The 57,671-nt window shown below is 34.4% G+C and carries 50 protein-coding genes (1 of these 50 running past the window's edge); 25 read left to right on the top strand and 25 right to left on the bottom strand.

The features are described 5' to 3' along the window. Nucleotides 1-112, top strand: the final stretch of a protein-coding gene (locus tag BUB80_RS15015) for a hypothetical protein (protein WP_139262711.1). It extends 812 nt beyond the left edge of the window; 112 of the gene's 924 nt are visible here — the last part of the coding sequence; its start codon lies beyond the left edge, outside the window; it ends in the stop codon at nucleotides 110-112. Further along, nucleotides 113-490, top strand: coding sequence for an SMU1112c/YaeR family gloxylase I-like metalloprotein (gene gloA2, locus BUB80_RS15010; RefSeq protein ID WP_073294253.1), 378 nt, complete (start codon nucleotides 113-115; stop codon nucleotides 488-490). A gap of 68 nt (nucleotides 491-558) precedes the next feature. On the opposite strand, the gene BUB80_RS15005 is transcribed toward gloA2, so the two are convergent. After that, nucleotides 559-942, bottom strand: coding sequence for a DUF1634 domain-containing protein (locus tag BUB80_RS15005; protein WP_073294251.1), 384 nt, complete (start codon nucleotides 940-942; stop codon nucleotides 559-561). Then, on the bottom strand, nucleotides 942-1,772 hold the full coding sequence (locus tag BUB80_RS15000; protein WP_073294249.1) for a sulfite exporter TauE/SafE family protein: 831 nt from the start codon (nucleotides 1,770-1,772) through the stop codon (nucleotides 942-944). Before BUB80_RS15000 ends, BUB80_RS15005 begins: the two co-directional genes overlap by 1 nt. Nucleotides 1,773-1,858: 86 nt before the next feature. Between BUB80_RS15000 and BUB80_RS14995 the strand changes: the two genes are divergently transcribed. Beyond that, the gene (locus BUB80_RS14995) at nucleotides 1,859-2,407 is read left to right on the top strand and encodes a DUF1543 domain-containing protein (RefSeq protein ID WP_073294247.1); all 549 of its coding nucleotides are present in this window, start codon (nucleotides 1,859-1,861) and stop codon (nucleotides 2,405-2,407) included. Between the two features lie 43 nt (nucleotides 2,408-2,450). Further along, complete coding sequence (locus tag BUB80_RS14990; protein ID WP_073294245.1) at nucleotides 2,451-3,560, top strand: 5-(carboxyamino)imidazole ribonucleotide synthase; 1,110 nt, start codon at nucleotides 2,451-2,453, stop codon at nucleotides 3,558-3,560. Between the two features lie 67 nt (nucleotides 3,561-3,627). Here the strand turns inward: BUB80_RS14990 and BUB80_RS14985 are convergent, their stop codons facing one another. From BUB80_RS14985 to BUB80_RS14960, 6 genes are all read right to left on the bottom strand, one after another. Beyond that, a complete protein-coding gene (locus tag BUB80_RS14985; protein ID WP_073294243.1) occupies nucleotides 3,628-3,963 on the bottom strand; it encodes a hypothetical protein in 336 nt (111 codons plus the stop codon). A gap of 2 nt (nucleotides 3,964-3,965) precedes the next feature. Further along, on the bottom strand, nucleotides 3,966-4,535 hold the full coding sequence (locus tag BUB80_RS14980) for a hypothetical protein (RefSeq protein ID WP_073294241.1): 570 nt from the start codon (nucleotides 4,533-4,535) through the stop codon (nucleotides 3,966-3,968). A 16-nt stretch (nucleotides 4,536-4,551) separates the two neighbouring features. Further along, entirely contained in the window at nucleotides 4,552-6,675 is a 2,124-nt protein-coding gene (locus BUB80_RS14975) for a cation:proton antiporter (RefSeq protein WP_073294239.1), read from the bottom strand. Between the two features lie 6 nt (nucleotides 6,676-6,681). Beyond that, nucleotides 6,682-7,245, bottom strand: a complete 564-nt coding sequence (locus BUB80_RS14970) for a hypothetical protein (protein WP_073294237.1) — start codon at nucleotides 7,243-7,245, stop codon at nucleotides 6,682-6,684. 91 nt (nucleotides 7,246-7,336) lie between these two features. Further along, nucleotides 7,337-8,242, bottom strand: coding sequence for a DMT family transporter (locus BUB80_RS14965; RefSeq protein WP_073294235.1), 906 nt, complete (start codon nucleotides 8,240-8,242; stop codon nucleotides 7,337-7,339). A 279-nt stretch (nucleotides 8,243-8,521) separates the two neighbouring features. After that, nucleotides 8,522-9,532 carry a zinc-dependent alcohol dehydrogenase family protein gene (locus tag BUB80_RS14960; protein ID WP_073294233.1) on the bottom strand — a complete coding sequence of 337 codons (1,011 nt, stop codon included), beginning with the start codon at nucleotides 9,530-9,532 and terminating at the stop codon, nucleotides 8,522-8,524. Between the two features lie 32 nt (nucleotides 9,533-9,564). Here BUB80_RS14960 and BUB80_RS14955 point away from each other — a divergent pair, with 32 nt between their 5' ends. Beyond that, nucleotides 9,565-10,449, top strand: a complete 885-nt coding sequence (locus BUB80_RS14955; protein ID WP_083547177.1) for an AraC family transcriptional regulator — start codon at nucleotides 9,565-9,567, stop codon at nucleotides 10,447-10,449. Nucleotides 10,450-10,521: 72 nt separating this feature from the next. Then, nucleotides 10,522-11,025 carry a 5-(carboxyamino)imidazole ribonucleotide mutase gene (gene purE, locus BUB80_RS14950; RefSeq protein WP_073294231.1) on the top strand — a complete coding sequence of 168 codons (504 nt, stop codon included), beginning with the start codon at nucleotides 10,522-10,524 and terminating at the stop codon, nucleotides 11,023-11,025. A 48-nt stretch (nucleotides 11,026-11,073) separates the two neighbouring features. Here purE and BUB80_RS14945 read toward each other — a convergent pair whose 3' ends face one another. From BUB80_RS14945 to ahcY, 5 genes are all read right to left on the bottom strand, one after another. Beyond that, nucleotides 11,074-12,600 carry a BspA family leucine-rich repeat surface protein gene (locus BUB80_RS14945; protein ID WP_073294229.1) on the bottom strand — a complete coding sequence of 509 codons (1,527 nt, stop codon included), beginning with the start codon at nucleotides 12,598-12,600 and terminating at the stop codon, nucleotides 11,074-11,076. Nucleotides 12,601-12,625: 25 nt separating this feature from the next. Beyond that, nucleotides 12,626-13,954: a BspA family leucine-rich repeat surface protein gene (locus tag BUB80_RS14940; protein WP_073294226.1), complete on the bottom strand. Its 1,329-nt coding sequence runs from the start codon at nucleotides 13,952-13,954 to the stop codon at nucleotides 12,626-12,628. A 136-nt stretch (nucleotides 13,955-14,090) separates the two neighbouring features. Further along, complete coding sequence (yiaA, locus tag BUB80_RS14935) at nucleotides 14,091-14,483, bottom strand: inner membrane protein YiaA (RefSeq protein ID WP_073294223.1); 393 nt, start codon at nucleotides 14,481-14,483, stop codon at nucleotides 14,091-14,093. A 167-nt stretch (nucleotides 14,484-14,650) separates the two neighbouring features. Continuing rightward, complete coding sequence (locus BUB80_RS14930) at nucleotides 14,651-16,270, bottom strand: BspA family leucine-rich repeat surface protein (protein ID WP_073294219.1); 1,620 nt, start codon at nucleotides 16,268-16,270, stop codon at nucleotides 14,651-14,653. 308 nt (nucleotides 16,271-16,578) lie between these two features. Further along, a complete protein-coding gene (gene ahcY, locus BUB80_RS14925) occupies nucleotides 16,579-17,892 on the bottom strand; it encodes an adenosylhomocysteinase (protein ID WP_073294217.1) in 1,314 nt (437 codons plus the stop codon). 162 nt (nucleotides 17,893-18,054) lie between these two features. Between ahcY and BUB80_RS14920 the strand changes: the two genes are divergently transcribed. Next, nucleotides 18,055-18,585 (top strand): HugZ family pyridoxamine 5'-phosphate oxidase, encoded by a 531-nt coding sequence (locus BUB80_RS14920; RefSeq protein WP_073294215.1) that lies wholly within the window; start codon nucleotides 18,055-18,057, stop codon nucleotides 18,583-18,585. Between the two features lie 341 nt (nucleotides 18,586-18,926). Further along, nucleotides 18,927-19,544, top strand: a complete 618-nt coding sequence (locus BUB80_RS14915) for a 4'-phosphopantetheinyl transferase family protein (protein WP_073294213.1) — start codon at nucleotides 18,927-18,929, stop codon at nucleotides 19,542-19,544. On the opposite strand, the gene BUB80_RS14910 is transcribed toward BUB80_RS14915, so the two are convergent. The 3 genes from BUB80_RS14910 to porU all read right to left on the bottom strand — a co-directional run bounded on the left by BUB80_RS14910 (nucleotide 19,528) and on the right by porU (nucleotide 27,015). Beyond that, entirely contained in the window at nucleotides 19,528-21,807 is a 2,280-nt protein-coding gene (locus BUB80_RS14910) for an FUSC family protein (RefSeq protein WP_073294211.1), read from the bottom strand. The two genes, BUB80_RS14915 and BUB80_RS14910, sit on opposite strands and share 17 nt — an antisense overlap. A 76-nt stretch (nucleotides 21,808-21,883) precedes the next feature. Continuing rightward, nucleotides 21,884-23,047: a type IX secretion system outer membrane channel protein PorV gene (porV, locus tag BUB80_RS14905; protein WP_073294209.1), complete on the bottom strand. Its 1,164-nt coding sequence runs from the start codon at nucleotides 23,045-23,047 to the stop codon at nucleotides 21,884-21,886. A gap of 59 nt (nucleotides 23,048-23,106) precedes the next feature. Beyond that, nucleotides 23,107-27,015, bottom strand: coding sequence for a type IX secretion system sortase PorU (gene porU / locus BUB80_RS14900; protein ID WP_073294207.1), 3,909 nt, complete (start codon nucleotides 27,013-27,015; stop codon nucleotides 23,107-23,109). Between the two features lie 165 nt (nucleotides 27,016-27,180). On the opposite strand from porU, the gene gldJ reads away from it, so the two are divergent. Together gldJ and BUB80_RS14890 are read left to right on the top strand one after the other, a co-directional pair. Beyond that, entirely contained in the window at nucleotides 27,181-28,782 is a 1,602-nt protein-coding gene (gene gldJ / locus BUB80_RS14895) for a gliding motility lipoprotein GldJ (protein WP_073294205.1), read from the top strand. A 63-nt stretch (nucleotides 28,783-28,845) separates the two neighbouring features. Next, a complete protein-coding gene (locus BUB80_RS14890; protein WP_073294203.1) occupies nucleotides 28,846-30,117 on the top strand; it encodes a UDP-N-acetylmuramoyl-tripeptide--D-alanyl-D-alanine ligase in 1,272 nt (423 codons plus the stop codon). On the opposite strand, the gene BUB80_RS14885 is transcribed toward BUB80_RS14890, so the two are convergent. Beyond that, nucleotides 30,110-30,721 (bottom strand): NUDIX hydrolase, encoded by a 612-nt coding sequence (locus tag BUB80_RS14885; RefSeq protein WP_073294201.1) that lies wholly within the window; start codon nucleotides 30,719-30,721, stop codon nucleotides 30,110-30,112. The genes BUB80_RS14890 and BUB80_RS14885 overlap by 8 nt on opposite strands. Before the next feature lie 36 nt (nucleotides 30,722-30,757). Here BUB80_RS14885 and BUB80_RS14880 point away from each other — a divergent pair, with 36 nt between their 5' ends. Beyond that, nucleotides 30,758-31,147, top strand: a complete 390-nt coding sequence (locus tag BUB80_RS14880; RefSeq protein WP_054509952.1) for a hypothetical protein — start codon at nucleotides 30,758-30,760, stop codon at nucleotides 31,145-31,147. Between the two features lie 123 nt (nucleotides 31,148-31,270). Here the strand turns inward: BUB80_RS14880 and BUB80_RS14875 are convergent, their stop codons facing one another. The 5 genes from BUB80_RS14875 to mdlD form a co-directional block, all read right to left on the bottom strand. Continuing rightward, entirely contained in the window at nucleotides 31,271-32,317 is a 1,047-nt protein-coding gene (locus BUB80_RS14875) for a squalene/phytoene synthase family protein (RefSeq protein WP_083547174.1), read from the bottom strand. 75 nt (nucleotides 32,318-32,392) lie between these two features. After that, nucleotides 32,393-33,439: an anhydro-N-acetylmuramic acid kinase gene (locus tag BUB80_RS14870; protein ID WP_073294199.1), complete on the bottom strand. Its 1,047-nt coding sequence runs from the start codon at nucleotides 33,437-33,439 to the stop codon at nucleotides 32,393-32,395. Between the two features lie 9 nt (nucleotides 33,440-33,448). Then, the gene (lptC, locus tag BUB80_RS14865; RefSeq protein WP_073294197.1) at nucleotides 33,449-34,039 is read right to left on the bottom strand and encodes an LPS export ABC transporter periplasmic protein LptC; all 591 of its coding nucleotides are present in this window, start codon (nucleotides 34,037-34,039) and stop codon (nucleotides 33,449-33,451) included. A gap of 1 nt (nucleotide 34,040) precedes the next feature. Beyond that, nucleotides 34,041-35,318 (bottom strand): hypothetical protein, encoded by a 1,278-nt coding sequence (locus BUB80_RS14860; RefSeq protein ID WP_073294195.1) that lies wholly within the window; start codon nucleotides 35,316-35,318, stop codon nucleotides 34,041-34,043. Between the two features lie 198 nt (nucleotides 35,319-35,516). Further along, nucleotides 35,517-36,836 carry an NAD(P)-dependent benzaldehyde dehydrogenase MdlD gene (gene mdlD / locus BUB80_RS14855; protein ID WP_073294193.1) on the bottom strand — a complete coding sequence of 440 codons (1,320 nt, stop codon included), beginning with the start codon at nucleotides 36,834-36,836 and terminating at the stop codon, nucleotides 35,517-35,519. A 253-nt stretch (nucleotides 36,837-37,089) separates the two neighbouring features. Here mdlD and BUB80_RS14850 point away from each other — a divergent pair, with 253 nt between their 5' ends. The 5 genes from BUB80_RS14850 to BUB80_RS14830 all read left to right on the top strand — a co-directional run bounded on the left by BUB80_RS14850 (nucleotide 37,090) and on the right by BUB80_RS14830 (nucleotide 43,729). After that, nucleotides 37,090-38,208, top strand: coding sequence for a DNA polymerase III subunit (locus BUB80_RS14850; protein WP_073294191.1), 1,119 nt, complete (start codon nucleotides 37,090-37,092; stop codon nucleotides 38,206-38,208). 300 nt (nucleotides 38,209-38,508) lie between these two features. Continuing rightward, the gene (locus tag BUB80_RS14845) at nucleotides 38,509-39,135 is read left to right on the top strand and encodes a TetR/AcrR family transcriptional regulator (protein ID WP_073294189.1); all 627 of its coding nucleotides are present in this window, start codon (nucleotides 38,509-38,511) and stop codon (nucleotides 39,133-39,135) included. Continuing rightward, a complete protein-coding gene (locus BUB80_RS14840; RefSeq protein ID WP_073294187.1) occupies nucleotides 39,119-40,432 on the top strand; it encodes a TolC family protein in 1,314 nt (437 codons plus the stop codon). The genes BUB80_RS14845 and BUB80_RS14840 overlap by 17 nt, the downstream gene beginning before the upstream one ends. A gap of 14 nt (nucleotides 40,433-40,446) precedes the next feature. Further along, nucleotides 40,447-41,550 (top strand): HlyD family secretion protein, encoded by a 1,104-nt coding sequence (locus tag BUB80_RS14835; RefSeq protein ID WP_073294185.1) that lies wholly within the window; start codon nucleotides 40,447-40,449, stop codon nucleotides 41,548-41,550. A gap of 604 nt (nucleotides 41,551-42,154) precedes the next feature. Beyond that, on the top strand, nucleotides 42,155-43,729 hold the full coding sequence (locus tag BUB80_RS14830; protein ID WP_073294183.1) for a DHA2 family efflux MFS transporter permease subunit: 1,575 nt from the start codon (nucleotides 42,155-42,157) through the stop codon (nucleotides 43,727-43,729). Between the two features lie 194 nt (nucleotides 43,730-43,923). Here the strand turns inward: BUB80_RS14830 and BUB80_RS14825 are convergent, their stop codons facing one another. From BUB80_RS14825 to BUB80_RS14815, 3 genes are read right to left on the bottom strand one after another with little or no spacing between them, the layout of a single operon-like run. After that, nucleotides 43,924-44,937, bottom strand: a complete 1,014-nt coding sequence (locus BUB80_RS14825; protein ID WP_073294181.1) for a TQO small subunit DoxD — start codon at nucleotides 44,935-44,937, stop codon at nucleotides 43,924-43,926. 55 nt (nucleotides 44,938-44,992) lie between these two features. Beyond that, nucleotides 44,993-45,370 carry a hypothetical protein gene (locus tag BUB80_RS14820; RefSeq protein ID WP_073294179.1) on the bottom strand — a complete coding sequence of 126 codons (378 nt, stop codon included), beginning with the start codon at nucleotides 45,368-45,370 and terminating at the stop codon, nucleotides 44,993-44,995. Between the two features lie 46 nt (nucleotides 45,371-45,416). Continuing rightward, nucleotides 45,417-46,229, bottom strand: a complete 813-nt coding sequence (locus BUB80_RS14815) for a vWA domain-containing protein (RefSeq protein ID WP_073294177.1) — start codon at nucleotides 46,227-46,229, stop codon at nucleotides 45,417-45,419. Nucleotides 46,230-46,377: 148 nt separating this feature from the next. Between BUB80_RS14815 and BUB80_RS14810 the strand changes: the two genes are divergently transcribed. The 9 genes from BUB80_RS14810 to BUB80_RS14770 all read left to right on the top strand — a co-directional run bounded on the left by BUB80_RS14810 (nucleotide 46,378) and on the right by BUB80_RS14770 (nucleotide 57,400). Continuing rightward, nucleotides 46,378-47,184, top strand: coding sequence for an SDR family oxidoreductase (locus BUB80_RS14810; protein WP_073294175.1), 807 nt, complete (start codon nucleotides 46,378-46,380; stop codon nucleotides 47,182-47,184). Nucleotides 47,185-47,337: 153 nt separating this feature from the next. Continuing rightward, a complete protein-coding gene (locus tag BUB80_RS14805; protein ID WP_073294173.1) occupies nucleotides 47,338-48,270 on the top strand; it encodes a helix-turn-helix domain-containing protein in 933 nt (310 codons plus the stop codon). A 243-nt stretch (nucleotides 48,271-48,513) separates the two neighbouring features. Then, on the top strand, nucleotides 48,514-49,548 hold the full coding sequence (locus tag BUB80_RS14800) for a sensor histidine kinase (protein WP_228433832.1): 1,035 nt from the start codon (nucleotides 48,514-48,516) through the stop codon (nucleotides 49,546-49,548). After that, complete coding sequence (locus BUB80_RS14795) at nucleotides 49,545-50,309, top strand: LytR/AlgR family response regulator transcription factor (protein ID WP_073294169.1); 765 nt, start codon at nucleotides 49,545-49,547, stop codon at nucleotides 50,307-50,309. Before BUB80_RS14800 ends, BUB80_RS14795 begins: the two co-directional genes overlap by 4 nt. 346 nt (nucleotides 50,310-50,655) lie before the next feature. Beyond that, nucleotides 50,656-51,771 carry an efflux RND transporter periplasmic adaptor subunit gene (locus BUB80_RS14790; RefSeq protein ID WP_073294167.1) on the top strand — a complete coding sequence of 372 codons (1,116 nt, stop codon included), beginning with the start codon at nucleotides 50,656-50,658 and terminating at the stop codon, nucleotides 51,769-51,771. Between the two features lie 37 nt (nucleotides 51,772-51,808). Next, nucleotides 51,809-54,967: an efflux RND transporter permease subunit gene (locus BUB80_RS14785; protein ID WP_073294165.1), complete on the top strand. Its 3,159-nt coding sequence runs from the start codon at nucleotides 51,809-51,811 to the stop codon at nucleotides 54,965-54,967. Then, nucleotides 54,954-56,369: an efflux transporter outer membrane subunit gene (locus BUB80_RS14780; RefSeq protein ID WP_073294163.1), complete on the top strand. Its 1,416-nt coding sequence runs from the start codon at nucleotides 54,954-54,956 to the stop codon at nucleotides 56,367-56,369. The genes BUB80_RS14785 and BUB80_RS14780 overlap by 14 nt, the downstream gene beginning before the upstream one ends. A gap of 162 nt (nucleotides 56,370-56,531) precedes the next feature. Further along, a complete protein-coding gene (locus tag BUB80_RS14775) occupies nucleotides 56,532-56,852 on the top strand; it encodes a MazG-like protein (RefSeq protein WP_073294161.1) in 321 nt (106 codons plus the stop codon). Beyond that, entirely contained in the window at nucleotides 56,849-57,400 is a 552-nt protein-coding gene (locus tag BUB80_RS14770; RefSeq protein WP_073294159.1) for a DNA-3-methyladenine glycosylase I, read from the top strand. The genes BUB80_RS14775 and BUB80_RS14770 overlap by 4 nt, the downstream gene beginning before the upstream one ends. Nucleotides 57,401-57,671 lie beyond the last annotated feature (271 nt).

Below are 57,671 nucleotides of genomic sequence, written 5' to 3'. Positions count from 1 at the left end.
GATTACTTTAAAATCGATGAATATAGAAAGATATTTAAGAGAAGATAAAGTGGAACGAAAACTTAGAAAGATTTACGAAAAATTATTAGAAGAACAATTCAAAAGTTATTAAATGAAAATACATCATATTGCAATTATTTGCTCAGACTACGAAATTTCCAAAAAGTTCTATATAGAAGTTATGGGATTGAATATTATTCGAGAGGTATACCGTGAAGAAAGACAATCGTATAAACTAGATTTGGCTATTGGTGATCATTATGTTATCGAATTATTTTCATTTCCCAATCCGCCGGAAAGACACTCTCGTCCTGAATCATGCGGATTAAGACATTTGGCTTTTTCTGTTGAAAGTGTGAGTGAAAAACGACAAGAGCTTATGGATAAAGGATTGAGCTGTGAAGAAATAAGAATCGATGAATTCACCGGAAAAGAATTTTTCTTTACCCAAGATCCGGATCAGCTTCCTTTGGAGTTTTATGAGATGTAAAATAGAATGCTAGATTTCAGATGTTAGACTGAAATTTGATGTTTAATATCTGAAATCTAAATAGTTAATTAGTGAGCGTATCCCGTAAAGAAGCTGATGGCCATAATTGCTAAAACAATCGAAGAAATGACTACATAAACGTAGTCTTTTTCTTTAAGATAGCCTACCAATGCAAACACAATTCTCATTAAAGGAGTAATGATCAGGATAAGAATTCCCAATTGAATAATGGCCATTCCTTCCCCTGCACCCAATGAATGCCAAAAGTGGCTCCAAACCTTTTCGGATGAAGATCCTACATCCAGGCTGGTATATTTTTTAGGCATTTCAAAACCTTCGAAGAAAAGTTTAACAAAACCAATGATAGAGGTTGCTACCGATAAAAGAACACCCAGTCTCAAAAGATTTCCAACGGAACGGTTTAGATCTACATCTGTGAAATTCTTTTTCATTATCTGAAGCTTTGTTTGATACCGTTATACATCATGTAAATAGACAAAATTGTGATCACAATAGCGAAGAATGCTTTCAGTTTTTTTGTCTTAGAAACCATTAACGTTTTTGAACCAATGAAACTTCCAACAACTACACCTACCAAAACAGGAGCTGCAATTACAGGAATAATTTCACCTCTCTGGAAATAGATCATGGCACTCGCAACTGCCGTTACCCCGATCATAAAATTACTGGTTGTGGTAGAAACTTTAAATGGCAGTCTCATCATGTTATCCATTGCCAAAACTTTCAAGGCACCAGAACCAATTCCTAACAATCCGGACATTGCTCCTGCAAACATCATCATGAAAAATCCTGGAATTGTATTTCTTGCAGAATAGCTTTTTAACACGCCTTTATCAGGAAATGTTCCGTATAATTTTAGTTTTTCTTCCAAGCTGCCTTTTATCAGAGGTTCCTGATGATCAGGTTTTCCTTTAAGATTTAAAACAACTGTTAAAAGAAGAATACTTGCAAATATAATTCCCAGTGTATTAGGATTCAGCATCCCGGAAACCAAAGCTCCAATGATAGCTCCGGCGGTGGTTCCGATCTCTAAAAACATTCCGATCCTCATATTGGTAAAGCCTTCTTTAACGAAAGCAACCGCTGCACCGGAAGAGGTACCGATCACAGAAATTAATGAAGCGCCAATTGCATAATGCATAGGAACGCCGAAACCCAGCGTTAATAAAGGGATGATGATGACTCCTCCTCCTAGCCCTGTAAGCGAACCCAAAAGGCCTGCTGAGATGGCTCCAAGAAAGAGAATGATGATTTCTGACATGGTACAAATATAAAACTATTGGCGTTGTCTGACAAACTTTTAAAAAAGATTATTTTAATGTAATTTTGCAAAAACAAGAAAGAAAAATGAATTTATTTTATGTTATTCTGGGAGCAACGCCTAAAGGCAGAAATATTGAACAGCATGATGTGTTTTTCGGGATTGCTGAAAGCCTGAAAGATCTTGTGCCGGATATGAAAGATTTTTGGAAAGAAGCAGACGGTAAAATTCACCTAGATTGTCATCAAAAAGTACAGTTTGCAGACGGATATGAAGTGAATATTGTTGAAAAAACAGAGGCAACTTCTGAAGATCAATTGTATTTCCTGAATTTAGGAGGATATAAGAGAGGACACTTTGAAGAGTTTCACGAACAACACCTTATGGTTGGGAAATCAATGGGAGAGATCATCAAAAGAGCAAAAGATACAGAGTTTTATAAAACAATGGGTTTTGAGGGCGCAGTAAGTCATGTAGATGATAAACATGGAGTAGACATTGATGACATTTTTAATGTAAATGATATTCTTCCTGAAAAAATGAAAGAAAAATACTCGATTGTTTTAACTAAATCTAATGCTGAAAATCAGGAAAATGAAATAGGATTAGGATACCTGAAAATCGATAAAGTTTAATAATAGCTTTACAATAAATCTAATAGAAAAATAAAAAGAAAGAATGAAAATAGGAATTTTAGGAGGAGGACAGCTTGGAAGAATGTTGATACAAAGCGCATTGAAATATGATGATCAGTTTTATACATTAGATCCTGCTTCTGATGCTCCTTGTCACAATATCTCATACTTTACGCAAGGGAATTTCAATGACTATGAAACAGTTTTGAATTTTGGTAAAGATAAAGATGTTGTAACGATTGAAATTGAGCATGTAAATGCTGATGCTTTGGCTGAACTTGAAAATCAGGGCGTAAAAGTAGTTCCGAATTCTAAAATTATTAAAACCATTCAACAAAAAATCCTTCAAAAGGAGTTTTATAAAACACATAATATTCCAAGTCCTGAATTTCAGGTGGTTTGGAATAGAGATGAAGAAATTACAATGCCCTTACCTTTTGTTCAAAAAATGAATACGGGTGGATACGACGGAAAAGGAGTTCAGCTCATTAAAAATGAAATTGATCTTCAAAATCTTTGGCAGGAAGCTTCTGTGATTGAAAGTTTGGTTGATATTGATAAAGAACTTTCTGTAATTGTTGCAAGAAATGAAAACGGAGAAACTAAGACTTTTCCTGTAACAGAAATGGTAGCTGATCCAAAACTAAATTTATTAGATTTCAACATTTGTCCGGTTTTTTTAAGTGAAGATATTCAGAAGCAAATAGATTCTATTACCGAGAAATTTTTAGAGGTAGTCAATTCTCCGGGACTTTTTGCGATCGAATTATTTTTAGATCAGGAAGGAAAAATTTGGGTCAACGAAACAGCTCCAAGATTACATAACTCAGGACACCAAAGTCAGGAAGGAAATGCCAATTCACAGTTTGAACAAATGTATCGTGTGGTGAAGAATTTACCTCTGGCTGATACAGATTTTCTAACTTTCAGTGGAATGTTAAATTTAGTTGGTGCAGAAGGATTCGAAGGAAATGTGATTTATGAAGGAATGGATGATGTGCTGAAAATGCCCAAAACCTACGTTCACCTTTACGGAAAAACTGAAACCAAACCCGGAAGAAAAATGGGTCACATCAATGTATTGGCAGATTCAAAAGAAGAGTTGATGGAGAAATTGGTGAAGGTGAAAGAAATGGTGAGAGTGATTGCTTAACTCACTTAATGATAAATGAAAAAGACTGCTTCGGCAGTCTTTTTTTATTCATGAATTTTCGGATAATCTATCGTCCATTTTTTTCTTGGGAATTCCACAGTAAATATGGACCTTCAAATTCATCCTTGTATATTAATTCATAAGAGTCTTGATGATTTGTTGAATAATAAGGCTTTGTTTCTAGTCCTTCTTTTTGGAAACCTAGTTTTTCAAGTGTTTTCCAATCTTGATTTTCAGGAAATTTTTTGTTGATGGTTTGGTAGGTTTCAATATTTTTTATCAGTTGATTTCCAAACTGTATATCAGATTTTCGTGTGATCTCAATCGGTAAATTCCAATACATTGTAAAGGCAATTACGATAACAAGAAGTATGGAAGTTATGATTAATATGGTCTTTTTCATTGCTATATTGAGTTTAAAATATATTTAAGTTTTTCATAATCATTATTTGTCCCAAAGTTTTCTGTATCTGCATCAGTTCCAATAATTCTGTATTGATGGCAGCCAAAACATATTTTTGCAATTCCAATGACTTTTCCTAGCTTCTTAAATATCAAAATATCTCTGAAAACAGGTACACAAGCTGCAGCGTAGCCATCACTTGCTGTTTTCTCAATAAATATTTTGTTTATTTCAGGAAATTTAGATGAGTCTATTTTCTTTTTTACAAAACCTATTTTTTCCATATACTTTAAGAAAGCAAGGTCTGTAATCGTTTCAGGAGTTTCATCAATCGTAACAGTGTATTTGTATTTATCTACTTTTGATTTATTCTGATTTTTATCTAACTCTTCAATTTTACCTTCCTCTAAATTAGTGGAGTAATAATCTATTTGGTCATAATCAAAGAAGACTTTACCATATTTTATTTCTAGTGGAATGGCTTCTTTCGAAGGTGATTCAGAAATATTTTCTTTTTTACAACTACAGAATAGGAAAAATAATACAAACAGGGTTATAAATTTAAGATACATATAATAGTATAATTTCTTACTTAAAAATCTTCTGAATAATATTTCCAATTTCTATAAAATCTCCATGATTTCCAACAGATCTTATTTCGGGATTATTTTTATCAAATTCTGAAAACGGAAAAATAAGAAGATAATTGTTATTGTGCAGATATTTATTCAGAAGTTCAGGAATCATCCTCATTCGTGGAAGGTAAGATTGCATTCCTCTTTTGGCCATAAAAACAATCAGGGCTTCATCTTCTTTTAACTGAGCGGCGGTTTTTTCTCCATCTCTCCAGCTGTTCATAATGATGAATTCGGCTTCTATATTGGCTTTTTTAATTATTTTCTGTAGGATGCCTAAAATCTCCTCTGAAGCATAGAAAACTACAGTTGCACCAGAATTTCTGGCAATATTCCAAACTCTTAGAAGAGCATGGAAAAATCCAGCTTCCTTATGCGCTTTTTCAGGAATCATTACCGCATATTTTTTAATGGTTGAAAGAGGTTGTGCAGCATGATATACCAACACATTCACATCATCATTTTGTAGATAGCCGTTGTAAAGATTATAGACAAAAGAAGGAGAGAAGCCTTTTTCATCTTCCAACCCAATGATAAGATCTGTGATGTTCTGCTCTTTCATTACGTGATGTACACCGTTGATAACGTCATTGTCATATCTTTTCAACGGCTGTAATTTTACATCTGCGGAAGCAGCAATATCAGTGGCTTGGTGTAATAATTTTTCGGCATTTTTTACAGAAGATTCATTTTTATCTTCATTAATAACATTTAGAGCATATAGATCTTCCGTATTGGAATGTGCTTTTATCAGAATCCCAAGATTAACCATTCTTTCTACTGTATTTTCATGATTAATGGCCAACAGAATATTTTCTTCCTCATGATTGGTTCCTGAAACGGTATCTTCATTATCGCTTTCGGCAATTTTTTGAGCACTCGCCATAGAAATAAATGAGGAAATAGTACATGAAATCAAGATCAGTAAAATACTTCCATTCAATACATGTTCGTTTAGTAATCTTATAGGTTCTCCGGTTTCAGTTTCAGAAATAATGATGTTATATCCCACCATTACGGAAGCTAACGTTGCCGCTGCAGAAGCGGAACTCAATCCGAAAATAAGTTTTCCTTCGTCTTTGGAAAGGCGAAATGTTTTTTTAGTGGCAATAGCCGCAAGGTACTTACCTCCAATAGATGCAATAAGCATAATGGCAGCTACCTGAAGGGTCTCTGAACTTTTAAAGAAAACTTTAAAATCAATCAACATTCCTACACTAATCAAAAAGAAAGGAATAAAGATTGCATTCCCGACAAATTCAACTCTGTTCATTAAGGATGAAGTGTGCGGAATAAGTCTGTTCAATGCCAATCCTGCAAAGAATGCTCCGATAATAGCTTCTACACCTGCTAATTCTGCCAACATTGCTGCAAGATAAATCATGACCAATACAAAGATATATTGTGAGATTTTATCATCTACTTTTTTGAAAAACCAACGTCCGATAATCGGAAATATCAACAAAACAATAAGAGCAAAAACAATAAATGAAACCGATAGTTTCACCCAAAATGCGGTACCCACATCTCCTTGAGACATTCCTACGACAACAGCAAGAACCAAAAGGGCCAGTACATCGGTAATCATTGTTCCACCAACGGTAATGTTGACGGCCAGATTTTTTGCAATTCCCAATTTGCTGACCAAAGGATAGGCAATCAGGGTATGGGAAGAAAACAAACTGGCAAATAATACAGAGGTAAGAATATTAAAGTGTAAAATATAATATCCCCCCAAAAAACCTAAAATAAAAGGAACTACAAACGTATAGATTCCGAAGGTGAGGCTTTTCCACTTGTTTTTCTTAAAATCTCCCATGTCAATTTCAAGTCCGGCAAGAAACATAATGTATAGTAAACCAGTAGTTCCGGTTACCACAATACTGCTGTCTCTTGATAAAACATTGAAACCGTTTGGCCCAATCACTGCACCCGCTATAATAAGCCCTAATAAGTGAGGAACTTTTATTTTATTCAGCAAAAGAGGAGCTGCAAGAATAATGATAAGGACGAGCAGGAACTTTAATACTGGATCTTCTATGGGAAGGCTCAGGTTATGTATATTCAGTAAAATCATAGGTGTTTATTTTGTGGAACGTAGTAACTCGACAGAAAACTTAGCCATACAGTTATCTACCATAACGGTTCTTGTACCTCTGATTTTATTATCAGAAATATCATTAAGTAAAACATTCATTTCTACTTTCTTTTTGGAGGTAGAATCTGTTTTGAAATTAAGCTTGATTTCGTTATGATCAAATTTACCTGCGTACAATCTTACGAGATTATTATTGTTGATGATCTTTGTGACCAATTGTGTAGAATCATTATCAAACTCCCAAGTATCTATTCGCTGATCTCCCACCACATAATCGCTGCAGTTGGATTCTGTGCAAATTACTTTTCCGGTCCAGTCACCGGAAATTTCTGCTGGCCACCTTACAATTTTCACAGAATCTTTTTTTGAAAAAAGACTGTCTCTCATTTTTAATAATGCCTGATATTCTGATTCTTTTTGAGCAAAGAGTTTTTCTTTTTGAAGCAATTGTTCTTCTCTTGAAATGAGATTTTTTTCTTTTTCTTTATCATTACAACTTACCAAAAAGAAAGAAATGGCAAGAAGTATAAATAATGTGTTTTTTAACATGTGGGATATATTGGTGTAAACAATATAGGAAAAAAAAGAGGAATGGAAAAATTAGAAAAATGATTAGAGAGAAGGGGATAATAGGTAAAAGTTATTCAACTCTCTGCTTTTTAAACATCTCTGGTTTATAATTAATAATAAATACTCCGAGAATAATTAAAACAGCTGCCAGGATAAATTTTACAGTAATATTTTCATTCATGATCAACCAACCTAAAAATATGGCAATAATGGTATTAATGTAAGCCAATATGGAAACTTGTACGGGTGATATTTTAGTTAATGCATAATGAAAAGCAAAAAATGCTGCCACAGAGCCAAAAACAGATAGGTATAACATTGCCGAAATACTTTTTAAAGTCCAGTTTTCGAAATTATAATGTTCTGAAAAAATAAAGGCAAAGATGATCTGAACAATTCCTGCAAACAGAAACTGGTAGAATAAGTTTAAGGAAATATTACCGCTTTGAATATTTAATTTTTTAGTGAAGATTGTGCCTGAAGCCCATCCGGAAATAGCACAGAAAAGGAAAAGAATACCCATTCTATATTCAGGATTGGCAAGGTCTTGAATTCCGTCCCAGAAGATGAAAAGAATTCCGCTGAAGCACATCAAAACGCCCAGAAAAGCTCTGAAGCTGAATTTTTGTAATCCAATTGCTACGCTTCCTAAAAAAACAAGAATAGGAGAGGATGCGCTGATGAGTGAAGCTAAACTGCTTGATACTGTTTCTTCAGCAACGGTTGTCATTCCGTTAGCCACGATCAACATTAGTGTAGAGAAGACAAGTTGATATCCCAGGTTTTTCCAGCCAATCCATTTAAATTCTTTTCTTGAAAGCAACACTATTAACATAATCATTGATGCTAAAAACTGACGAATTCCTGCTACAAACCATGCCGGAATAGTTTCTACTGCAACACGAATTGCCAAAAAGGTCGTGCCCCACACGAGAGCTACGGTAATGACAGCAAAAATGAGTTTGTAATCTTTCAAAATAGAATAAAAGTGGTAAGCAAATATATCTTTTTTGAAATGAAGAAAATGGGTACAGTTTGACCAATTTTAAAGGGAACAGAATGTTAAGATTGATTTTTACATAATGGATTTGTTTTAAGCTTTTAAAATTGGATGTTGACTCTTTGAATCTTGTTTTTTACCTCTCGCAGATTTTGCGGATTGCGCAGATTTTTTAGGTATCATTATTAGCAAGATTTGCGAAATCTGTGAGAATAAAAGTTTAAATCGTTTGTGATTCATTTAACACAGAATTAATTAATCTATATCAATCACCATTTTTCCTGTTGATTTTTTATTTTCCAAAACTTCATAAGCTTCGTTTGCCTGCATTAGGTTGTAATGTTCATCATGAAGTTCTATTTTAAGTTTTCCTTCCTCAAAAAGTTGTGCGGCTTGAGACAATATTTCTCCGAAATGTTTTCTGCTTTTACCTGACAATAATGGATATAAAGCAAAGACTCCCGAATACGTAGCATTCCGAAAAGACAATGGAGCGAGGCTATGCATACCCCAACCTAAAATGCTGGCAACATGCCCTGAATATCTTTTTACAGCTTTAAAAGAATTTTCTAAAACAGTTCCGCCCACGGTATCAAGAACTGCATCAAATCCTTCTCCGTCTGTATATTTTGTTACATATTCTTCTACAGATGACTTGTTATAATCAATTGCTATAACATTGTGTTTTTTAATAAATTCTGATGGAGGTGACGAAATCGTTGTATATACTTTTGCTTCTTTTGCGTTGGCAATTTGGATGGCTACATGTCCCACACCACCATTACCACCGTGAATTAAAATAGTTTGGTCCTTTTTTATGTTGATTTGATCTACAACAGCTTCCCATGCAGTAATAAATACCAGAGGTGCTGCAGCAGCTTCTCTAAATGAGATGTTTTTTGGTTTTAAGGCTAGCAAATCGGCATCTACCGCAATGTATTCTGCTAATGTTCCTTGAATATCCGCAACACCTCCTACCAAACCAAATACTTCATCACCTACTTTGAAGTTATGAACTTCTTTTCCTATTTTTTCAATGATTCCTGACATATCTAAGCCTAATATCATCGGAAGAATAGCTTCAGCATGTGCTGCTTGTCCATTTTTTATTTTTATATCTAATGGATTGAGTCCGCTTGCTTTTATTTTAACCAAAACTTCATGATCCTTAGGTTCTGGTTTGTCGATTTCTTTTATCGTTAAGGGGCTTCCAAATTGTTCTAATACTTGTGCTTTCATTTTTTGTGTATTGATTACTGAATTCATTATGATCTTTTTTTGTTCTACAAAGTTGGGGAATGCATGATATTGAAATGTTGTATTTTTACATCATAAAAGGGTATAATATTGTCATGAAACAAGATTATTTACAACAGCCATTTGAACTGGATTTAAAAGAGGCTATGAATGTTTGTCCACGGGGTGAGCATAGCGTCAGTTTTTTCGAACTGGTTTATATAGTATCAGGAAAAGGGACGCAAGATATCAACGGAAACCAATTTTCTTACCGACAAGGAAATCTTTTCTTACTTGCTCCTGAAGATTCTCATTCTTTTACGTTTGAAACGGAGACGCAATTGTTTTTCATTAGATTTAATAAAGTGTTTTTTCATTCTCATCAGATAACAACTACTTTTTTGCAACGTCTTGAACAGACTTTTTCAACCCATACATTTCAAGGAACCATTATAAAAGATGAGCGAGAAGAAAGGATAATTAAAAATCTTATGGAAAGTCTTTTAATGGAGATGAATCATAAAAATTTTTATGCTAATGAAGTGATTCAACTATTGGTGCAGTCTATTCTTACGATTGTAGCCCGAAATCTGATGCAGGAAACTATTATTTCGATTGATGAAAAGACGGATAATAAAGCGGCGGATATCATTCAATATGTTCATGGAAATATTTATGATCCTGAAAAATTAACGGCCGAAAATATCAGTATAATATTTGGAATTTCTAAAACATATGTAGGAAGATATTTTAAAAATCAGACGGATAAAACGTTACATGAATATATTACTCAATATAAAATTGGTCTCATTGAAAATCGTCTGAAATATAGTGATATGCGGATCAATGAAATAGCAAATGAATTCGGATTTACCGATAAAAGTCACCTGAATAGGTTTTTTAAGAAATTAAAAGGAGTTTCACCGTCTGCATTTAGAAATGAATAGCTGAGGTTTTTATATATAGCATTTTAAAAAAGACTTTAATTCTTTATCTTTGAGCTCTAATAAAAATTGAAGATGGTAGGAATTATTATGGGAAGTCAGAGCGACTTACCGATCATGGAACAAGCTGCAAATTTTTTAAAAACGTTAGATATTCCGTATGAGCTTACAGTAGTTTCGGCTCACAGAACACCGGAGAGAATGTTTGATTATGCCAAAACAGCAAAGGAAAGAGGTTTGAAAGTAATTGTTGCCGGAGCAGGAGGCGCTGCCCATCTTCCGGGAATGGTAGCGAGCTGTACAATTTTACCGGTAATTGGCGTTCCGATTTTGTCGAGTAATTCTATTGACGGTTGGGATTCTGTATTGTCAATCCTTCAAATGCCTGGTGGAATTCCTGTAGCAACAGTAGCGTTGAATGGTGCTTTAAATGCTGGAATTTTAGCCGCTAAAATTCTCGGAACGAGTGATGTTCACGTGGCTGAAAAACTTCAGAAATACCAAGATGCTTTAAAAGATAAAGTATTGGGAACTGTGGATGATATCAAAGCACAGCATCCTAATCAATATGATAAATAAGGTGAATTGACCATTCACTAAAAAGCCTCACATTTTGTGAGGCTTTTTCTATTTTTTGATGAATTTAAAAGTGTGAATTTTATCTTTAGCAATAATTTGGAGAATATAATTTCCAGATGTTAAAGCTTGTATATTGATATCATCTTTGGATAAAGAATCTTTCATAATAATTCTTCCGCTTAGATCTGAAATGATATAACTTTTTACATCTTTACTATTTTTCACATAAATAAAATCTGTTGCCGGATTGGGATAAATAAAAGGTTGATTTTTTAGCTTTGTTTCTAGTGAACCCAAAACCCTACATTCTCCCATCAAATCACCACCGATGGTCCATCCTTTTGAGAGAAGAATGTTCCTTTCATTAGCAACGTCGATTGAATAGGTAAAAGGAGCAAGAGGGCCTAGATTAATATTGTCTGCAGTGTTGGTATTATTTGCCCATCCTTTAAGAGTTTGGCTGTAATTGGTACAGTCTATTCCTGATTCTGTTAACATTAACATTGCAGTAGTTAAAGAAGGGAGATTCCATGTTTCTAATGATTGGTTAAAGCTTGTTGCAAGATTGAGCATGATATTCGCATCTGTAAGGTTGCTTGTGTCCCAATGATCAAGAGGTTGATTAAATGCTGTACACCCATGTAACATATGAGACATAGAAGTTACTTTGGAAGTATCCCAATTGTTAATCGGCTGGTTAAAATTTGTAATAAAATGAAACATAGCTGCCATATTGGTCACTTTTGAGGTGTTCCAATTATTTAAAGGTTGGTTGAATACCAGTGCAAAGGCAAACATATCAGACATATTGGTTACATTTGAAGTGTTCCAGCTGTTAATAGAATGATTAAAAACCGAAGCTTGGGAAAACATGGCAGACATATCTGTAACATTACCCGTATCCCATTTATCAAGAGGCTGATTAAAAGCCTGTGCTCCTGAAAAAAGTCCTCTCATATTATTTACTCCTGAAGTGTTCCAGTCTCCTATTGATGCATTTCCGGTAAGATTCCGGGCAAGGCGGAACATATATGACATATCTTGAACATTAGAAAGGTCTGGTAAATCTGTGGCTGTAAGCTGTAGTTTAGAACAACTTGAAAATGCACTGTACATAGATGTCCACTGGATATTACCCCATTGCTCAATGACTTCTAATTTATCAACGCTTCCATGGGTAAACCATGTTACAATAATATTTCCAGCTATTTGATTGGGTGAGTTAAACTTCATTTGTTTGAATTGTCCATTTCCATTGCTTACCTTTACTCGATAAGTCGCTTCAGCCGGATTTGGATTTAAAGGCGTTCCAAAATCAATCAAAACCTGATTTACAGCAGTCACGTTATTCATTGTTTCGGTATGTTGCGGATATCCTACTTCTTCCCAAACAATCTTATAATTATTGCCAATTCCCGGAAACCATATTTGATTATTATTTGTTTGGTATGGGGCGTTTACAGTTACCGGAATAATTGTTATTGTTGGTTTCCAGATGGTGATGAACTCATTTTGAGCTTTAGTAGCTTGGCATATTATTACAAGTAATAGAAAGGTTAATAGTTTTTTTATCATGGTTGAAGTTTTATAATATGTATGGCTATTTCTTAATGAATTTTAAAGTTTGTGTTTTATCTTTAGAAATAATCTGTAAAATATAATTTCCACTCATTAGGTTACTTACATTTATTTTTTCATCATTCAAAATATCTTGTTGTATGATTCTTCCGCTGAGATCAAAAATTTTATATGTGCTGTTTCCTTTTAAGTTCTTAACATAAATAAAATCGTTTGCAGGGTTGGGATAGATAGTGATGTCATTTTTAATTGACGTTTCAGAAGTTGCAAGTACCGAGTTACATCCCTCGTTGTGAATATCGCCTGTAATTGTCCATCCTTTATTACTAATTAAATGATTTCTTGCATTCACAACCAAAGGATGTGAATATTTTAGTGGCGATGCATTACCAAGATTCACATTACTGGATGTTGCTGCATTCATAGACCATGCATAAAGGGTATTATCATAGTTTTGACAGCTCATTCCGGAATCCAAAAACATATCTTTCGCTTCGGTTAAAGAACTTAAATTCCAATATCCCAGGTTTTGGTTAAAAGCAGTGGCACTGTGAAACATTTCTTCCATATTGGTGACATTAGAAGTATTCCAGTTTCTTAGATCCTGATTAAATGAGAAAGCACCATGAAATGTATGTTCCATGGAAGTTACACTAGAGGTATTCCAATTATTGAGGGGTTGATTAAAGCTTGTTGCATAATCAAATAACCCATACATATTCGTAACATTTGAAACATCCCAGTTTCCTACGGGTTGGTTAAAGCTATCTGCATTAGCAAACATATTGGTCATAATGGTTATATGGGAAGTATTCCAAGTATTAAAACTGGGGTTTCCAACCAATGAACTACAAATATAAAACATCTCATTAGTGTTGGTTACCAAGCTAAGGTCAGGAGCATCCAAAGCTGTAATGTCTAGGTTGTTGCATAATACGAATGCTTGTTCAAAGCCTTTCCATTTTATGTTTCCCCATTGTGTAATTTCTAAAAATTTTTGACGATCTGACCAATTATAAAATGGGACAAGAGTAGGATCGAAAGATCGTATTTGATCAAATACTCCTTCTCCATCACTAATTTTTACACGATAAGTTGCATTGGAGGGATTAGGGTTCAATGAAGTCCCGAAATTAATAGTAAACTCTCTGGTTGAGCTTACATTATTCATTGTCGCATTATGTTGAGTATATCCGATTTCCTCCCAATATACTTTGAAGTTGGTTCCTCTTCCCGGAACAGTGGTTTGTTGTGTTACGCCTGGCTTCCAGATCGTAATGAATTCGTCCTGAGCTTTTGTTGAATTAAAAATAAATAGAAATAAAATGAATGGTAAAAGTTTTTTAAACATATCTATAATTTGTGAATTAATTATCGTAAAAATAATAAATTCTCCAAAATATTGAAGAATTTATTATTATAAATGTGTTTTAATTTAAATTTTATCAAAAATTTAATAAGGAATTCTCTAAAACAAGAGCGCTGTATTATTCCTGCAGCATGTTGTCTCTTGTGTTTTTCTGAACGGCAATAGCTCCGAAAAGGGCTAATAAAAAGGCAAAACCATAAAATCCTTTTTCGCTGGGAAGAATGGTCGCATTCCATAATCCGATAGCTAATAAAATAATAGAGGACAACGTTGCAAACCAACAGATGCCGTAATAAATATCTGTAACCTTGATATTTTCTAATCTGTCACGAACTGCTTTCTGCAAAGAAACAACTGCAAACAGACCATAGAGTAGGATCGTGAAATAATATCCTTTTTCGTTGAGTTGCATTTCGGCTCTCACAAGACCTACGATAAATCCTATCATTCCTGCTCCCAATGCCACCCACGATGCTGCGATGAACGCATTTGATACGTTTTGCTTTTTCATATTACTGTTTTTGTTAAAGGTTTAAATGTATTGCTTTTTTTGTTATTGAAATAGGGGGAAAATACGGGAATTTTGTAAACATTAGTATTTGTGAATAAGAATTGATTCATGATAACTAACCTGTTGTATTACAAAAAACTCTCCTGAGTAAGGAGAGTGTAAGTATTTTATTTTTTTATAAATTTAAAAGTATGAATTTTATCTTTAGCAATAATCTGAAGAATATAGCTTCCTTTGATGAGGTTGCTTATATTTATATGATCATTTTGAAAAGTATCTTTAGTAATTATTCTACCACTTAGATCTGTAATGATAAAATTTTTGGCATCAGATAGGTTTTTAACATAAACTATATCCTGCGCTGGATTGGGGTAAATGGATATTTGAGATAATGAATTTTCTGATGTTGATAGATTTTCTCGTATTATTTGGCATGTCCCTAAAGTATCTCCCATAATTAACCAACCTTTACTGATAAGAATATTTCTTTGCGGAATAACATCCGGAGAGTACTTTACAAATGGTAGAGCCATAAACGGGACATTGTTAGGAGTGTTTGGGTTGTTAGCCCAGCCTTCAATAGTATTACTATAATTAATACAGTCAATTCCGGATGCTCCAATAGAGTGTGTTGCATTGGTAAGTGAATTTAAATTCCAAGAGGCCAGATTTTGATTGAAGGAATCTGCTCCTGCAAAAGCATAGCTTGCATTTATAATATTCGCAGTATTCCATGATGCTAGACTTTGATTAAAGAAGTCTGCATCGTGAAACATACTTTGAATCGTGGTAACGTTAGAGATATTCCAGCTGTTGATTGGCTGATTGAATTTACTAACAGAAAACATACTTGACATATCAGTTACACTTGATGTATTCCAATTATTTAATGGTTGATTATAAGCACTATAATAAAACATATGGTTCATATTGGTAACGTTGCTAACATTCCAATTATTTAATGATTGATTAAATGCTGTTGTTCCGTTAAACATATGCTTTAAATTGATAGCACTCATCATATTCCAGTTGCTGATATTCTGATTGAATGCCTGTCTTCCATAGAACATATAGCTGAAGTTTTCTCCAGCTGATGTATCCCAGTAAAGTGGGGCGTCGAAAGTATCATTAATAACTTGTTGATAAGAGTAACCAAACATAGCCTGAAAATTTTTGATCGTAGATGTATTCCAGGTATAAAATGAAGGTGAAACAATAAGATTAGGTGCGTTATAAAACATATAAGACAAATCTGTTGTACCTGAGAAATTAGGAATATCTGTTGCCGTAATTTTTAAAGAATTACATCCTACAAAGGCACAGAACATACTCGTCCATTGAATAGTTCCCCAATGTTCAACTTCCAGAAGTTTATCTGCACTTCCCAAATTATAAAATAGTGGAGTATCTTGGGTAATAGGAGAAACTATGCTTTGCCCGAAACGGATTTGCTGGAAAATACCATTTCCATTACTTACTTTAACACGGTATTTTATTTCACTAGGCACAGGATTTAAAGCAGTTCCGAAATCAATGAGCACTTGCTTGGTGGAAGTAACGTTGGTTAATATAGCATTATGTTGAGGATACCCCACCTCTTCCCATGCAATGGTAAAGTTCTGTCCGATTCCTGGAAACCATATTTGATTGTTTGCTGCCTGAGAAGGTGCCTGTACTGCAGGGTCTCCTAGAGGACCAACTTTCCAGATGGTTGTAAATTCATTTTGAGCTTTAACAAAGTGGAAGCTCACCACTAAGAATAGAAATGGTAAAAGTTTTTTATACATGCTAATATTTTGGGAAATAAATATATAAAAAATAATATTAATGAAAAATGTTTAATGTTTTTACTGAAATGATTGAATTGTATTAAGTTGTTGAAAGATTTAGAAAAGATTGATGAATGATCGTTTTAAAGCGTAGGTGTAGTAGAAATGATTATTTGATAATTTTTTAGTTGAAAGGTTTTTGAAGGGCACAGAATTTTTTACCCTAATTGATTAGCTTATTAATATTGTCATAAAACAAAAACTCTCCAAAAATTGGAGAGTTTCTATTATTTTGAGATCCTTCGACAAGCTCAGGATGATATTTTCTAGTATCTGTAGTACTCAGGCTTGAATGGTCCTTTTACGTCAACACCGATATATTCAGCTTGTTCAGTAGAAAGAACTTCTAATTCAACGCTTAATTTCTTAAGGTGAAGAGCAGCTACTTTTTCATCTAAATGCTTAGGAAGCATGTAAACTTCGTTTCCGTAAGCAGCAGAGTTAGTCCATAATTCGATTTGAGCCAAAGTTTGGTTAGAGAACGAGTTAGACATTACAAAACTTGGGTGTCCTGTTGCACAACCAAGGTTTACCAATCTACCTTCAGCAAGAATAATTATTTCTTTACCTTCAATAGTATAGATATCTACTTGTGGTTTCACTTCAGATTTTGTAGAACCATAGTTTTCGTTTAACCAAGCCATATCGATTTCGTTATCGAAGTGACCGATGTTACAAACAACAGCTTTATCTTTCATTTTAAGGAAATGCTCTCCTCTTACGATGTTAAAGTTACCTGTAGTTGTGATTACGATATCTGCGTTATCAACAACAGTATCTAATCTTTTTACTTCGTAACCGTCCATTGCAGCTTGAAGCGCACAAATTGGATCAATTTCAGTAACAGTTACAATAGAACCAGCTCCTCTGAAAGAAGCAGCAGTACCTTTACCAACATCACCATATCCACAAACTACCACTCTTTTTCCAGCCAACATAAGGTCTGTAGCTCTTCTTACAGCATCTACTGCAGATTCTTTACATCCGTATTTGTTGTCGAATTTAGATTTAGTAACTGAATCATTTACGTTGATTGCAGGCATTACCAAAGTTCCGTTTTTCATTCTTTCGTACAATCTGTGAACTCCAGTTGTAGTTTCTTCAGAAAGTCCTTTGATATCTTTAGTAAATTCTGGGTATTTATCAAAAACCATGTTTGTTAAATCTCCACCGTCATCAAGAATCATGTTCAATGGTTTTCTGTCTTCACCAAAGAATAAAGTTTGCTCGATACACCAGTCAAAATCTACTTCGTTTAGACCTTTCCAAGCATAAACAGGAATTCCTGCAGCAGCAATAGCAGCAGCAGCATGATCTTGAGTTGAGAAAATATTACAAGAAGACCAAGTAACTTCAGCACCTAAAGCTACTAATGTCTCGATAAGCACTGCTGTTTGGATTGTCATGTGAAGACATCCAGCGATTCTTGCTCCTTTTAAAGGTTGAGATGGACCGTATTCTTCACGGATAGACATCAAACCTGGCATTTCTGCTTCTGCAAGGGTAATTTCTTTTCTTCCCCATTCTGCTAGGGAAATGTCCTTAACTTTATAAGGAACGTATTGTGTTGTTGTACTCATATGTTAATGAATAAGTTTAAGTTCAATTGATAATGAATTACAAAATTACAATTAATAATTAAGATACAAAAACAACGGGTTAATTTCAAAAGAATGAAATTGTATATAAATTAAGTTTATTTAGTCTAAATAACTTATTTTTGTAGGAATAAATTTTATACTATGAATCATACTAATACTCAAGACGAAGCTCAGAAGCAAGCAAAACCTTTGACACCAAAAGTAAAAGAACTGATTGCTAACACGAAAAGTGTAATTTTGGCTACTGTTGATGCAGAAGGAACACCTAATTCAAGTTACGCACCTTTTGTAGAGGAAAACAATACATTCTATATTTTGGTTTCTTTCATGGCAAAGCATACGAAGAATCTTTCAGAAGGAAGAAAAACCTCAGTGATGTTTATTGAGGATGAATCTGCTACGAAACAAATCTATGCTCGTGAACGTTTAACCATTGAAGCTACAACTTCACAGGTAGAAAGAGATTCTGAAACTTGGAATTCTGTTGTTGGAAAACTAAAAGAAGCCCACGGAAAAGTAGTAGATGTTATTGCTGAAATGAAGGATTTTATTCTTATCGGTTTACATCCTGTGAAAGGTTCTTATGTAAACGGATTTGGAAGTGCTTATTTCGTAGATGAGAATTTAGAAATTATGGAACACAGAAATGATGTGAATCATCAGTCTAAATAAATTTAGAAAGGCTTAGTCGAAAAGATTAAGCCCTTTTTATGCTTGAAAATTATTGAGAGTTGTAATTATTTAAACGCAAAGACTTATTTAATTAAGCTAAAGTTTAGGGAGCAAAGGAGTAATCAACAAAGTTGATTTGATGAAGCGAATGTTCTATCCGTACGCTTAATCAGTGACTTGTCGCAATTCTTTGCTCCCTTAAAATAATAAGTTCACAATATAAATCTTTGCGTTTAAAATCTTTTGTATAATAATAGAAACTTCCAGCACGCGGCATCCATCTTCAAACACAAATCTTACAGCCCGAATTTTTTCACTAATTTTGTCCAATAAACAAACCCATGCCTCTTTACCGTGATTTTTCCGATGATACTGCTACCATTCTTATTTGGAAGTATGATGAAAGTGAGGAACTCAATATTGATGAGCTTCTGGAGCCAGAAAATGCTGAAAAAGTAAAAGATTATCATCCCAAAAAATTATTGGAAGTCTTGATGGTTCGTAAACTTTTGAAAGGGTTGAAACCCAATTCTAAGATATTATATAAGGAAAGAGAACCTTTTCTTTCTCCAAAAGATGCCGAAATTTCTATCACGCATTCTTTCCCATTTGCCGCCATCGCCATTTCTAAAAATAAGATAGGAATTGATATTGAAAAATTTAATACTAAAATTTTAAGGGTAATTGATAAATTTACCTACGAAAATGAAAGAGGATTTATTCCTGAAGATAGAGCAGATACTTTTTATACGATTATCTGGAGCGTAAAGGAAAGTATGTATAAAATCCATCATTCTAAACATTGGTCTCTGAAAAAACATTATGAAGTAAGACCTTTTGAGTTGAAACATCTTCATCATATTAAATGCAGAGTTTATGACGAGCATTATTCTGATGAGTTAAAAGCCAGAGTAGAATTTTTCGACGATTATTGTTTTACGATTATTGTAGAGGAATAGCTTTAACAGCTTCTGTAGTCTCAGATTCGCTTTTGTATTTTTCTATTACTTTTCTCTGTTCTTTGGCAACGTCATAAATTAATTCCAATACATCATGAATGTTTTTAAGTTCTGTTAAATGAGAAATTTTATCAGGATCTATTGGTTTTACCACATCATTTTCTTCAATCTCGGTTTTTCTTTTTAAGATCAAATCCTCAATGGAAGAATCTTCAGGTTCAATGAGGCTTTCCATTTTCAAAGTTTCATTGATTTTGTCACCGTTAAGCAATGCAGTAACTTTTTGCATTTCGGCTTCTATTTTTCGGCTCCAGCTTTCAGCATCAATTTCAGGATACTCTTCATTATTTTTTGAATATTGAGAAAGGGAAGCGGTATAAGCGGTAATCAAATGGGATGTCGCTACAAACTGATGAACAACCTCCAGTTTTTTCTGCTGATTTTTAGGCTCAGAGATCATTCTTTGAAAGTTGTCGGAAAGGTTGGCTAATGAAATAATAGCGTTTTTACGTTTTACTTTATAATCTTCAAGATCAAAATCTCCTTCCAGAAATTTAGAAATAACACTTTGAAAATAGATGAGGTTACTCTCAGCAGATTTTTTCATTAAATCTAAATTCTGAGTATGCCCCCAAACAGGTAAAACAATATAAGAAACCAAGAAAGCAATAATTCCAGCGACAACGGTATCTAAAATTCTGTCTTTAAAAATAATGTCAATTTTTCCTGGGCTTAAGAAATTAAAACTTAGGAAAACATAAATAGTCATGAATGAAACAGCCCAAAAATATCGACCTTTCAGAAAACTGAAACACATGATCATACTTAAAAGAAGGATGGTAAATAAAACAGCATTAATATGGATAAAGTGTAAAATAGCATACGCTGTTGAAGCCCCTACAATGGTTCCGTAAAGACGAAGTAAGTTCCGTTGTTTGGTGATGGAGTAGGCGGGCTTTAAAATGGCAACGATTGTAATTAAAATCCAATAGGCATGACCAATAACAAAGAACTCGAATATGGAAAAAAGATAACCAATCAATAAAGCGATTGTAATTCTTAATGCGTGGCGGAAATGGGATGAAGAAAGAGAAATGTTATTTCTCAATACTTTAAAATTAAGCTTCTCTTCATTAGGCATGAATTTTTTTAAGTCTAATCCTGTGGAAAGACTTTTTGCCAATTTTACGTTTTGTGAAAATACTTTATAAATTTCACTAATCTCTTTTGTGATCTCACTAATACGGATTAATATTTGGCGCAGGATCATGAAGTTCTCCAAATTATCGGGAGATAGCTGTTTATTTCTAAGTTCGAAATAATGTGTATTTAGATTTTTATATTCAAAATCAAGATTGAATAACGGTTTTGCTCGGGCTCCAATTTGAAGGGAAATTCCAATATTGGTAATTTCTTCAGCTAGTAAATTTAGATAATCATGAATGTTGACCAAGATCATACTATCTTCGAAACTCTGTTGAAGCTTTTGATAATCGCTTTCAGAAGTCATTAGCTTTTCATGTAAATCCATAGAGTTAAGAAACATCAACATCAACAATCGGCTTGTGGTTGTGGATTCATTAACGATGGTTCTTGTTTTAAAAACAGTTTCTCTTGTTTCTTCCTGAAGGTTTTTAATTCCGATCTGTTTGGCGATAACCTGTGTTGTCAGTTTGTCGAAGTCCGGATTTTTTTGATAATAATTTGCTTTGATCTTTAAAAACTCGGCTAATTGAAGATAGTTTTCACCAATCATCTGGCTGGCCAGTTTATAAGGCTGAATGGTTGTAACAATAAGGAATATCAATAAGAACCAAGCACAGCCGGAAGCGAAAATCAAAAGACTTTTAAAAATATTGGCTCCTGTAAGATGTCCATCAATAAAGATTGCCATAACAACCAATGATAATGATCCAACGGCGGCTAATCTTTGTCCGTACACCCCAATCAGCGAGAAAAACATTCCAAATATAATGATCTCAAAGATGACCAAAACTTTAACATGCATCACTAAACTGGCAATAAGCGCTACCAACACGAAACAGAAAATAGCAAATGTTAATGCATTTCTTCTTCTTATAAATGGGCCGGGTTGATCACAAAGTGCTACGAAACTTGTTCCCAACGGAAATAGGAAGTATTCTTTTAATATTCCGAAGTGCGCAAGAACCAAACATGGCAGAACGGTAGCCAGTGTAATTCTGATAGCAGAATATACATATTGACTAGTTACGAATTTTTTGAGCTCTGCGGAATAGTTCATTTTACAAAAATAAATATTGAAAACAAAAAAAGCCTCATAAATATGAGACTTTTATAAACTTATATGTTATATTTTATTAATTGTCAGCATTAGAAGTTTGATCACCAATGTTCCAAGTCAATCCGAAACGTAGCGTATTATCTAAAGCAGTATTAATTTTAGACATATTAATTAGGTAAGAAATATCAAGTCCGAAAGAGTTGTATTTTAAACCAATACCTGCTGTTGCAAATTGTCTAGCACCTTGCTCTTCGCTTTCGTGGAAGTAACCTCCTCTTACTGCAAATGCATTGTTGTAAGAATATTCCAACGCTCCACTATACATGATACTGTTTGGGTTCTTGAAAGATTTTCCGATACCTGCAATTGGGCCCACATTAGGTATTTTATACATAGGCTGTCTATTATTAGGATCAATTCCTACGAATTCAGAACCGGGAACTAGTAGTTTAGATCCTTCAACACTAAGTCCAATTCTGTTGACATCATCTAAAAACATGTCATAACCAATACCTAATCTAGCCATTGTAGGAAGGTAAGATCTAGATTCCTCATTTCCTGTATAGTCTAATTTAGGACCTAAGTTCTGGATCGCTAGACCTGCATTCAACTTACCATCATACCCCCCGAAACTTGAGAATTTAGGAGATGAATAGTAACTTGAAATATCTACTGCGAAAGAGTTTGCAGGCTTAAGCGTTGTATCTGTGTTGAATCCTCCGGCTAAGTCTGAACGAATAAATCTACCCGTTACCGCCATAGAGAAAGAATCTGAAAGTTTTAAACCATACGCCACGTCAATCGAGAATTCGTTTGGCTTAGACGTACCCATTGATTGTACATCATTACCTACTAATTGTGTCAAATCTACTTGTCCCATATTAAAGTAGTAAATACTCGCAGAGATGGTAGATCTTTCTTCCTGCCCTAGAAACTTATGAAATGCAGCATATAGTAAAAATACATCATTGGTAAGTTTTCCCATATAAGGGGTATAGTTGATACCTACGGAAGAACTTGACGTGCTAAAAGGATATTTGGCAGCATTCCAAAATTGAGAAAATGCATCAGGAGAGGTTACCACCCCTTGATCTCCCATACCTCCTGATCTCGCATCTGGTGCGATTCTTAAAAATGGAGCTCCGGTTAATACGGGTCTTACAAGACTTAGATCTTGAGAATACCCTAAAAAACCAGCACCTAACCCAATTCCTAAAAGCAGTTTAGTAGTTAAATTCATATGTTGTCTTTTATATATTATCAGTTTTTTGTTAATATTATTATCTATGTTATTTTAATTTATTTCAAAAGTACCATTTTTTCTACAGCTGTGGCACTTCCTTTGCATTTTTCTTGGTTTTGACTTTTTGCAAATATCTTAAAAATATACGTACCTTTTGCTACTGTTGAGCCAAAATCGTCTCTTCCGTCCCATTCTATTGCCTGACGTGGCGTTCTAAAGCCCTGTAGGAAGGGTTCTGCAACAACTGGTTGTGAAATTGTTTTTACTAATTTTCCTGTTATTGTGTAAATTTGAACGTTAACATCCAAAATATCATCACAATTATGCTCAAACTGAACATACGTTTTGTTGGTAAAAGGGTTCGGCCAGTTTAATGGTCTGTTAATCACCAAGTGCTGATCAGCCTCATCCTTAACTTCAAAGTCTAACGTAGATGTTGTAGAATTATTGTTGATATCCCAAACTTTAAATGTTAATTGATGTTGACCTATTGCTAAATTCCTGAAAGGGTAGGTTACGTTTCCTTTTTGATAATCTGCTAAGCTCGGGCTTAAACATCCGTTTCCTTCTCCAGAAGCGTAAAAATCATTTAGAACAACAGTATTAATAATTTGGCCGTCCAAATACACTGTAATATCGTGACCAATACCAGATCCTGTAGAATTGATTCCGGTATCATCAGTAACACATGCCAACAACATTGGGCTTTGGTTGGTAATACCTCCGTTAGCAAAATTGGTGTTGTTCATATACAGTTTTACTTTTGGAGGTTCGTTGTCATTAATTCCGTTAGGATTAATGTCTCCAACTTGTACGGCTTGGTTGTTGAACACATCCATTGCTTTATTATCAGCATATCCTAAGATTCTTCCTTCCCCGATAGCATAGTTAATATCTTTTGGCACATAAAATTCTACTGTGAAGACTCCATTTACAGCAGTTCCTGATGCTTTTACGATAGCACTTCCTTCTTCTGTATAATTTAGAACAGTAAGGTTACCATCATTATTCAATGTTTTTTTGTTTAATCTTTTATCAAAAATATTAATAACAACTCTTCCGTTAAAGGTAGTATTCACTGTTCCGTTTGTATTATTAATATGTCCTTTTACCTTTACAAAATCCAATCCTCTGATTAATCCCGGAACCGGAGTTTCGATACCGTCTATAACCAATAATCTTTTAGGTCTGCTTAGTTTCATCGCAGGATCACCCAATAGATTTACTTTTAAGTGATTTGAGTCCGGTCCTTTTATTTTCTTGGCATTTAAATGTGCATTTCCTAAAGTTTGAAAATCATCATTTACCATTTTAAAGATTTCTTTAGTATAAATATCGGTAAATGAAATACCATAACCAATACCTACGGCACGGCTTGATGTAATCATTGTTGAAACACCACCTTGTTTTAGTTTAATAAACTGTTCACCTGCAGAAGATATTTCTGGATCGTCCCATAAAGTAAATTCACATGTTATGGTTGATACAAATGGGAATCTACTATAAATGTTAGAGAAGTTATTTGAGTTTTGAATTTCATCTGTTGTTAAAACTCTTTCTTGTGCCCAACCATTGATTCCTCCGTGTCCGAAATAGAAAAGATATAAACTGTTACCAATGTCATTAGATATAGCTTGGTTTACTTGTGGGTATCTCTGCCCTCCGGCTGTACTTTGAGCTTGAAAGGCATCTAAATATAGCTTTCTAACATTGTATTCTTTAAGATTAGTAGCGCCGGGCATTTCAAAAACACTCACCAAAGCATTATTCATTGTAGTATGGAATGGTATAGGATTACTACTATTTTCATCATGATCGTCATCCACTACGAAATCCAGTTTCATACGCCATTCTCCGAAAGGAGTAGACTGGCTCGGTAAATTATTGTAATAAGCTAAGATTTTATCCATCATATTACCTGCTTCAGTTATATTAGCTGCAGGAATTCTTCCAATGGGTATATCCGGAAGGTTACTGTCAATATAACTATAAGTCTGAGGTTGTGTCATTACAATATAATCATCCGTAACGAAAGAGTTTATGAAATCTCCAGAATCCTCACTTTCATAACTTGAAACTACATTTGAGTTGTTAGGAATTCTATTTTTATAGTCATAAGATGCATCTCCTAATATAAATACATATTTTAATTTTCCATTAGGTGTATTCAGCTTTGTTACAAAATCTCTAATAGCGGTAAGGTCTTTACTTCCGCTTCCAAATTCGTTGTAAACTTTATTAACATCTACAACCTGAACATTAAAGTTGTTTTTTGTCTGATGATAGTTTGCTAATCTTTGAGCTTGACCCATTAATTGAGGAACTGTAAGAATTAGGTAGTCTACATTTTGTAATGCTGAAAGATCTTGATTAGCAATTCTCTCTACAAATTGTGGCGCAAAGGCTGCATCAGCTCTAAAAGCTACAAATTCATTGTTGAAATTTTGATTAGAAGTAATGTATCCAAAATTGAAGCTAGCATTACCTGTTGCTTTATTTACTCTCCTATTAGCGTTCGTGATGTCTGTAACATCCCATACTTGCTCCACAGCAGAAGTATTTGCGATACTAAAACCATAACTTGTATTAGTTCCACTCGCCAGAGAAAAATCTCTGAAATTCATTTGTGAGCCATTGAAACTAAGATTTTCTTTATACTGTACTTCTACATAATCAAAGTAAAAAGTGCCGTTAGGATTTGTTGCAATATTTGGAGTGTATTTAAATGTAATCTGATTTCCACTTAAGCCAGGTAGTGTTCCATTATACCTTACAGGATAAAAATCATAATTAGAATTAGGAGTATTGGCAGGCACCGAAAATGGAATAGGATTTTGATTATTGATGCTAAATGTAATACTGTTTTGCTGAGATTTATAGCCAATTACTCTTGTTCTGTATCTTATAAGGTCAGAGCTTTGTATAGGCGAGTTGGTTGTAAACGTAATAGTTTTTTCGGTAGTAAAGGGAATGTCTTCTACCCAAGTTCTTCCAACTTTTAATAAGTTTTTTTGATCATTATTGATAGTCTGATAACCATCATATCTTGTAATTAAGGCAGTAGTAGGTAAATTGGCATCTAAGGATTGTACTCTTTTTCCTGGACCTTTGTCAAAATTTATATAGTAATAAGCAAAATCTTCATAGATGTTTTTAAGATTATCACTTCCATCACCCCTTGTTTCTACTCTTTTGAAACCATTTCCATTCCCGGTGTTATAAAGATTATAGCCATTAGGCCCTTGAGCGTAGAACAAAGCATAATCATTGTCATTCCATACTCCGTCGTCTTCTCCAACAACCTGTATAGAATTTTCCTGCAAAGCACTATACTTTACATCCTGATTGTATTCAGGAAGCATAACTCCTCCATTTCCATAAATCCTGAAATTTTTAGGGTTTACAGAAGAGGGGTTTATTCCATTATCTTGTAAAAATTGTCTTGTAATTTTAAAAATACCGGATTTATCAACTTTTATTTTGTAAAAACCACCCGTTGCTAGAGGATTGACAGTACTTCCTACTTTAGCTACACTCCCAAAGTTATTAGGTAATGATGTTTCGGTAATTTCAAATGATGACAACCTTTGAGCACGACCATTAACATTTTTAAACAATGAAACATTTATACCGGCGTATCTTTCACCTTCAAGATAATAATAAGTGATATCTTTAATTTCGTTGTTTGAAAATAAGTCTTTATTTAAGTCAAATAATTCTTTGTTGGAAATATTTTCCCAAACTTGGTTAGAAATCTTCAGCTGTTTTTCTCCAACTTTCTGCTTGGTCGATATAAAAACGTTGTTTTGACCATAAGAAAATCCTTCATTTTTGAAGCTGGGAAGATTTAATTTTGTTTCGCCAAAATCTTGAATTTTAGCACCATTCCATTCTATGGCTATTCTTTGAGCCCAAACCGTTGATACAAAGGATAATAAGAGTAAAAGCGTTAGTTTTTGTTTCATGTCTGATTTTGAAAATTCGAAATTACAAAATAAATGAAAATTTTAGAATTAAATTGCGATACAATAAAATTAATTTGTTAACGTTTTTCAAAAAAATCAAATCTTTACTTGATTTATTGAATAATTTATTTTTTCTTTGTACTTTGAAAATATTTATAATCGACTATGAAAAAACTAAAGTTGTTTTCATTAATAGCATTGAGTTCTACACTTGCATTAACCAGTTGTGGTGGGTCAGGTACCAGTAAAGGCGGTGGTACTAAAAAATTTGTCAGCAAGACAGGTTGGAAGCCAAACGAAAAACAGGGTTGGTTTTTTGCAGGAAAGCAACAGAAGCAGAAAGGTTGGCCAGGAATGGTATATGTAGAAGGTGGAACTTTTACAATGGGATTAGTGAAAGATGATGTTATGCACGATTGGAATAACTCGCCTCGCAGAATGCAGGTAAGCTCATTCTTTATCGGAGAAACAGAAATTACTAACTATGAATACCGCGAATACCTTACATGGTTGAAGTATGTATTCCCTCCAAGTGATCCAAGCTTTAAGGAAATCTATAACGGTGCTTTACCGGATACCTTATTGTGGGATAACAAACTATCTAGAAACGATTTCAACGAAACGTATTTCCGTTCTCCTGAATTCGATTACTATCCGGTAGTGGGTGTATCTTGGACGCAGGCTAACAGATACTGCGAGTGGTTGTCAGATAGAGCGAACGAAAAAGCTTTAATGCAAGCAGGAGTAATTGCTAAAGATTTATATATAAATGAATCTAATAACCAAGGTGGAACTGCATTTAACATGGATAAATTCAAGTCGAATGATCCGGAAATTCAGGGATATATTAACGAAAAAAGAATGCAGCAAAAAATTGGTATAAAAAGTACCAACCAAAGATTGCTTGCTGCAAACAGAGCTCCAAACGCTGCTATGGTTACGAAATTCAGACTTCCTACAGAAGTTGAATGGGAATACGCAGCTCTTGGTATGGCTAAGAATAGAGAATACAATCAATATAAAGGTAAAAAACCTGAAATTGAATTGCTAAGAGGAACCAAAGGAAAAGAAAGAGGTATGTACCTTGAAAATTTCAAAATGGGAACTGGTGATTATTCAGGTCTTCCAGGATGGAAAAATGACGGTGCTGCAAGAACTGCAGACGTTAGACAATATCCATCAAATGATCTAGGTATCTACGGTATGTACGGAAACGTTTCTGAATGGACTGCCGATGTTTACAGACCAATTATCGATGAAAACTTCAGTGATTTCAACTACTACAGAGGAAATATGCCTCAGGCTGTTGTAAGAAACGGAGACGGAACTTATAAGATGGTTGATGAAAGCAACATTAAGTATGATACTTTAGCTGATGGTAGATTAGTTTACAAAAACTTACCAGGTCAGTTTGAAAGAGAAACAGTTGCTGATTACAGAGACTATAGAGATGGTGACAGACAATCATCTTTAGAATATAGAACAGCAAGTGATTCTGCTGCTGGTTTCGATATGTACAATTCTCCTAAAACAAGGTTTATTGTAAATGCTAACGGTAAAGTTGTATTACAAAAAGATACTAAGGACAGAACTTCTGCTATGAGTAATGAAGTAAGAGTAGTAAAAGGAGGTTCTTGGCAGGATACAGCATATTGGTTAGACCCAGGTCAAAGAAGATATAAAAACCAAGGCAAAGCATACGGATGGATCGGATTCCGTGTAGCACAAGATGCTAGAGCTAATGACAAGGCTAGAACTAGAAGATAATATTTATCAAAAATAATTTCAAAAACCTTCCAAACTATTGGAAGGTTTTTTTATTTTTGAACCATGAATATAGAACAGTTTTACTCTTTATTTTTACAATCTAACAGAGTTACCATAGACAGCAGAAAAATAGGAGAGAAGGACATCTTTTTTGCCTTTTCGGGAGAAAATTTCAATGCTGCTACTTTTGCTGAAAAAGCTATAGAACAAGGAGCTCTGGCGGTAATTGTTGAACAGGAAGATTTTGAAAATAAAGTTAAAAATATTTTCTATGTTCCTTCTACGTTGGAGTTTTTACAAGAGCTAGCCATTCACCATAGAAACCAATTACAGATCCCTATTATTGGCCTTACAGGAAGTAATGGGAAAACAACGACCAAAGAACTTGTTCATGCTGTTCTTTCAGAGAAGTACAACGTACAATATACGTATGGAAATCTAAATAATCATATTGGTGTTCCGCTAACGATTCTTTCTATTAAACCTGAACATGAAATGGCGGTTATAGAAATGGGGGCCAACCATCAAAAGGAAATTGAACTGCTCTGTACCATTGCACAACCTAATTTTGGATATATTACTAATTTCGGAAAAGCGCATTTGGAAGGCTTTGGAGGCTTTGAAGGAGTCATAAAAGGAAAGTCTGAACTGTATGATTATTTGAAAAATCATCACCAGACTATTTTGGTTAATGAAAATGATCCAATTCAATCAGAAAAAACAAAAGATTACGAATCTAAAATTACTTTTGGAAAAGAAAACTCAGATTATAATTTTGAGTCTTTTTCCGAAGAGCATTTTGTAGGATTGTTTTATAAAAACCAGAAAGCATTATCTAAATTGACAGGGGAATATAATTTCACTAATCTTTGTGCTGCGGCTAGTCTAGGATTGCATTTTGGAATTGAGTTTGAAAAAATAAAACTAGCTATTGAGAGTTATACACCAACCAATATGCGTTCTCAAATCGTTAAGAAAGAAGGTCGGACTTTAGTTCTTGATACCTATAATGCCAATCCAAGTTCTATGACAGCTTCTTTGCATAACTTCATCACTTTTGAAGGGTCAAAAACGATCATTATTGGTGATATGTTGGAATTAGGAGAGGAGAGTGAACAAGAACATCAAAATATTATGAAGTTGGCTCAGGATCTAGGTTTTAACGAAATAATAACTGTTGGAGCGCATTTTAAAAATGTGAATTCTTCTGCATTTGCTTTTTTGAATACAGCAGAATTAATAGAATATTTAAAGCTGAATACCATTCAATCAGAAAATATTCTATTAAAAGCTTCAAGAGGGATTTCTCTGGAAAAAGCGATAGACTTTATTTAGCCTTCGTATTCCAGAATTCCTTTACAATCAATTCAATATTTTTAAAAGTACTTGGAAAAACTTCATTTTCTATTTGAGTGGTGTTTTTCCAGGCTACTTCAGTAATCCCTTCTTCAATTTGCGGTTTTGAAGTATCTTCTCCCGAGAAATTCATTTCAAACCAATGGGTGCATTTTAGAATTTTATCACCGTTTCTTTCGATATAAATGTGGTAAGTTGTATTGATGAATGTTACCAATTCAATATCTCTCAAACCTGTTTCCTCTTCAATTTCCCTTACAGCAGATTCTTCTCTGGATTCCCCCTTTTCCATTTTCCCTTTTGGAAGATCCCATTTGCCTAATCTTTTTATGAAAAGCATGTCGCCATTATCTTTATTTACCAATCCGCCCGCAGCTTCAATAATTCTAAAAAGATTTTGAAACTCAGTCCAGATCTCATCAATATTTTCACCGAATATATTGAGTTCTTTTACAGATGTATTCTCTAAAAGATCCAAAGCGATCTCCAAAGTTGAGAAACCTTCATAGCTAAGCTTTTTTTCGAGGTCTTCGGGTTGCTTAGACAGTAATAATTTTTTTTCGTTCACAAAAACTTTATACATTTGTAATAATTAAGAATTTAAATACAAAAATAAAAAATGAATTTAGAAGGACGAAAGATTATTGTCAATAAATCATCTAAAGAATTATCCGAAATACTAAAAACCCCTGAAAACTATAAAGAATTTATGCCGGATGGTCTTCAAAAATTTGAAACCAGAGAAGATGGCTTTAAATTCGGATTACAGGGAATGCCGGAAATTGCTTTAAAAATAGATGAAGTTACTGATCAGAAAGCGGTTTTGAAATCTGCTAGTTCAAGTTTAGATTTTACATTAACAGCTACTTTGAACCCAGTCAGTGAAAACCAAACGGAAGTGCAGATGCTTTTTGAAGGAAAGTTTAATCCATTTATAAAAATGATGGTTGAAAAGCCTTTACAAAACTTCATTAATACTTTGACGGATAAGATAGAGGCTTATAAATAAAATAGAAAACCTTCATTTCTGAAGGTTTTCTTGATAAAATAAGTAGTTAATTGTAGATTAAAATATAAGCTTTTAAAATTTCTCGTAAGCATAGCCTAGCTTAAGATTAGGTATTAAAGAAAATTAGGATAAACGTTGAATTTTAGGAGAAACGATATTGAAAAAAGTTGTTAACACTCTATTTCCTGTGCCACATATACGGGTAATAATAATCATGGCAAAGATCCAATGACGTGGTATTTTTACCTCTGCATTCTTAGTAAAGTCAGGTTTATTATATATTCTACGAAGAGCAAATAATGAAAGAGTAATTGTCCAGTAACAGAAACGACGTATTCCTGATTCTGAATGAGGAATTATTAGTGTGTACTGTAATGCTTCGCGTAAGTTCTTGTAGGCAATACTAATCAGTTTTTTTTGAGCATTTTCATAAGATTCATTATAATTTTCAGGTTTGAGGGTATTGAGCTCAAGGCCATATATATCGCGGGGTAACCAGCAAAGTCCTTCTTCACGGTCTTCCCATTGATCATACAAAATGTTTATCGTTTGCAATGCCCTTCCAAATGAGATTGAAAGTTTTTTCATCTCGAAATAATGAGGTGCTAGCTCGGGGGTATAATCACAGAAAAGATCTGTTAGCATTTCGCCTACGACGCCTGCAGCATGATAGCAATAATCGTTCATTTCATCTAATGTTTCAAGCCCATTTAAGCTTCTTCGCTTCAAAAAAATTTGCATACCTTCCCACATAATACTTATACAGCGTTCAATTGCCTGCTGTTGTAACTGGGTGAAGGATTGTTTTATTTTTATCACCAATGCCAAATTAGACATAAGCTCACGCTCTGCTTCATTAGTTTCCGTAGATAATTGTGGTGCTAGCTCTAATGCAAATTCTTCTGCTTTTTCATGACCTGTAACAATTTCGACAAGCCTTCGCCCATAGTAGAATTTTTGATCTAAAGTTAGTGCGTTGTCATCTTCGATTGTATCCAATGTACGGGCTAAGAGATAGGCATTCATGACCACTCTGCGTAATGGTATAGGTAGCTCAGGAACTGTTAAGGCAAAAGTACGTGAAACACGGGGAAATAAGATTATTAAATAGTTTTCAGCTTGATCTAATGAAAAATCCTTATGTGTTTCTGGTGTGTTTTTTCTTTGCATAAAATAAATTTAATGTAAAATATCTATTTTGATGATAAATTTACATTAAAAAATCATTATTAATATGGATTATGTTTATCTCGCAATAATTCCAGAACTATGATCATTTGAACTTCCCGTTGCAGAAGACAGTACATTGATTTCTTTATTAAGCTTTAAAACGCCCATAAAAGCAAAGATCAGAGCTTCTTTATAATCTATTATCTCTTTTTCTGGAACGATGATTTCTGTAGTCGTTTTTTCTCTTATTTTTTCAATCAAATAAGTATTGAAAGTCCCACCACCTGTAAAGAGGATGTTTTTTAATTGATGTTCATTAATAACATCCGATATTTGTTGTGCTATATGTTCTGTGAATGTTGCTAAAATATCTAGGGTTTCAATATTTTGAAATAAAGGGAAAACATATTCATTACACCATTCAATACCCAATGATTTTGGATGAGCCTGTTGGTAAAAATCTAAAGAATTAAGTTGTTGTAATAGTTCTACATTGATGCTTCCTGTTTTTGCTAAATCTCCATTTTCATCAAAGCTTTTATTGAACTTTTGCACTAGCTTGTTCAAAACAATATTAACGGGCGCAATGTCGAAAGCAATTCTTTTGTTATTTATTTTTAAAGAAATATTAGAAAAGCCACCTAAATTAAGGCAAGCGTGATATTGAGAAAATAGCAATTCATCACCAATGGGAACTAAGGGAGCTCCATTTCCTCCCATCAAAACATCTTGAGATCGGAAATCATAAATTATAGGCAAACCAGTTATAATTTTAATAGCTCTTCCGTCTCCGATTTGTAAGGTGAATTTTTTTTTAGGTTGATGAAAAACCGTATGACCGTGAGAAGCGATCAGATCAATGTTTTTTAAATCAAATTTTTGAATGAAATCCTGAGTAAGCTTTCCTAAATAAAAACCATATTCCGAATGTAATTCTAATAATTCTTCTGCAGAAAGATGAATTGAATTTCGAAGTTTATCTTCCCAGTTTTCAGAATAGGAAATTGTTTCCGCCTGTATTATTTTAAAACTCCACGTTTCCTTTTTTTCGAATGTTGCATAGCAGATATCTAAACCATCCAAGCTGGTTCCAGACATTAATCCTATGGCATGAAAAATCATAGCGGGTATTTATTTTTTAGATTCAGATAACTTTTGTGTACTGAAGTTTCCGGAATTTTTATAGAAGGTATATTCAGAAAAGTCATCTTTTGCAGTCATACCATTGGCCCCGACTAAAGTAGAGCCGTCTTCCATTGTTACAAATACAGTGTCGTGAGTGTAAATTCTGTTTTTTCGCTGATCCCAAAAAATACTTTGCATGGCAAATTTTTGACCTTCATTTGTGGTAATTCTTACATTACCTTTTGCTTCGTAGAACTTTTTATATTCGAAAATTCGGGCATACTTTGCGGTGATTGTACCTGGAACTTTAGGTTTTTTCTTGTCGAAAAACTCAATGTTGATTCCTTTTTTGGCAACTGTATATGGGCTGTCTATCAATTCGTATTTTTCGATCATAGGAGCGAGCGCTTTCATGCTTATAAAACCGGAATCTCTTTGGATAATTTTAGCATTGTAAATGATCGTTGAAGGAAAGTTCTTACTTTGAACACTTTTATCTTTTGTAAGATCTTCTTCACAGGATGTTAATATAAAAAATATAGCACAACTTAAAAGGTATGCTATATTTTTATATGATCTGTTTTTAACAAACTTCATTTTAGTTATATAAAGTCTTTCTGAACCACTTATCAGCAAAGTTGAAACCTATTTTTAGGTTAATATAGTTTTGATTAATTAAGTTATTCTTAAGCGTTCCTCTTTTTCCAACTTCCAAACCAAGCTCAAGACCACTCATTCTTGTTATACTACTTGTTTTGAATGGAAGAAGTACACCACCAGAAATACCAAATTTGTTGATATTGGTTCCGGCAATCTGTAAACTTCCTTTTTCATAGAAAGCACCGTATCTGTAGACAACTCTTGAAAAATAATTTCTAAAGTTATTGTAGTTTGGTAAATACCAACCTCCTGCAGAAATTCTATAAGAATCTTGTAGATCTAAACTGTTTCCAAAATAAGAAATAGATTCTCCTCTTTTGTAATCTAACTGACCAGAAAAGAACCATTTATTTTCTTCACCATATCCTACACCCAAAGATGCCTGTAATGGTAAAAGGTTTTTAGAACTTGTACTTTTTTGTTCAATGATGCTCTCTCCAGCTTTTACTTCCCCAGTGGTGTAATAATAGGTACTGTTTTTATAATCAGTCATCATATTACTGGTATTTCCAAAAGTAGTAGTAGCCCCAATGGTAAGTTTACGGTCAGAACGAGAGTTTAGCTTTTGATAGCTTGCTCCTAAAGTAAAGTTGAAGTTTTTTATATTATTCTTGGTTTCATAACCATTGATTAATTCTGCATTAGAATAAGCAAGTTCGTTGGTATCATAAAGGTTACCAAAATAGTAATTTGCTCTTGCTCCTACTGAGAACTGATCTGCTATTTTATATGATAATGCAATCTGTGCCGTATTCAATGTTCCTGTTCCTCTGAATCTATTGGCAACAACTGTTCCGTCAGCCATTGTTTCAGAATTTAGGATATCGTAGCTTTTGGAGCTGTATGGCTGATAGGAAAGCCCCATTTTCACCTTTGGTGACAAAGGGAAAGCCAATGAAATATTTGATAAATACGTAGAATGTTTTGTAGACTTCGTATTATTATAATCAGTTTTGAAATAATTATTTTCGTTGGTAGCTTCCAGTCTTATACTTGTAAGCTCGAAATTGGTATTATTTGCAGGGTTTGCGAAGTTGAAACTACTTGTAAAGTCGCTTATATAAGCTGTTGAGATTCCTCCCATAGAAGTAGTTTCAATCGTATTATCATATTTTACATCTCCAATTCCGTAAGTTGCATAAGGTGAGTTACTCAAACTCTGCGCGTTAAGAAAATATCCAACCGATATGAATGATAGTACAAAGATTTTTTTCATTCTTTATTTTTAAAATAATGCGCAAATATCTTAAATATTAATGAATTGTAAAAGTTTCATGAGGTTAAAGTTTGTTAAGGGGCTATTTTTAAGTAAAAAGTGCAATATTTCTTAATAAAAATGTACTTTTTATTAAAGCAAAAAAGGCTGCTCATTGTATGAGAGCAACCTTTTATATAGTTTTAATTGAGATGAAAATTATTTTACTTGAAGTACAGATCTGGTGTGACTGAAGTTCTCAAAACTAAATTTCCCGTGATATTTCCCCATTCCTGAAGTTCCAACACCCCCAAAAGGTAAATGATGAGAGCCAACATGCACAATAGTACTGTTGATTTCAGCATCACCACTCGTTGTACGGTTTAAAATATCATCTGCAAATTTTTGAGATTCGGTGAATACATATAATGCTAATGGTTTCGGGCGATTGTTTATTTCTTCTAATGCTTCATCAATATCATTATAAGTTAGAATCGGAAGAATCGGTCCAAAAATTTCCTGTTGCATTACTTTATCATCCCAAGTCACATTATCCATTAAAGTAGCTTCGAAATGGCGGGTTTCAAGATCATAATTTCCCCCATAAATTACCTTGTCTGGAGCTGCTTGAAGATAGCCTGACAAATTTTTAATTTGATTCTGGTTAACAACCTTTCCAATTTTTCCTAATGATCCGTCAGGATATGTTGTTTTTAAATAGGCTTTAAATTTATCTACAAAAGCATCTTTTACAGATTCATGAATATAAATGTAATCTGGAGCCACACAGGTTTGTCCGCAATTAATCCATTTCCCGTAAGATATCTTTTGAACGGTTTTATCAAGATCTGCATCTTTATGAACGATGGTTGGTGATTTTCCTCCTAATTCCAATGTTAAAGGAATCAATTGTTCAGCAGCAGCTTTCATTACAATTTTTCCCACATTCGGACTTCCTGTAAAGAAAATGTAATCAAATGGAAGGCTTAATAATAGTGTGTTTTCTTCAATAGCTCCTTGAACTACGGCAACATAGGATTCATCAAATGATCCTTTTACAATGTCTTCCAGAACTTTAGCTACGTGAGGTGTATTTTCAGAAGGCTTTATGATAGCAGTGTTTCCAGCAATTAAAGCTCCGATAAGCGGACTGAAAGTTAACTGAACAGGATAGTTGAAAGGTCCAATAATATAATTCACACCATAAGGTTCATGAAGTATTTTACTCACGACCTCTGCCCCCGAGGCGTCTGGTTTAGATTCTACAAATACTGGTTTTGCCCATTCATCGATATTTTCTAAAAGATAATCCAGTTCACTGATTACAATTTGAATTTCTACATATTCCGCCTCTTTTCTACTTTTCCCCAAGTCTATATCTAAAGCTTCACAAAGAGCATCAGAATGATTCAGAAATACTTCACGGAATTTTCTTAGCTGTGCTTTTCTAAATTCAATATCTTTTGTTTGATGGGTTTTAAAGAAAGCTTTCTGTTTTTCAAATATTCCTCTGATTTTCTGTTCAAGTTGATTGTCCATATTATTTATTTTATGTGCGTATAATTTTTGTGGTTTGTCTTATTTAAAATTAAGACTTAAAAATCACTCTGCAAAAGTATTGTTAAAAATTATATTGTGTAAAATTTAATTTAAATTTTATTCTAATTCAATTATTGATATAGCCTATAATACACAGGATATCATCAATGGAAATTTAATGCCAATTGCTTTTTGATATATTAAATAGCGTTTAATATTCAGAAAATGAGCGGAGATTTTTTATCTTTGGAACATGAATTGGGAGAACATTGCCGGACAGGAAAATCTGAAAAAACTTCTTAGAGACAGTATCGCCGAAAACAGAGTGAGCCACGCCCAGCTTTTCATAGGAAAAGAAGGGTATGGGACATTGCCTATGGTTTTGGCGTATGCAAAAGAAATTTTAAAAGGTGAGAATGAGCACGCTGCCTCAAAAGTGGAGCATTTAAACCACTTGGATTTGCATTTTAGTTTCCCGGTTTTTACGGATAACAGAAACTCTTTAAGCAAAAATAAGTTTGAAGAATTTAGAGAAATGATCATGGCTTCACCTTATGCAAGCTATGATGATTGGACGGCTTTTCTGGAGTCTGAAAACAAACAGCTTTTTATTTCTGCTGATGAAGTGGATGATCAAAACCAAAAATTTGCTCTTAAAAGTTTTGAAGGAGGAACTAAAATTTTGATTGTCTGGAGAGCAGATAAAATGAACATTGCGGCTTCCAATAAGTTCCTTAAATTTTTAGAAGAGCCACCTGCAAAAACAATTATTCTTCTTACAGCTGAAGATATTAATGATATTCTTCCAACTATTCTTTCCAGAACACAGGTTGTGGAGATCCCAAGAATTAATGATAATGATATAGAAAGTTATCTTAAAAAGAATTTTTCTGTATCCGATGATAAGGTAAAAGAAATCGTTCATGAAGCGCAGGGAGATTTAAATGATGCCATTAAACTGCTGAACTCCGGAAACAAAAGTGATGAGTTTGAAAAGTTATTTGTTCAATGGGTTCGTGATGCTTTTATGGTAAAAAAGAAACCTCAATTTCTTAAAAGTATCATTCTTTGGGCAAGAGAAATTGCTGGATGGAACAGAGAAAAACAAAAAAACTTTTTGAACTACTGCTCTGAAATTTTCAGATTGGCATTGCTTCAAAATTATCAATCAGAAGGCTTGGTATATAAGAAGATTAATGCGGATGGTTTTAATTGGACCGGATTTTCAAAATTCATCAGTGGGGCAAATATTGAAAGTATTCTGGAAGAAATTTCAACAGCAGATTTACATTTAACCCGAAATGGAAACCCTAAAATTATCTGGACAGATCTGGGGATAAAATTATCAAGATATATTCATAAAAGCACATAAATAGAAACTCCGACGTGATTGTCGGAGTTTTTTTAATTTTATCTAAAACATTTATCATTCACCCATAACACAATTTTCTTTTTACATTAATGTTTTGGGAATAGTCTCTATTTAAAATGGATAATTCAATAGATATAATTAATAATGTTTTATTCGTATCAGTTTAATTTTATTTAACTTAGATGGACTAATTTTCAGGGTATTACATTAGCGAAAATTAAATTTTCATTAAATAATCAATCAAACGTTTGATTATTTCAAAATCTTGTGTAAATTTGCGCCTTGAAAAATGAGAGTATAATGATTTCAAAAGAAGAAAATATCTTATTCGCCGCAGAAAAAATCTTTGCTGAAATGGGTTTCGAAGGAGCCTCTACCAGAGAGATTGCTAAGGCTGCGAATGTGAATATTTCTATGATATCTTACTATTTCGGTTCTAAAGAAAAGCTGTATGAAAAATTGGTGGAATACAGAATGAGTGAAGGGCAATTCTTTTCAAAAGATATTTTGGAAAGAACCGACATTAATGAATGGGAAAAGATAGAAAAAATAGTGGATCAGTTTGCAGGAAAAGTAAGACACAACCAATGCTTTTACAGAATCATGCAAAGAGAGCAATTGTATGCAAAAAATCCTCAGATTCTGGAGTTTTTGAAGCAGACAAAAATGGGATTTATCGCCATGTACTCGAAAATATTAGAAAGTGGCCTGAAGAATGGCGTTTTTACGAAAAACCCTCCAATCTATCTGCTACATTCTACAGTAAGTGGAACTTTATTTTATGCATCAAACGCTAAGGAAATGTATAAAGAATTCCTTAATGATACTGAAGACGACGAGGTTTTTGACGAGAAATACTACACAGAACTTAATAAACATACTAAATATTTACTAAAAGACCTTTTGGGTTATGAAGAGAATAAATAATTCAGTTATTGCACTTTCTCTATTTATAGGAATGGCAAACACAAATGCTCAGGAGAAAAAACAACTCACCCTTGATGAAGCTGTGCAGTTGGGAATCCAAAACAGCAAGAGCCTTAAGATTGATGCGGCTAAAATAGAAGAAGCTACCGCTGATCTTTTGGAAGCAAAGAACAAGCAACTTCCAGAATTAAAAGTTTCGGGGAGCTATATGTATCTACCAATTAAGCCGAATATTGATTTAAAAATTCCTGGTGTCTCAGCAGCAGGAGGTCCGGATGTTCATCAGGTGGCTTATGGATCTGTGAATCTTAGTGTTCCGATTTATAATGGTGGAAGAATTAAATATGGGATACAGTCTGCAAAATACTTGGTGGAAGCATCGAAATTAAGTACAGAGAATGATAAAATAGCAATTGCTTATAACGTTGCTCAGGCTTATAATAATTTATTTAAAGCAAACCAATCTATCAAAGTTTTAGAAGAAAACCTTACCGCTTCTCAAAAAAGAGATGATACTTTTCTTAAACTAGAAAACAACGGAGTTATTGCTAGAAATGACCGTTTAAAGGCAAACCTTCAGACTTCAAATATCGAATTGCAATTATTGGAAGCCAAAAACAACTACAATATTGCCAACATCAATATGGACCTTTTATTAGGATTAGCTGATAATACTGAAATTGAAGTAGATCAAAATTATATTGACGAAGGTGCTGAAGTAAAAGCAGTTGACTTTTATGTAAATGAGGCCAGAGAAAACCGTAAAGATTTAAAGGCTTTAGCTCAACAAAGAAAAGCAGCTGAGTTGGGATCTAAATCGGCAAAAGCTGAAAACCTTCCTTCAATAGCATTCACAGGTGGTTATGTAGCGGCAGACATTCCAAAATTCCTTACCCTTTACAATGCGGTAAATGTTGGGGTTGGGATTTCTTATAATCTGTCAAATCTTTGGAAAGAAAATTCTTCATTAAGACAGTCTCAGGCTAGAGAAAAGCAGTTAGCTGCCAATGATGAATTATTGAATGACAACATTAAGCTTGACGTTAACAGAGAATATCAAAACACAGATTACTCTAAAAAGAGAATCGTAGTGTATGAAAAAGCTGCTGAGCAGGCTAATGAAAACTACAGAATTACAAAAAATAAATATGATAACGGTTTGGCTACTATGACCGAATTGTTAGATGCGGATGCAGCACAAATTTCATCAAATGTTGGCGTTATTAATGCAAAAGCAGATGCAGCATTGGCATACAGAAAACTATTACAAACTACAGGAACTTTAACAATTAAATAAGATTAAGACCAAAAATGGAAAATAATAATACACCAGTAACTGAGCCTAAAAAGAAAAAGAGTTTAGTTTTCCCAATCATTTTAGCGGTTGTCGTAGTAGTGGGAGGGATCTACGGATACAGAACATATTCTTACGGACAATTTCATGAAGAGACTGATGATGCTCAAATTGCTTCAAACATGAGCCCTGTGATTTCTAAAGTTTCAGGATATGTAACGCAGATAAAAGTAAAAGATAATCAGTTAGTTAAAAAAGGAGATACTTTGGTTATCCTTGATAACAGAGATCAAAAAATGGCTTTGGTGCAAGCTGAAGCAGCTTTAACAACTGCAAAAAGCAATATTTCAAACGCTCAGGCAAGCACAACAGCAACATCTAAAAATATAGGAAGTTCAGAAGCAGCTGTTACAACAGCAAATGCTCAAATTGAAGCCGCAAAAGTAAACGTTTGGAAAACCAATCAGGATCTAAAAAGATATTCTGTTTTGGTAAAAGACCACTCAATTACAGAACAACAATACGAGCAGGCTCTAGCTGCAAAACAATCTGCAGACAGACAATTACAGGTTTTGGTTGATCAGAGAAATCAAATTGCTCAACAAACGGGCATCGCTTCTTCTCAGACAGCTGCAAGTTCTCAACAAATCAGTGTTGCAGGTTCAGTAGCTAAACAAAGAGAAGTTGATGTAGAAAATGCAAAACTAAATCTTTCTTACACTATTATCCTTGCTTCAGAAGACGGATATGTAGGGAAAGTTCCAATCCAGGTAGGACAGTATTTACAGGCAGGATCTCAGTTATTCAGCTTAGTTAAAAATGACCAAAAATGGGTGGTTGCTAACTTTAAAGAAACTCAGGTTGATAAAATGGTAGAAGGTCAGAAAGTAAAAATCGAAATCGATGCTTTCCCAGATACAGAATTTGATGGAGTCGTAAGTTCATTCTCTCCGGCTACAGGTTCTACATTCTCTATTCTTCCTCCGGATAACGCGAGTGGTAACTTCGTAAAAGTAGTACAAAGACTTCCTGTGAAAATAGACTTTGTAAAACTGGATCCAAACATTGCTAAAAAGCTAAGAACAGGAATGAACGTGAAAGCCGAAGTTTCTTTGAAATAATATTTAAATAGGTGGATTGTCAATTTTGCTGAAGCAAGTCAATTGTGAATAGAAAATGAAGCAGAAAAATTGATGATGAAGTTGGAGGCCGATCTTGTGGAAGGATTCAGTGATGAAGAGGGAAATGAGGTAATGAAGATGATATTGCAGATGGAGTTCAATGCAGAAGTATAATGAAGCAGAAAACTGATAGAGAAGTTGATATCGGCTTTGTAGATGAAAATCAATGATGAAGTTGGAAAATGAAGTAGTAAAATTGACAATGGAGTTGATTAATAATTGACAATTCACTTTTAAAAAATAATTAAAAATAGTAAGGAATTAAGGGATTTAGAAATTGATGGTTGATTTGAATTATTTACATATGTAATACCTAAATAATTTACAGCCGAGTAGGCTCATCAATAGGAACGGGCTTTAGCCCGTTTAACAAAAAGATTGAAATTTCAATTGGCTTTAGCCAAAACAGAGTATTAATCTTAATCCTTAAAAATCAAGCAAAAATTTTAATAAAGAACAAAGTTAGTTCGTAAAAAACTTGTTCTGATTTCTAAAATTTCTAGACCTCATAATCTCTTAATTTTTTAATACCTATAAAAAAACTATGGAAGATTCATTAGTAGAATATGGAGCCCGAAGAGTGATCATTACGATCACAGCTATTCTTTGTGCTTTGCTTGAAATTGTGGATTCCACGATTGTGAACGTTGCCCTGAACGAGATGAAAGGTAACCTGGGATCTACACTTTCTGAAGTGGGTTGGGTAATTACGGCGTATGCCATTGGTAACGTAATTGTGGTGCCAATGACGAGTTGGCTTTCTCAACAGTTTGGACGAAGAAATTACTTTGCAGCTTCTATTATCATTTTTACCGTGTTCTCGTTTTTATGTGGTAATGCAGATAATATTTGGGAGTTGGTATTCTTTAGATTATGTCAGGGAATTGGAGGTGGAGCCTTATTGGTAACATCGCAGACCATTATTACAGAATCTTATCCTATTGAAAAAAGAAGTATGGCTCAGGCTATTTATGGTTTGGGAGTAATTATTGGTCCAACATTAGGTCCACCATTAGGAGGGTATATTGTTGATAATTTCAGTTGGCCATATATTTTCTATATTAACATTCCAATCGGGATTGCAGCAACTTTAATGACATTACAGTTTATAAAAAGTCCGAAATATGCTGAAAAACGTAAAGCTTCGGATGTAGACTGGTTAGGAATTGCTTTATTGGCAGTTACCGTAGGTTCATTACAGTATATCTTAGAAAGAGGTCATGAAGAAGACTGGTTTGCAAGTGGATGGATTGTACTATTTACTGTAACAGCAGTGTTAGGATTTATATTATTCCTTTGGAGAGAGCTTACGTTCAAATATCCGATTGTAGAACTGAGGGTTTTGAAAAACAGTAACTTAAGAATCGGAACGGTCATGTCCTTTGTATTAGGATTTGGGTTGTATGGTTCAACATTTATTGTTCCTTTATATACTCAGAGTATCTTGGGATGGACGGCCTTAGAATCAGGAGCATTAATGATTCCGGCGGCATTAACAACCGCTTTCATGATGCCAATTATTGGTAAGTTGCTTTCGAAGGGAGTAAAACAACAGATCTTGGTTTCTTTAGGATTATTTACGTTCTTCGTTTATAGTTTCTGGGGATATAAAATTCTAACTCCGGACACTGGTAAAGATGCATTCTTCTGGATGTTGATGGTAAGAGGAGCAGGATTAGGATTATTGTTTATTCCAATTACCTCTTTATCATTAAGTACTTTGAAAGGTCAGGAAATTGGACAAGGAGCAGCATTTACAGGGATGATGAGACAGTTGGGAGGATCTTTCGGGATCGCGGCTATCACCACATTTATTGCAAATGCCAGCCAGAAATACAGAGTTAATTTGGTCTCCCATTTAGATTCCAACGACTTTGATGTCCAGCAAAGATTAGCAGGATTAAAGGCAAGCTTCATGGCAAAAGGGATGACTCCCGATGCAGCAATGAATGCAGCGTATAAAATGCTTGATCTTTCGGTCACCAAACAGGCAACGGTATTATCTTATATGGACGTTTTCCTTTATTTAGGAATTGCTTTCCTAGTTTGTATTCCGTTTATCTTATTAGTGAAAGAACGAAAAAGCAAAGAAAAAATAGATTTAAGTGGTGTACACTAAATGATATTGAAATAAATACAAATCCTCCGAAAACTTTCGGAGGATTTTTTTTGGTCAAGGCTTTACAATAAAGAAGATGCTTAGAATTGTTTATTATTGAACGATTAGTATTAGCGATGTCATCCTGAGCGGAGCCGAAGGATCTAAACCTAATAATCTTAACAACTTAACAAAACCTTAATGGTTCAAAACTATCATTTAATTCTCGCCTTCCATTCAATCCCACTAATATCAATTAATTTCAACGTATGAATCTTATCTTTTTGAGCCATAAGATCATCGATATTAACGGTTAAATCAGCTTTCGCTCCAAGTGGTATAATCAAGCTATGTTTACCATTTTTCACTTTGGCCACATAATGATTGTTGATGTTTTCCTTTGAAAACTTTGAAAGTTCGGCATGATCTAATGCTTTTAAAACATCTCCTTTTTCATTTAAAATATGGATTCCGATAAGGAAAGATCCATAGACATCTACGCCCTCTGTTCTATAAACTTCAAACTTTAAATTTGAATTGTTAAGCGAAATATTAGAAATTTCAATTTTAGGTTTTATCGATTTATTATGCAAAGTTCCCCAAACGCCTCCATGAAAATATTGATTGGTGTAAAGCGTAAGTCCGAAAATTAAAAGGGAACCTGTCAATACAAAAAGTTTAGGATTCAAGATAGGAAATATGCCGGAGCCTATCCATTTAAACCACTTTTTCTGAGTAAACTTAAAGCCTTTTTTCAGGAAATAATGATCCAATGAATAAGAACCACTTCCTGTTAGAAATAAGGTAAATCCGCCCGCAATTCCCAGAACACCAATTTGCCATTCATCCAGACAGGTTGTTCCTATCCAGCCTGAACCTAATAAGATTCCCATGGCAAGACCAAAAATCCCGATGCTCATTAATCTGGTGAATAAACCTAAAATAATAAATAATCCTACCACTGCTTCAACAATGGTAAAAGTCATCATATAAGTATGCAGAGTTTCTGGATGGGTCACCAAATATTCGATGAGCGGTTTGATGCCTAAAGCATTGGGTAAAAAATGATTAAATTTTTCTCCGATATATCCTGCTTCATCAGGATCGAGTTTGTTTTCGAGAACGAGTCTGCGCCAAAAGGCTGAGAAGTAAGTCCACCCGATAACCATTCGGATCGACAACGTATATAAACCAGCCATATCAGTAGGCTGATTGGTACTATTTTTCATTGAATTGATATTTTACTAAATAATTGATTGTTAAAAAATGATCTATGAACTGAATCTAGACTAAATTTAACCTCAATTGTTTAAATAAAATATATTTTGGGGGACTGTTTCCGCTAGTGGTTGCGGAATATTTGTTTTGAAAAATAGTATCCTCAGAAAAATTGGAAACTGATGTTAATTGAAATGAGAAAGTTTCTTTAAACTTGAAATCTGCTTTTGAAACAGAAGTCTTTGAAGAGAAATTTTGATGAACAAGATCACATTGTACTGTTGGGCTAACTGTAGTTTTTACTTTGTTTAAAGTACTGATATGTTGAATATCGAAAACACCCAGAAGATCTCTTTTTACAGAACATGGAGATAATGAAAAAGACAAAAGTAGAATGACTACAATTGTTTTATAAAAATTACTATATGTTCTGGTGCCTGGCATCTTTACAAAACTACGGTTTATTTAGAGAATAGTTTAAAGTTTATTTTTATTTGAATATGACAGCTAAACTGTCATTAGTCATTTCAATTTCTTTATAAATTTTACTAAGCTTATCACGATCCGTTTTATACAAATACTTTTTGAATTTGAAAGCTTGAACTTTTGAAAGTAGTTGTTGAAAATTAAAATTATTAAGTTCTTTATTAGTGTAAAATATGCTAGAAATTCCACCTGTTTTCGATGAAATTTCTCTTGATGCCTTAGTATCAATTGGTTTTGCTTTCTCTTTTTTGAAAACAAGATCGCCATTTTCATCCATTGCTTTTGGAGAAATAGTGAAGTCCTTAGGAGTAATAATAACGGAACTGATTTTTATTTCATTGTTATTTGCTTCCTCAATAGGAATGTTTAGAGGATATGCGTTGATAGGATATGTGATTCCATCAGAAAATATAAATATGGATTTATTAGATTTCTCATTTTTTAATGACAATAAGCCATTCAATAAAGCATGAGGAATATTGGTGCCAGGTTTTAAGTTATAGGGGCTGAAATTTATCCTATCAATTGCAGCAATTAATTTCTTTTGATCTTTTGTAATTGGACATATTAAATAGGAGTTTCCCGCAAAAACAACTATCGAAAATGCCTGATTTTCCTTTTTATATGTAACTGCGTTTTTTAATAAATCTTTTAATACAGTTATTCTGTCAGGTTCAAAGTCTTTGGAAATCATAGAAAGTGAAGCGTCTACTACTAGAGCTATATTTTGCTGAGGAAGCTCTTTTTTTGTTTCAGAAATTTTAGACTTATTACAGCTCAGAATTAAGAACATAAATAAAAAAGAAAAATATTTCATAAATGAATAAGTATTTCAATCGCTAAAATACTTATTTAAGTATTTATATCAAAATATGGTTTTTCGTCAAAACAACTACAACCAAACTCAATTTGGCTACTTTTAACTCATGACTTCTAAGCAACTTTGCAGTATAAAATTTACCATCATGCAAAAGACAATTTTTATTACAGGTACCTCATCAGGTTTAGGAAAAGCAACTGCAAAATTATTTCAAAGCAAAGGTTGGAATGTGATTGCAACGATGAGAAAGCCTGAAGTGGAAACAGAACTTACCCAATTGGAAAACGTAACGGTGCTGAAGCTTGATATAGCCAACCCGCAAGAGCTTACAAAAACGATTGATTACGTTCTTAGCAATTATGAAATAGATGTTGTTCTCAACAATGCAGGATACGGATTGGTAGGGCCTTTGGAGGCTTTTACAGACGAACAGATCAAAACGCAGATTGAAACCAATTTAATGGGTGTAATTCGTATTACGAAAGGTTTTACTCCTTATTTCAGAGAGAGAAAAAAAGGTGTTCTTATTAATATAACTTCAATTTTTGGGTTAATAGGTTTTCCTACATGTTCTATTTACAGTGCAACAAAATTTGCGGTTGACGGATTTTCAGAAAGTATGGGATATGAATTGGCGCAATTTGGAGTTCAGGTAAAAGTAGTGGCTCCAGGAGGAATACAAACTGATTTTGCCGGACGATCTTTAGACGGAGCGCAACATAAGGCATATCAGAAATTAATGGATAAAGTTCAGGAAGGATATAGCCCCGAACAGATTGCAAATTATTCAAAACCGGAAGATATTGCCTATGTTATTTATGAGGCAGCTACAGACGGAAAAGATCAGTTAAGATATGTTGCGGGAAAAGATGCAAATACTTTATACAGCGAAAGAACTGAAATTGGTGCTGAAGCTCAGGTACAGAAAATAAAGTCAGGTTTTGTATTTTAACAGTTGAATGGTCAATTATGAATTCGCCTTGCTTGTGAATGTATTGAGTATATTTTCAGATTCACCATTAACAATTCACTTGCGAAGCAAAATTCACCAATAATTCTTCTTTCCTTACAAACACTTATCCCATTCTCATCTTATATTTGTAGTATGAAAACCAGCCAGTCACCCATTCATTTTAGATCTTTGTCGGCTTTGCATAAGGCGATGGGAAAACCCGTTCCACAGCATCCGCTGATCAGTATTATGGACTATGGAGAAGTTCATTTTAATCCTGCAGACTTTGAGCATGGAATGAAGACAGATTTCTATAAAATTTCTTTTAAAACAAAATTTAACGGTAAGATCCGATACGGACAAGGATATTACGATTTTCAAGAAGGAGGATTGTCTTTTGTGGCACCCGGGCAAGTGCTGAGGTTGAATAGTGGAGAAACCAATTATAGCGGAATGTCATTACATATTCACCCGGATTTTATCAGACCTTATTCTTTACTTAAAAAAATAAAAGACTATGGTTTCTTTTCCTATTCTGCGGCAGAAGCTTTATATCTTTCTGAAAAAGAAAAGAAAACAATTACTGATGTTTTTGAAAATATTCAGAATGAATTGAATGAACGGATAGACCAATTCAGCCAGGATGTTATTATTTCTCAGATCGAATTATTGTTGACGTACAGCAATCGTTTTTACAACCGCCAGTTTATCACCAGAAAATCAGCCAATAATGATCTGTTGTCTAAAATGGAGGATTTATTAAATGATTATTTTGATAAAGAAAAAGAAATAAAAGGGCTTCCGACTGTAGAATATCTAGCTTCACAACTCAACCTTACACCAAGATATTTGAGTGATATGCTTCGCCATCATACAGGACAAAATGCGCAACAGCATATTCACGATAAACTGATTGAAAAGGCTAAAGAATATCTTTTTGAATCTCATTTTTCAGTTTCTGAAACGGCGTATCAATTGGGGTTTGAACATCCACAATCGTTCAGTAAATTATTTAAAAAGAAAACAGAACTTACCCCCAACGAATACAAACAATCACTTCAAAATGTAAACAATCCATCAGAATAATCTTGCTAAGTCTAAAGAATAGAGATCTTAAATTTTTAAAACGTTTCAAATTCAATAAAGTACACTTCATGGTTTAATTTTGTTTGTTCGTGTAAAAACATATTTCTGATTATAGGACAATATTTATCTTTACAAAATTATAGATACAAAAAGACCTAGGTTGTTATTCAGTGTATGTTAAAAAAATTAAAGAAAAGAGAGAAAATAATAAAGTCAGTTACTAAAAAGAGACTGCTTATTTATATGATCTCTATATTTACCTATTATTTGTTTTCTTATCTGATAGACCCTTTCGGAACCTACTGGGAAACCTATTCTTCACCCAATGGGCTTACTATTTTGTACGACTTTTTATGGTGCTTCTTTTTATGCATCATTATTTGTGAAATCAGTTTATTGATAGATAAAATTCTCAACAAAAAAATTGAATGGACCAACCAACCTGGGAAAAGATTATTCCTACAGGCTTTCTTTCATATTATTGTGAGTATCGCATTTGTTATTATTTTTAATTTGATTTTCCTAAATACTTTCGAAAATTTATCCCGTTCACAGCAGTACAAAGAGTATTCATGGCTTAGCCAATGGGTTGCTACAGATGTTGTGGTATCGCTTATTATTAGCGCAATTCATACAGGTGATTTTTTACTCACCAACTGGAAAAAAACATCAATGGAAGCCGCGCAACATAAACTTACAGCGCTTCAGCACAAACAGGCAGCTATGGCGGCTGAACTTCAATCGCTTAAATTACAGATAGATCCTCATTTTATTTTTAATAATCTGAGTGTTCTTTCCGAACTTATTTTACAAGACCAACAGCTTGGATATGAATATTCTGAAAATTTCGCTAAAGTCTACCGCTATCTTCTCGTTAATTCAAAGAAAGATGTAATTGCGCTGGATGACGAACTGAAATTTTTGGATTCCTATATTTTTCTTACCAAAAAAAGAATTGGGGATGGAGTCGTATTTACAATTAATGTAGGTGAAGAATTTTCTAAGGCATTAATCCCTCCTTTAACCTTACAGTTTTTAGTTGAAAATGCAATTAAACATAATCAAACCACAAAGACTAATCCTCTACATATAAATATTTATACCACGAAAGACGAATATTTAGTGGTTCATAATACCTTGCTTCCTCTTCTCACTAAAGCGGAATCGTCTGGTGTGGGTATTAGAAATATTATCAGCAGATTTGAACTGTTAAGTGACAGGAAGCCGCTACTTATAAAAACTGAAAAAGACTTCATCGCAAAAATCCCATTATTATGAAACTCAATACAATTTTAATCATTGAAGATGAAAAACCTAATGCAGATCGTTTAAAAAGGTTGCTTTTGAAATTACGTCCTGTAGTGGAAATCGTATCGGTGGAAGAATCTGTAGCTTCATCTGTAGCTTGGCTTACAACTCATGAACATCCCGATCTTATTATGATGGATATACGGTTGGCAGATGGTTTGAGTTTTGAAATTTTCAATCAGATTGAAGTAAAGTGTCCTGTAATTTTTACAACGGCTTATGATGAATATGCAGTAAAAGCTTTTAAGTATAACAGTATTGATTATCTTTTGAAACCTGTGGAGGAAGAAGAATTAGATACTGCTTTAAAAAGCTATGAGAATATTCTGGAAAAGATACCAATGGTAAGCACTGCAATTGAAGGGTTGATGAATTATATGCAGCCTAAAGAATATAGGAAACGCTTTCTTTTGGCGCATAGAGAAGGATACAAAGCTGTATTGATAAACGATATCTCTTTCTTTTGTACAGAGCTCGGAGTCTGTAAAGCAATACTTAACAATGGAAATGTTGAGGTTGTTCCTCAAACGTTGGAAGAATTGGAAAAACAGTTAGATCCTGCCTTGTTTTTTAGGGCCAACAGACAGTTTATTATTCATATTGATTCTGTAAGTCAGGTTTATAATCTCTTTAATAATAAATTGAAAGTAGAAATAAAAAAGCATTCTGATATTGAGGTTATTATTAGCAGAGAAAAAGCGCCTTTATTTAAATCCTGGATGGAATATTAGCGTAGGAGTTTCTGAGTTACTCTTTGGCTACGATAAACCTCATCGAAGCTATTTAAACTTTTAAAATATTCTATTTTCATTATTCATTTCGGTGGCTATTCGGTTAGGAATTTAGTCTGAATTTCTGATGCATGGTAATAAGCTACGATTACTCTATTTTTATTGATTTCTTTACTCTAATTCTTTAATTTTAAAGGCTTGATTTCTTCAATATTTGCCTGTTTTCTTTTCATTTTGGGTATCCAACATTTCAAAGCCTATTATTGTCGGTTCACTAAGATTTTCAACTTTTCTACCTTGTTTAATAAGTTATTTTGCCAAGGATTAAAAGGAAAATTAAATCATTATGAACTATAAAATAAGTTATGCTGCATCGGTCATTGCATTGGCAACTGTGATGTATTCCTGCCATTCAGGCGATAAACAAAATGAAATACCTCAGGCTGTAGCATTGCCTACAGATTTCATTCAGCTTAAAAACGGAGATGCCGATATTTCTACAGGATACCCCGGGAGTATAGAAGGAAAAGATAACGTGGAAATCCGTGCGCAGGTAACGGGATATCTGGAAGCTGTTTATGTAAAAGAAGGACAATATGTGAATAAAGGGCAAACCCTTTTCAGAATCAATCCTTCTGTGTATAATCAGGAAGTAACAAGCAGTACCGCAGCGGTAAAAACAGCTGAAGCCAATCTTGCAACGGCTAAACTGGAAGTTGAAAAGTTAAAACCTCTTGTAGCGGGTAAAGTAGTTTCTGAGATGCAGTTAAGAACGGCGCAGACGGCTTATCAGTCGGCGGCGGCTCAGGTAACTCAGGCAAAATCGGCGTTAGGATCTACCCAGATCAATGCGAATTTTACGAATATTAAAGCTCCCGTTAGCGGATATATTGGCAGGATACCCAATCGTATTGGAAATCTTATTTCACCTTCGGCTACAGCACCGTTAACTACGCTTTCTGATATCAATACGGTGAATGTTTATTTCTCGATGAATGAAGCAGATTATATTAGACATTCCAAGGCTTTATTAGATAATAATACAGGAATGGTGGAGCTTTTACTAGCGGATGGATCAACTTACACCTACAAAGGGAAATTAGAATCTGCCAGTGGAAATATTAATGCCAATACCGGAAGTATGCAGATGAAAGCTGTATTTACAAATCCTGATAAATTGTTGAGAGCAGGCGGAACAGCAAGAGTAATGGTACATCAATTTATGAACGGAGTGGTTAAACTGCCTAAAACTGCGGTGAAAGATATTCAGGATAAATTTTTCGTCTATAAACTGAGTGTGGGTAATAAAGTGATCATGTCTCCTGTAGAATTTTCGGGAGGTACTGCCAATGATTATTTCGTAGCGTCAGGGGTAAAGGCAGGCGATAAGATTGCCATTAACAGGGTAGATGTTCTTACTGAAGGTGCCCAGGTAGTTCCTAAGGTGGTTCCTGTAAAATAATCTCACAATAATGTATTCATTTCTAGAAAATTAAATAATGCTTAAAAAGATAATAGATCGCCCTGTATTGGCAACGGTAATATCACTTATCATTGTTATACTCGGTATCATAGGGCTTAATCAATTAGCGGTAACAAGATTTCCGGATATCTCACCTCCTACGGTAATGGTATCAGGATCTTATCCTGGTGGAAACAGTGAAACGGTTGTCCGTTCGGTAGTAACGCCTCTGGAAGAACAAATAAACGGGGTGGAAGATATGCAGTACATGAAATCTACTGCAAGTAATGACGGAACATTTTCTATTTCGGTCATTTTTAAACAAGGGGTTAATGCTGATCAGGCTGCGGTAAACGTGCAGAACAGAGTGCAGCAGGCCACGCCTATTTTACCACAGGAAGTCATCCGGATGGGGCTTACCACCTCTAAGCAGCAGAATAGTATGATCATGATGTTTAATATTTATACGGATGACAATTCTAAATATGATGAGGTCTTCCTGCAAAACTTTTCCAACATCAATATTATTCCGCAAATTAAAAGGGTTAAAGGAGTGGGGCAGGCACAGGTGTTTGGTTCCAAAGACTATTCGATGAGAATCTGGTTGAATCCGCAGAAAATGTCATCTTACGGATTATTGCCTTCTGATATTTCAACTGCAATAGCCAATCAAAGCTTAGAAGCTGCTCCCGGAAAATTGGGAGAGGAATCTAAAGCGGCCTTAGAATATGTCATCAGATACAAAGGGAAGAAAAATAAGCCGGAGCAATATGATAATATTATTGTAAAAAATGATGGAACGAATATCATCCGTCTTAAAGATGTAGCAAGAGTGGAGTTCGGATCTATTTCCTACAGCGGCGATAATATTGTTAATGGCAAAAATGCAGTTACTGTGGGGATCTTACAAACTACAGGTTCTAATGCCAACGATATTGAGGTGGAGGTAACCAAGTCTCTTGATCAAATTTCAAAATCTTTTCCGCCAGGTATAAAATATTCGAAAATGATCAGCACCAAAGAAAGGCTGGATGAAGCAACGGGGCAGGTAAAATCTACGTTGATAGAAGCTTTTATTCTTGTGTTTATTGTGGTATTTATATTTCTGCAGGATTTCAGATCTACCATCATTCCGGCGATTGCTGTTCCGGTAGCGATTGTGGGGACGTTTTTCTTCCTGTTAGTGTTAGGATTTACCATCAATGTATTAACGTTATTTGCCTTAGTACTGGCCATTGGTATTGTTGTAGATGATGCCATCGTAGTGGTTGAAGCGGTTCACAGTAATATGGAAGGAACTGATCTTACCGGTAAAGAAGCAACTCATAAAGCGATGAGTGAGATTACGGGGGCAGTTATATCCATTACTTTGGTGATGTCTGCGGTATTTATCCCGATTGGATTTATGACAGGATCTGCAGGGATATTTTATAAGCAGTTTGCCTATACGTTAGCGATTGCCATTATTATTTCAGCTGTCAATGCATTAACATTAACGCCTGCTTTGTGTGCGGTATTCCTTAAAAATAATCATGCAGAAGGACATGGGGAGAAAAAAGGATTCGGGCAGAAGTTTTCTACCGCATTTAATGCAAGTTTTAACAATTTAACCAACAGATATGTAAAAGGAGTCCGATTTTTAATTACTAAAAAATGGCTGGGCGCCGGCATAGTAGTCGTAATAATTGGCTTGGCAGCTTGGTTAATGACGAGCACTTCAAAAAGTTTTGTTCCCATGGAAGATGATAGCTTATTTATTTACAGCATCAGTATGCCACCGGGAACAGGATTAACGAAAACTACAGAAGTGGCAGATAAGGTCAATAAGATTTTAAAAGGGGTAGAAGCCATTCATGAAAATGTTTCTATCACAGGGTTTAATATTTTGAGCAATAGTACAGGACCCGCTTATGCTGTTGGATTTGTGAAATTAAAACCTAAAAAAGAAAGGGGAGCAATTAAGGATATTGATGCCATTCTGGAAGTTGTTAATGAAAAATTAGCGGTTGTTAAAGAAGGAAGTATAATGACCATCAGAATGCCTCCTGTTGAAGGCTATGGAATGACGAGTGATGCTGAAATTATGCTTCAGGACCGTATGGGAAGAGATCCCAAAGTATTGAAAGCGAAAGCCGACGAAATTATAGGACAGTTAATGCAAACTCCCGGAGTTGCCTATGCGTACACCATGTTCCGTGCAGATTATCCGCAGCTTGAGCTGGAAGTAGATGAAGATAAAGCAGAACAGTTAGGCGTAAGTGTAGCCAGTCTTTTAGGAACGGTTCAGACGTATTTCTCAGGAGACCAGTCACAGAATTTCTCAAGATTTGGTAAGTTTTACAGAGTAAATATTAAAGCAGACGGAGTGTACAGAATGGATGAGCAGGCCTTCAATGATATTTTTGTTAAAAATGATAAAGGAGAAATGGTTCCTGCCAACACGCTGATTTCGCTGCATAAAGTATATGGACCCGAATCGGTAAGCCGATATAATCTTTACAATGCTTTAAGTATTAATGTAAGCCCAAAACCGGGGGTAAGTAATGGACAGTTAATGGGTAATCTTGAAAAAGTGTTAGACAAATTACCTTCGGATTACAGCTACGAATGGACGGGTTTAAGTTTAGAAGAAAAATCTTCGGGCAATCAAACGATGATGATTTTAGGACTGTGTTTGCTTTTCGTTTACCTGCTTTTATCTGCACAGTACGAAAGTTACATCCTTCCTTTGGCGGTATTATTATCCATCCCGACGGGTATTGTCGGAGCCTTTTTGGGAATTAAAGCCATCGGTTTAGATAATAATATTTATGTACAGATCGGATTAATTATGTTGATTGGTCTATTGGCAAAAAATGCCATTCTGATTGTTGAATTTGCCGTACAAAGAAGGCAGTCCGGTTTATCCATACTTGAATCTGCATTGGAAGGAGCAAGATCAAGACTTCGCCCGATTATCATGACATCACTGGCATTTATTGTGGGAATGATTCCCTTAATGTTATCAGGAGGAGGAATGGCAGCAGGGAATAAATCCATCAGTGTAAGTGCTGCGATGGGAATGCTGAGCGGTGTGATATTGGGGATTTTTGTAATTCCTGTTTTGTATATGTTTTTCCAATATGTGGATGAAAAAATATCCTCTAAAAAACAAGTAATTGTTTCACATAATAATTCAACAGATGAGAATAATTAATATAAAAAATATCCTTGTAACAGGTACAATGGCGGCATTAGTGGTGTCTTGTACTGTGGGGAAAAAATATACACGAACGGAGCTTGCTATTCCTCAACAGTATAATAATTCTGTACAGGTAACCGGAGATAGCATTTTACTTCCTTGGAAGATGTTTTTCAAAGATCCAAAATTAACTGGTTTGATTGATAAAGCTTTACATAAAAATAATGACGTAGTGAATGCGTTAAAAACAATGGATCAGCTGGATCTGGCATACAAACAAGCCAGACATTCTATGATGCCTACCGTGGATGTAAGTGCAGGAGCCAATAGAAGTTGGGCATCAGGAAATTCATTGAACGGATCGTTGAATCAACAATTTTCAGGACAGAAGTATATTGATGATTTTAGTGCAACCATAAGACTGTCATGGGAAGTTGATATTTGGGGGAAAGCTAAAATGCAAAGAGAATCTGCCGCTGCAGACTATTTTTCGCAAAGAGAAAACCTGAATGCGCTTAAAACAAGAATCATTGTGCAGGTAGCACAGGCCTATTATAATTTGGTAAGCCTGGATGAACAGTTAAAAATAGCCGAGAAAAACATTGAACTGAGTGACCGTACACTTCAGATGATGAATCTGCAGTTTAATGCCGGACAGATCAATTCGTTGGCTATTCAACAATCTGAAGCACAAAAGAAAACGGCCGAACTGCTGATTCCTTTAGCCAAACAGAATATTTCGGTGCAGGAAAATGCTTTAAGTATTCTTTGCGGAGAATATCCAACTCAGGTCTCTCGTGGAGAAAATCTTAAAAGTATGATGTTCGAAAATACATTATCTGAAGGAATTCCAGCTGAGTTACTCAGTCGCCGTCCGGATGTAAGAGCTGCAGAATTTGCGGTAATTAGCCTTAATTCAAAAACGGGATTGGCGAAAGCGGCGATGTATCCCAGTCTTAGTCTGACACCACAAATTGGGGTGAATTCCAGTAAGTTTAATACGTGGTTTGATCTTCCCGGATCACTCACCAAAACGGTTGCTGCCAATCTTGCGATGCCGCTTTTACAGAAAAAACAATTGAGTACGGCCTATAAAACAGCCATTATTGAGCAGGAAAAATCTGCGGTAACTTTTAAGCAAACGGTAATGACAGCAGTTGCTGAGGTTTCTGATGCTATGGCAAAATCTAAAGGAACTTCTGAACGATTGGCTTTACTGTCACAACGAACACAAATTTTAGAGAAAGGAATTAATGATGCCCTGAAATTATATAAAAATGGGATGGCGACTTACCTTGACGTAATAACTGCTCAAAATAATAAACTCCAGAACGACTTAGAATATATTAATGTGGTTCAGGAAAAGCTTATTGCAGAAGTAGATCTCTACAGGGCTTTAGGAGGTGGAACGAATTGATGTTTGACAATGAAGGAGGTTATGGTTATAGGTTTTTTCTAAGTCCTGAAGTAATTCAGGGCTTTTTTTATTCAGGTAAAAAGGATGTTTTGATACATTATGGATGCTACTGACAGGTAGTTGTCACAATACAGTTATATCTTTATACATTAAAACTAAACAATGAGTCAGAATAATTTCGACGAAATCATAAAACGTTCTCTTGAAATCAGAGAGAAATACCACCAACTGGAAATTCAGCAGAATGGTAAAGAATGGACCTTAGAACAAGATGCTTTGGCTTATCTTACAGATGCAGGTTTGGTAGGGCGAAATATCATGTCACATGAAAAGACATGGACAAAAGCAAACTCCAGAGAAGAACTCGAGCATAAATTAGGTGAAAATATCTGGTGGTTGATTATATTAGCAGACCGAACCGGTATTGATATAAAAGATGCCTTAGAAAATTTTTTAACGAAGACCGAAAATATATTGAAATGAGTTATTGTTCAGCAATAGAAGGAATGCAGCCCGAAAGCAGAAAAGAGCTTCACAAAAAATACCATGATCACCATTACGGATTTCCGATTCATGATGATAATGAATTATTCGGAAGATTAATTATGGAGATCAATCAGGCAGGGTTGAGCTGGGAAACGATATTAAAGAAAGAAGAGAGTTTCAGAACTGCATACGATAATTTTGATATTCAAAAAGTAGCTGCTTATACAGAACAGGATCGTGAAAGATTGTTGAGTGATCCGGGAATTATCAGAAATAAATTAAAAGTAAACGCTGCCATCGAAAATGCGAAAACCATCATCGCGTTACAAAAAGAATTCGGCTCATTTGAAAAATGGCTGGAGCATCATCATCCCAAAACATTAGAGGAATGGATGAAAATATTCAAAAAAACATTCAAGTTTACAGGTGGAGAAATCGTCAATGAATTTCTAATGAGTATCGGATTTTTAAAAGGATGTCATGAAGAAAGCTGCCCTGTGTATCAGGATGTTTTAAAGCATAATCCGATGTGGAATAAGATCTAGACTTCTGTTAAAATGCTTCGACTTCGTTCAGTATGACATCGCTAAAAAAGAACGTTATCATAAAAGCGTTAGTATTAGAACTGTCATGCTGAGCAAAGTCGAAGCATCTCATTTTATTTACAGTAAGTTTTGACTAAAGTCAATTGGAGGTATTTTAAAATGAAAACGGGCTAAAGCCCAATGTCATTAAGTTAGTGTATTTCATAAGCTATTTCGTTGATTTTTAGGAACTATTGGTTTTGCTCTTGCTCTGTATTTACCAATATTCCTT

This window comes from Chryseobacterium polytrichastri (assembly GCF_900142445.1).
GTDB lineage: Bacteria > Bacteroidota > Bacteroidia > Flavobacteriales > Weeksellaceae > Chryseobacterium > Chryseobacterium polytrichastri.
This window is presented reverse-complemented; position numbering and strand designations above follow the sequence as displayed.

Excerpts from the sequence above, each read along its gene's own strand:
- BUB80_RS14875 (WP_083547174.1), bottom strand. The coding sequence starts at position 32,317 with ATGCAAAGAAAAAACACACCAGAAACACATAAGGATTTTTCATTAGAT.
- porV (WP_073294209.1), bottom strand. The coding sequence starts at position 23,047 with ATGAATTTAACTACTAAACTGCTTTTAGGAATTGGGTTAGGTGCTGGT.
- BUB80_RS14945 (WP_073294229.1), bottom strand. The coding sequence starts at position 12,600 with ATGATAAAAAAACTATTAACCTTTCTATTACTTGTAATAATATGCCAA.
- BUB80_RS14770 (WP_073294159.1), top strand. The coding sequence starts at position 56,849 with ATGAGTTATTGTTCAGCAATAGAAGGAATGCAGCCCGAAAGCAGAAAA.
- BUB80_RS14780 (WP_073294163.1), top strand. The coding sequence starts at position 54,954 with ATGAGAATAATTAATATAAAAAATATCCTTGTAACAGGTACAATGGCG.
- BUB80_RS14845 (WP_073294189.1), top strand. The coding sequence starts at position 38,509 with ATGATTTCAAAAGAAGAAAATATCTTATTCGCCGCAGAAAAAATCTTT.
- BUB80_RS14910 (WP_073294211.1), bottom strand. The coding sequence starts at position 21,807 with ATGAACTATTCCGCAGAGCTCAAAAAATTCGTAACTAGTCAATATGTA.
- gldJ (WP_073294205.1), top strand. The coding sequence starts at position 27,181 with ATGAAAAAACTAAAGTTGTTTTCATTAATAGCATTGAGTTCTACACTT.
- BUB80_RS15005 (WP_073294251.1), bottom strand. The coding sequence starts at position 942 with ATGAAAAAGAATTTCACAGATGTAGATCTAAACCGTTCCGTTGGAAAT.
- BUB80_RS15000 (WP_073294249.1), bottom strand. The coding sequence starts at position 1,772 with ATGTCAGAAATCATCATTCTCTTTCTTGGAGCCATCTCAGCAGGCCTT.
- porU (WP_073294207.1), bottom strand. The coding sequence starts at position 27,015 with ATGAAACAAAAACTAACGCTTTTACTCTTATTATCCTTTGTATCAACG.
- yiaA (WP_073294223.1), bottom strand. The coding sequence starts at position 14,483 with ATGAAAAAGCAAAACGTATCAAATGCGTTCATCGCAGCATCGTGGGTG.
- BUB80_RS14860 (WP_073294195.1), bottom strand. The coding sequence starts at position 35,318 with ATGAAAAAAATCTTTGTACTATCATTCATATCGGTTGGATATTTTCTT.
- BUB80_RS14995 (WP_073294247.1), top strand. The coding sequence starts at position 1,859 with ATGAATTTATTTTATGTTATTCTGGGAGCAACGCCTAAAGGCAGAAAT.
- BUB80_RS14810 (WP_073294175.1), top strand. The coding sequence starts at position 46,378 with ATGCAAAAGACAATTTTTATTACAGGTACCTCATCAGGTTTAGGAAAA.
- lptC (WP_073294197.1), bottom strand. The coding sequence starts at position 34,039 with ATGAAGTTTGTTAAAAACAGATCATATAAAAATATAGCATACCTTTTA.
- BUB80_RS14800 (WP_228433832.1), top strand. The coding sequence starts at position 48,514 with ATGATCTCTATATTTACCTATTATTTGTTTTCTTATCTGATAGACCCT.
- BUB80_RS14885 (WP_073294201.1), bottom strand. The coding sequence starts at position 30,721 with ATGTATAAAGTTTTTGTGAACGAAAAAAAATTATTACTGTCTAAGCAA.
- BUB80_RS14785 (WP_073294165.1), top strand. The coding sequence starts at position 51,809 with ATGCTTAAAAAGATAATAGATCGCCCTGTATTGGCAACGGTAATATCA.
- gloA2 (WP_073294253.1), top strand. The coding sequence starts at position 113 with ATGAAAATACATCATATTGCAATTATTTGCTCAGACTACGAAATTTCC.
- BUB80_RS14960 (WP_073294233.1), bottom strand. The coding sequence starts at position 9,532 with ATGAATTCAGTAATCAATACACAAAAAATGAAAGCACAAGTATTAGAA.
- BUB80_RS14775 (WP_073294161.1), top strand. The coding sequence starts at position 56,532 with ATGAGTCAGAATAATTTCGACGAAATCATAAAACGTTCTCTTGAAATC.
- BUB80_RS14975 (WP_073294239.1), bottom strand. The coding sequence starts at position 6,675 with ATGATTTTACTGAATATACATAACCTGAGCCTTCCCATAGAAGATCCA.
- BUB80_RS14795 (WP_073294169.1), top strand. The coding sequence starts at position 49,545 with ATGAAACTCAATACAATTTTAATCATTGAAGATGAAAAACCTAATGCA.
- BUB80_RS14915 (WP_073294213.1), top strand. The coding sequence starts at position 18,927 with ATGCCTCTTTACCGTGATTTTTCCGATGATACTGCTACCATTCTTATT.
- purE (WP_073294231.1), top strand. The coding sequence starts at position 10,522 with ATGGTAGGAATTATTATGGGAAGTCAGAGCGACTTACCGATCATGGAA.
- BUB80_RS14920 (WP_073294215.1), top strand. The coding sequence starts at position 18,055 with ATGAATCATACTAATACTCAAGACGAAGCTCAGAAGCAAGCAAAACCT.
- BUB80_RS14990 (WP_073294245.1), top strand. The coding sequence starts at position 2,451 with ATGAAAATAGGAATTTTAGGAGGAGGACAGCTTGGAAGAATGTTGATA.
- BUB80_RS14835 (WP_073294185.1), top strand. The coding sequence starts at position 40,447 with ATGGAAAATAATAATACACCAGTAACTGAGCCTAAAAAGAAAAAGAGT.
- BUB80_RS14815 (WP_073294177.1), bottom strand. The coding sequence starts at position 46,229 with ATGAAATATTTTTCTTTTTTATTTATGTTCTTAATTCTGAGCTGTAAT.
- BUB80_RS14940 (WP_073294226.1), bottom strand. The coding sequence starts at position 13,954 with ATGTTTAAAAAACTTTTACCATTCATTTTATTTCTATTTATTTTTAAT.
- BUB80_RS14955 (WP_083547177.1), top strand. The coding sequence starts at position 9,565 with ATGCATGATATTGAAATGTTGTATTTTTACATCATAAAAGGGTATAAT.
- BUB80_RS14840 (WP_073294187.1), top strand. The coding sequence starts at position 39,119 with ATGAAGAGAATAAATAATTCAGTTATTGCACTTTCTCTATTTATAGGA.
- BUB80_RS14830 (WP_073294183.1), top strand. The coding sequence starts at position 42,155 with ATGGAAGATTCATTAGTAGAATATGGAGCCCGAAGAGTGATCATTACG.
- BUB80_RS14980 (WP_073294241.1), bottom strand. The coding sequence starts at position 4,535 with ATGTATCTTAAATTTATAACCCTGTTTGTATTATTTTTCCTATTCTGT.
- BUB80_RS14970 (WP_073294237.1), bottom strand. The coding sequence starts at position 7,245 with ATGTTAAAAAACACATTATTTATACTTCTTGCCATTTCTTTCTTTTTG.
- BUB80_RS14850 (WP_073294191.1), top strand. The coding sequence starts at position 37,090 with ATGAATTGGGAGAACATTGCCGGACAGGAAAATCTGAAAAAACTTCTT.
- BUB80_RS14930 (WP_073294219.1), bottom strand. The coding sequence starts at position 16,270 with ATGTATAAAAAACTTTTACCATTTCTATTCTTAGTGGTGAGCTTCCAC.
- BUB80_RS14880 (WP_054509952.1), top strand. The coding sequence starts at position 30,758 with ATGAATTTAGAAGGACGAAAGATTATTGTCAATAAATCATCTAAAGAA.
- BUB80_RS14870 (WP_073294199.1), bottom strand. The coding sequence starts at position 33,439 with ATGATTTTTCATGCCATAGGATTAATGTCTGGAACCAGCTTGGATGGT.
- BUB80_RS14805 (WP_073294173.1), top strand. The coding sequence starts at position 47,338 with ATGAAAACCAGCCAGTCACCCATTCATTTTAGATCTTTGTCGGCTTTG.
- BUB80_RS14825 (WP_073294181.1), bottom strand. The coding sequence starts at position 44,937 with ATGAAAAATAGTACCAATCAGCCTACTGATATGGCTGGTTTATATACG.
- ahcY (WP_073294217.1), bottom strand. The coding sequence starts at position 17,892 with ATGAGTACAACAACACAATACGTTCCTTATAAAGTTAAGGACATTTCC.
- mdlD (WP_073294193.1), bottom strand. The coding sequence starts at position 36,836 with ATGGACAATCAACTTGAACAGAAAATCAGAGGAATATTTGAAAAACAG.
- BUB80_RS14985 (WP_073294243.1), bottom strand. The coding sequence starts at position 3,963 with ATGAAAAAGACCATATTAATCATAACTTCCATACTTCTTGTTATCGTA.
- BUB80_RS14820 (WP_073294179.1), bottom strand. The coding sequence starts at position 45,370 with ATGCCAGGCACCAGAACATATAGTAATTTTTATAAAACAATTGTAGTC.
- BUB80_RS14890 (WP_073294203.1), top strand. The coding sequence starts at position 28,846 with ATGAATATAGAACAGTTTTACTCTTTATTTTTACAATCTAACAGAGTT.
- BUB80_RS14790 (WP_073294167.1), top strand. The coding sequence starts at position 50,656 with ATGAACTATAAAATAAGTTATGCTGCATCGGTCATTGCATTGGCAACT.